Genomic DNA, 51033 nt, shown 5'->3' with positions numbered 1-51033 from the left:
CCGGGCGCCCGGCCCCGCGCGCAGTGGGTCGTGGTAGGGGCTGTTCGACGTGCCGAGCCGACGACGAAGTGCCGAACCAATGTGCGCGGCTCAGCGCCCCGGCCCGGGACGACCGGGGTCAGGGAGACCAGGGTCCTGCGGCCCCGGACCTCGCGTGCCGGGCTCCTGGTAACCCGGGTCGCGGTACTCAGGGTCCCGGTACGCCGGGTCGCGCGGCGCCTCACGCGTGCCGGGCGCCGGCTCGCGGTACTCCGGGTCCCGGCGCGGCGGCGCGTCCCGGTAGTCCGGGTCCCTGCGCGGCGGCGCCTCGCGCGACGCGTCCCGGTAGTCCGGGTCCCGGTAGTCCGGGTCCCGGCGTGACGCGTCCCGGTAGCCGGGGTCGCGCTCCCGGTGGCCCGCGTCGCCGTAGTCGGTCGTCGTCTCGACCTTGTCCTTCGGCCGCGGCAGGATCGCGATCAGCAGACCGACGAGGGCGCTGCCCAGGTGCAGCCACTGGTCGGCCTGGTTCAGGTTCAGGTAGTCGGTGAGCTGGTCGTTCATGACCAGCAGCCCGTACACGAACGCCGCGCCGTAGCCGAGGAGCAGGATCCACCCGAAGGTGCGCGCGCCGCCCGACGACGGCCACAGCATCACCCCCAGGAGGCCGATGACCAGGTGGACGATGTTGTGCAGCGGGTTGATCGAGAACCCGAGCAGGGTCTGGCCCGGGTCGTGCTCGGTGAGATGGCCGGCGTCGGAGAAGTTGAAGCCCGTCACGAAGAAGCCGGCGATCCCGACGGCGAGGTAGACGAGGCCCACGATCAAGGCCAGCCACTGGTGCACCCCGCGCCGACGTCGAACAACTGTTGTCTGCTGGACCATGGTTCCCTCCTCGGAGCCTGACGGTCACGTACCACCACCGTCCCGCCGGTTCCGCGGACTCGCACGTCAGCAGGCGCGCTACCCCACGCGTCCTGTGCGCAGCGCGTGCGCCACGTCCGGCCGCCCGTGGCTCTCGGCACGCCCCGCCGCCCACTCGTGGTCGTACGTGAGGGCGACGAGCTGAGCCGACCACGAGCCGCCGTCGGCCCCGCCGCCGTCCTCGACGATGGCGTACCGCGCGTCCGCCGTGCCCGCCTCGACCCGGTACGGGTAGGGCTCGTCGTCCTCGTACGCGGGCCAGCCCACGCTGCCCGGGTTGACCACGAGCGAGCCGTCGGGCAGGCGCCGGACCCGCTGGAGGTGGGTGTGCCCGCACAGGTACAGCGCATACCGCCCGTACGCGGCGCCCAGCCGCTCGACGATCTCCTCGTCCGTGGCCTCGCGCATCCCCTCGGGCGTGACGGTCTCCGTGAGGTAGCACAGGTCGTCGTCCGGGCTGCCGTGGAACGCCAGCACCCCCGGCACCGGCTCGACCCTGCCCGGTAGACCGGCCAGCCAGGCCCGCCGCGGCTCCGTGAGACCCTCGGCCGCCAGGCGGTCCGACGGCCCCATCGCCTCCGGCGGCAGGGTCAGCACCTGCCGCTCGTGGTTGCCGCTGACGGTACGGATGTCGGAACGCAGGGCGAGCACCTCGAGGGTCCCGCGCGGGTCCACCGCACCGGAGGCGATGTCACCGAGGTTCAGCACCTGGTCGATCTCCTGACCCTCGATCGACGCGAGGACAGCCAGGAGCGCAGCAGTATTGCCGTGGATGTCCGAGAGTACGGCGATTCGAGTCATTCACCCAGGTTAGTCGCGAGCGCGAGCAGCGCCCGGTCCGACCCCGCCGTACCCACCAGGCAGAGACCCGCCGGGAGCCCGGAGGCGGTCGTCACCGGCACCGACACCGCCGGCAGCCCGGCCAGGCCCGCGACGCAGGTGAGGAGCATCGTGGCGTTCCGCACCGCTTCGGCGGCCACCGGGTCACCCGCCGCGGGCGCCACCGACGACGCCGACGGGAGCGCCAGCACCCCGTCACCGAGGCGCTCGCGGATCTCGGCGCGCGCCGCCGCAGCGACGCCCCGCGCGTCGGCCAGCTCGGCAGCGGTGACAGCCCGCGCCCGCTCGAACCTGCCGCGCACCGCGTCACCGAGCACGTCGAGCCGGCCCTCCAGCCACGCCCCGTGCGACGCCCACGCCTCCGCGGCCTGCACCGTCTGGAAGGCGGCGAGCCACCCGGGCTCGGGCGACCACGCGACAGGGCGCGGCCCACGCCCGAGGCGAGCACCGCCGTCGGCCAGCGCCTGCCCGACGGCGGCCCCCACCTCCGGCTCGGCCAGGCCCAGCAGGGCGTCGCTGGTCAGCAGCGGGCCGACGGCGGCCGTGTCGGGCGGGAGCAGCACGTCGCCCACGCGGGCCAGGAGTCCCGCGTCGCGCGTGAGCCACCCGACCGTGTCGAACGTCGGCGCCAGGGGCAGCAGGCCATCGGCCGGGACGGCGCCGTGCGTCGGGCGGACGCCCCAGAGCCCTTGGTAGGCGGCGGGTACCCGGACCGAGCCGCCGGTGTCGGTACCGAGCGCCACGGACGCCTCGCCCGCCGCGACCGCCGTCGCCGGGCCTGACGTGGAGCCTCCGCTGATCCGGCCGGGCGCTCGGGGGTTGGGCGGGGTGCCGTAGTGCGCGTTCGCGCCGGTGAGGCTGTAGGCGAACTCCTCGGTCTGGGCGAGGCCCGCCACCGCGGCCCCGGCGTCGAGGAGCCGGGCCACGGCCCAGGCGTGGGTCGTCTCCACGGGCGCGGCGTCGAGCCAGGCCGGGTTGCCGGCGCCGACCCGCTGCCCGGCCACGGCGAACAGGTCCTTGACGGCGACGGTCTCGCCGTCGAGCGGGCCGTTGCCGGGCTGGGCGACGCCGGCCGGGGCGACGAGCGGGCCGCCGGCCGGGGAGCCGAGGATGCGCCACACGGAGGGATCCATGCGGACAGCCTGCCAGGTATGGCGGACAGCGTGACGCAATACCTCCGTCAAGGCGACAACTGTGTCACTATTACTAGCGACATCTGCGTCTGCATCGCCCTGGTATCGCGACACCCTCCCGAAGGAGCCCACCATGACCAGCGACCGCGTCTTCGGCGCGCCGCCGCTCGACCCGGCCGACCTCGACGTCATCGCCGAGGTGCACGCCATGCGGACGAGCCTCGCCGACGTGCTTCGGGTCCCGCGGCGCTGGACCGGTGGTCTCCGTCGTACCACGCAGGCCCGCGCGATCAAGGGGTCCAACTCGATCGAGGGCTACGTGGTCACCGCGCAGGATGCGGTCGCCGCCGTCGACCAGGAGGCCCCGCTCGACGCCGACCGCCGCACGTGGGCGGAGATCATGGGCTACCGGCGCATGATGACGTACGTCCTGACCGCTGGGGCGCGGTCCGACGGCCGGGTCTCGGCCGAGCTCCTCAGGGTGCTGCACTACATGCTCCTCGAGCACGACCTGGACAAGAGCCCGGGCGGGTTCCGCACCGGGTCCGTCTACATCCGGGAGAGCACCACCGGGAAGATCGTGTACGAGGCTCCCGACGCCGAGCTGGTACCCGGGCTGATCGAGAGCCTCGTCGGGACGATCGAGCACAACCGGGCTCACCGCCGTCCGAAGGCGACAGACCCGATGGTCCGGGCGGCCATGGCCCACCTCAACCTCGTGATGATCCACCCCTACCGGGACGGCAACGGACGCATGTCCCGCGCTCTCCAGACGCTGGTCCTCGCACAGGGAGACGTGCTGGAGCCCACGTTCTGCAGCATCGAGGAGTGGCTGGGCGACAACACCGACGACTACTACCGGGTCCTCGCTGCGACGGGTAACGGCTCGTGGCGCCCGGAGAACGACGCCACGCTGTGGGTGCGGTTCAACCTCCGCGCGCACCACCTCCAGGCGCAGATGATGCAGCGGCGGTTCCGGGAGGCCGACGAGACCTGGGTCCGGCTGGACGACCTCGTCCGGACCAAGGGCCTGCCGGACCGGACGGCCGACGCGCTCTTCGAGGCGACCCTCGGCAACCGCGTCACGAGGCCGGGCTACATGCGGCGGTCCGCCGTCGAGGACCGGACCGCCACCCGTGACCTGGTACGGCTCGCCGAGCTGGGCCTGCTCCGCCCGTTCGGCAAGGCTCGCGGCCGGTACTACGTGGCCGGCACGGGTCTCGACGCGCTCCAGTCGGCGGTGCGGGTGGACCGCCAGCCGCTCGACGACCCCTACCCGTGGCTTCCGGGCGAGCTACGGCGCCTCTCCCCGTAGCGTCGCTACGTGAAGTCCGCCTTGCGGATCCTCGCGTGGACGCCCTTGACCACGTCGACCACCTGGGAGATGTCGAAGTCGGTGGCCGCGCTCAGGTACGCGTAGGCGTTCGCAGGCGCCATCCCGTACCGGGCGCCGAGGAGGGCAATCGCAGCCCGGACGCAGTTCTGGACGGCCACGTCGAGGTCCCGGTCGAGCCCTGTGGGCACCAGGAACTGCGCCGTCTCCCCCAGCGGGCCGGCGAGCTCCCCGAAGGCGGCCACGGCGTCGGCGGCCGGGATCACGTCGAACGCCAGGCGCGCCCGCAGCGACGCCTCGAAGGCGGTGAGGGCCACCTCGCCGTCGCCCTGGGCGAAGTGCGGGTCGCCCACGTAGGCGAGCGCCCCCTCGACCTGGACCGGCAGGTACACGGTGCTGCCCGCGCCCAGCAGGTTGATGTCGAGGTTGCCGCCGAACGCACCCGGCGGCACGGAGTGCGGCCGCTCGTCGCCCGCCGCGGCCACGCCCATGATGCCGAGGAAGGGGTGCAGGTCGAAGCCGACGGTCCCGGCGCCCGGGTCGGACGACAGCGGGAGGCGCCCCCGGCCGTCGTCGTCCACCGTGGCGAACACGCTCACGATGCCGGCGCCGCCCTCCGGGAACTCGCCCGGCAGCGCACCACGCCCGTGGCGGTTCGAGATCACGCCGTACGGGACGCGGGGCGTGGTCTCCAGGACGCGGATGGCGAGGAGGTCGCCGGGACGCGCGCCGCGGACGGCGACCGGGCCGGTGACCACGTGGCCGCCGTGGGCGCCCGGGACGTCGAGCAGCCCGGGCACACGCGGGCCGAGGCGGCTCGAACGGGCCCTCGCGAGCGCGACCGCGTCCTCCAGGACGGCGTCCTGAGGGACGCCCTGCGCGGCGAAGTACGCCAGCGGGTCGCCGCCCTGGTCCTCCAGCAGGCCCTCGTGGGAGAGCGTGTCGACGACCACCTCGTCGCCCGGGTCCACGCTGAGCACCGCGGTGTCGGCCGCGCAGGGCAGGCGGCCCCAGTACGTGGTGTCGACGGTGGTGGGCAGGTACGTGGTGCCGGCCGGGACCGCCGTACCGGGCTGGAGGATCTGCTGCTGGCGCACGGGGTCACCGTACTTGCCCGGGCTACGGGCCGACGACGTCCGCCGTCGCGCCCGCACCTGCCAGAAGGCCCGTGCACCGTCGCGCCTCGGCGAGCGAGACGCCGTCGGCCACCACGACGGGCTTGGACGCCTGGTCCCGGGTGCGCTTCGCCTCGTCGGCCGGGAGCCCGAACGCCCGCAGGGCCGCCAGCACGGCCAGGGGCCGCTCCCCCGTGTGCACGAGCCGGACCACGTACGGGCCCTCCGTGGGGAACTCCGGTCGCCAGGGGTAGTGCCGCGCGAACCGCTGGTCCACCACCACATAGGTCACGAGCACCAGCACCGCCCACGCCGTCACGCCCGCGAGGGAGTCGACCACCGGTGGCCACATGGCCAGGAGGCCCGCCCTGGTCCAGGCCAGCAGGAGGGCGAAGCCCAGCAGCACCGGGACGGCCTTCAGCACGAAGAGGTGCCGGGCACTCACCGGGTCCGGCACCCGCTCGGCCGCGATGCCGTGCTGCCCGAGGAACGCGACCGCCTGGTCGGCGCGCACAGCGCCCAGGCCGCGCACGACCGGCCACGGGGCGCCGGCCGCGCGCGACGGCTCGGTCGCCGGGGCCGATCCGCCCAGCAGGCCGTACACCCGGGCGATGCCGCCGGTGCCCGCGTCCGTGACCTGGACCAGCTTGTCGGGTACCCGTTCCGGCTCCTGCCGCGTCCGGACGTGCGACACGCCACCGATCAGCAGGAGCACGCCGATGGTGTCGGCGATCCCCAGCCACCACGACCCGGAGTCCTCGCCGAACCTCCCCAGATGGAAGAGGAACGCACCGGCGACGACCAGGACGACGCGGAGGGAGAGGCTCACGCCCGCATCCTGCCAGAGACACACGACCCGTCTCACGACCCCGGCCGAGAAGGCAGTTGTGGCCGGTCCCGACGTCGGGACCGGCCACAACGGCCTTCTCGGTGCCTTCTCGGCCGGTCGGCGGTCAGACCGCGGCGCGCTCCGCGCGGTTCACGGCCGACACGATCGCCTTGAGCGACGCCGTCGTGATCGACGGGTCGATGCCCACGCCCCACAGCACGTCGTCGCCCACGGCGCACTCCACGTACGCGGCGGCGGTGGCGTCACCGCCCTCGGACAGCGCGTGCTCGGTGTAGTCGAGGACGCGAACCTGGACGCCGACCTGCGCGATCGCGTCGACGAACGCGTCGACCGGGCCGTTGCCCGTGCCGGTCAGCGTGAGCTCCTGGCCGCGGTCCAGCACGTCGATCTCGAGCGTGGCCGGGCCGCCCTCCGTGGACGACACCCGGGTGCCCCGCAGCCGCAGACGGCCCCACGGCTCCAGCTCGGAGTCGGCAGTGTCCTCCACGGGCAGGTACTCGTCGGTGAAGATGCGCCAGATGTCGGCGCCCGTCACCTCCGTGCCCTCGGTGTCCGTGTGCTCCTGGACCGCGCGCGAGAACTCGATCTGCAGGCGGCGCGGCAGGTCCAGGGCGTGCTCGGCCTTCAGCAGGTACGAGACGCCGCCCTTGCCGGACTGCGAGTTGACGCGGATGACCGCCTCGTACGAGCGCCCCACGTCCTTGGGGTCGATGGGCAGGTACGGCACGCCCCAGTCGAGGTCGTCGATCGTGACCCCGGCGGCCTCCGCGCGGCCCGCCATGTGCTCCAGGCCCTTCTTGATCGCGTCCTGGTGCGACCCGGAGAACGCTGTGAACACCAGGTCTCCCACGTACGGGTGGCGCTCGTGGACGGGCAGCTGGTTGCAGTGCTCGACGGTGCGGCGGATGCCGTCGATGTCGCTGAAGTCGATCTCGGGGTCGATGCCCTGCGAGAACAGGTTCATGCCCAGCGTCACCAGGTCGACGTTGCCGGTGCGCTCGCCGTTGCCGAACAGGCAGCCCTCGATCCGGTCCGCGCCGGCCAGGTAGCCCAGCTCGGCGGCGGCCACGGCGGTACCGCGGTCGTTGTGCGGGTGCAGCGACAGGATGACGTTCTCGCGGTGGTCGAGGTGGCGGCTCATCCACTCGATCGAGTCGGCGTACACGTTGGGCGTGGCCATCTCGACCGTGGCCGGCAGGTTGATGATGACCTTGCGCTCCGGCGTGGGCTCGAACACCTCCAGCACGGCGTTGCAGATCCGGGCCGCGTTCTCCAGCTCCGTGCCCGTGTACGACTCGGGCGAGTACTCGTAGTACACGCGGGTGTCGGGGACCGTCTCCTCGAGCTTGCGGCACAGCCGCGCGCCGTCGAGCGCGATGTCGATGACCCCGTCCATGTCCGTGCGGAACACGACCTCGCGCTGCAGCACCGACGTGGAGTTGTACAGGTGGACGATGGCCTGCTTGGCCCCGCGGATGGACTCGTAGGTGCGCTCGATGAGGTGCGCCCGGGACTGCGTGAGGACCTGGATGACCACATCGTCGGGGATGCGGTTCTCCTCGATGAGCATCCGGACGAAGTCGAAGTCCGTCTGCGACGCGGACGGGAACCCGACCTCGATCTCCTTGTAGCCCATCCGGACCAGCAGTTCGAACATGCGGAGCTTGCGCTCCGGGTTCATGGGCTCGATCAGCGCCTGGTTGCCGTCCCGCAGGTCGACGGCGCACCAGCGGGGCGCCTTCTCGATGCGTCGGGTGGGCCACGTGCGGTCGGGCAGGTCGATGGCGATCTGCTCGTGGAACGGGCGGTACTTGCGGACCGGCATGCCCGACGGGCGCTGCGGGTTGTCCTCGATGATCCCCTGCGCGGTGCCGAAGGCGGGCGCGGGGTCGGCGGGCGTCGCTACGGGTGCTGCGGTGTTCTCCATCGTGCGTCCTTCTCTCGGTGTCCCTGGTCGGCCGGCACGCCAAGTCCACCGCGGCGAGGAACCGGCCTCAGAAGGCCTCGCCGCGGCACGGAAGGAGGAGGCTCGCCGCCAGGTGCACGCAGTCACTGTACCCCCGGGTGACCCTGGTCACGCCACTGTCCACGACCCGGGCACCCGAGCGCCGGGTGCCTGGGCCCGGGTGCCTGGCCGTGTGCGCCCGCTCCAGGCCCCCCCCCCCCGGGGGGGGGGGGGGGGGGGGGGGGGGCCGCGGCCCCCCCCCCCCCCCCCCCCCCCCCCCCCCCCCCCACCCCCCCGGCCGCCGCCGGTGAGGGCGGGCTGGGGCGTGGCGGGCGCGGTGGCGGCTGAGTCAGCGGCGCGTGCGCAGGGCCGCGTCCACCGCCGGGTCGCCCAGGGCGCCCAGCCAGTCGAGGAGGGCCGGGTACGTCGACGGGTTGGCCGCGACCTGCGGCCGCAGGTGCGGAGCCTCCTGCACGATCCGCGCGAGGTCTGCCAGCGGCGTCGACGGGTCCAGCGCGTGCTCGGCGCTCCACCGCGGCGGCACGGCCACCGGCGTCATGACCTGGGTGGAGTCGCCGCGTGCGGCACCGATCACCTCGGTCTGGTCGCCGCCCGACGACGGCCGCGTGGGCCGGAGCGCGGGACGGGACGCCGGGTTGGCAGGCGAGGCGGGGCCGGCGGGCGAGACCGCCGGGGTCGCCGCCGAGACCGCCGGCATCGCCTGCGTGGGCTGGTGGTCGGCACCCGGGCGCGCCGGCTGCTGGGCGGCGGGCCTGCCCACGGGCTGGGCACCCGACACGGGCCTGCCCACCGGCTGGGCCCCCGAGGCCGGCCTGCCCACCGGCTGCGCCCCGGAGGCAGGAGCCGCGTTGCCGATGATCGCGGGGTCGCCGCCGGGGACGCCCCGGCCGGGCGTCACGGGCCGGGTGCTGGAGGTGACACGCCGGGGCTCGGGCGGACGTCGCGTCTCCGTCACCGGGTGCACGGGCGTGGACGGGAGCGAGACCGGCTCGGGCGAGCGGTCGGTCCGGGGACGCCACTCGTACGCCTGCGTGCGGTCCACCCCGGCGTCGCCGCCGATGCCCGCCGTCGAGAAGTGCTCGCGCACGGCCTGGGGCACCATGAGGGCGTAGGCGGCCACCGCGGGCAGGCCGAAGGCGAGCAGCAGGTCGGCCAGGTCCACGGCGTCGCCGGCGCCCGTGGTCGCGATGACGATGACCAGGCCCAGCACGCCGATCACGCAGGCGCCGCCCACCGCGGGCACGTGCCCCGTCGAGGCGTCGCGCGCGAGGGACCGGCGTGCCAGGACGGCGAGGACCGTCATGATCACGCCGAGGACGAGGCGCAGCACCGGCACCACGTCGAAGCCGTCCGCCACGAGCACCACCACCGCGGAGACCACGAGCACCGCGGCGAGCAGGACGATGACGTCGAAGGCCCGCACCGCGGCCCGCACCCACACGTCGGCCGAACGGCCGGTCTCCGGCCGCGCGACGGTCCCGCGGCCCACGACCGGCGAGGACGCGACGGCGGCGATCACCGGGAGCAGCACAAAGCCGAAACGCACCCAGTGGGTGGACTCCATGCCCGGCACGGCGTTCCCCGACGAGAAGACGTACAGCACGGCGAGGACCACACCCACCGCGACGAGCACGAGGCGCGAGGCCTCGTCACCGCGGACGGTCCCCCAGACGAGCAGCCAGCCGAGGCCCAGGACCTGGATCAGGGCCAGCGGCGCGAGCAGGACCGGCGCCCCCGGGACGCCGTCGCCCGCGAAGAAGATCACCAGGGTGACGACCGCGCCGACGACGAGGAGCGCTCCACCTCCGAGGAGCCCGTTGCGCCACCGCCGCGTGACGGCTCCGTCCAGCTCCACCGGCCCGAGCTCGGCCGCCCGGGGCATCGCCGCGAGCGCGGCGCCGGCCAGGGCCAGGCCGAGGCCGGTACCCACGCCTGTGGCGCCCGCGACGTCGCGCACGAGGTGCACGGCGGCGACCGCGGCGAGCGGGACGGCCGCCCACGCACGGGCGCGGCGCGTGGAGTGCACGGTCCAGGTGGCGGGGAGCGCGGCGACCCGTGCCAGGTACGGCAGCGCCAGGGAGAGGAGCGAGACGGCCGTGGCCAGCACGACCTCCACGCGGTCGGCGCCCCGGTCGGCGATCGTCCAGGGCAGCGCGAGCGCCACCAGGAGGGCGACCGTGGCGACGACGTCGCGGACGTAGTCGGCCACGGGCACGTTGGCGAACAGCCCTGCCGGCCCGGCGGCGGGCTCGGCGGCGGTCCGCTCCTGCTGCCTGCCGGCCGGGCGCCCAGCCGGGTCGGCGGCCGGGCGCCCAGCCGGGTCGGCGGGGGGCCGCTGCGCCGGGTCGGCTGTCCCCGCGCCGGCCGGCAGCGGGTCGAGCCGCACCGTCTGGGCCTGCGCGTCGGCGCCCTGGTCGCGCCCGGGGTGTCCCGCGGGCGAGCTGGTGGCGGGCCCCGAACCGGGGGCCGCGTGGTGATCCGTCATCTGTCTCTCCTCGTTGGCACCGCGGTCGTAGACAGGAAGGGCGCGGCACCGCAGGTACGCAGTCGTTTCTACCGGCTTCCTCCCGGTCTGTCAGGCGGAACCGCCAGGAGGAAGGTCACACACACGAAACCTTCAGATACCGAGCTGGTAGACCCCCCAATAGGCGAGGGTGACCAGCAGCGCCACCGAGCCGGCGATGATCACCCAGAAGGCCGCCGAGACGGCCAGCACCCCGGCGCCGCGAGGCCCCGGCGGGAGGTCGGGACCGGGATCGCTGACGGCCGGAGCCACCACGACCACCCGGCCGGCGACGCGCCCGCGCACGTCCTTCACACGATCGAGCAGGACCGCCGCCGCGACCACCGTCACCAGGCCCAGGAGGCGGACGCCGACCCAGCCGCCCTGCACCACGAGGGCGTCCTTCTCGTAGTCCAGCGCGAGCCGGGCGACCGCGGCCAGGTAGAGCACGAGCCCGACGGTGGTGAGCACCGCTCCCGCCGCGAGCGTAGCGGTCGGACCTGCGAGACCAGGGATGAGCCGCGCGCCCGGGGCCGGCCGACGGCGGGCAGCCGTCCACCGGGCGACCGCAGTCCCGGCGAGCACCAGCGCCCCGAGCACGAAGAGCCCTGCAGCCCCGATCACCACCCCCAGCACGATGTCGCCGTTGCCGTACCACTCCGGCTGCGGCACCGGAGCCGCGAGGTAGACCTGGTTGGGCGCCGCCCCGGCGACGCGCGGCTGCGCATGCGCCGTGGCGGGCAGGCCGAAGATCCAGGTGGACACGTCACGCACGAAGTTCTCGTGCAGCCCGCCGTCCACGTGCATCCCGTGGTTGGCCCCCTCGTAGAAGCGCACGGTGACGCCGGGGTCGGGCCCGGTCGCCGTGTCGGCGATGACCTGCCGGGCGCCCTGCTCGAGCGGCATGGACGCGTCGTTCGTCCCGTAGACCACGAGGATCGGGGCCTCCTGGCGCTCGAGCCAGGGCCGCACGTCGAAGTCCGCGTACTCGAAGCCGCCGCCCGGGAGCTTCATGCCCACGGCACGCGGGATGGCCCGGAAGACGCTGTCGGGCACGTCGGTGTTCTGGAGGTAGTTGCCCACGGCGTACGCCGCCTGCTGACGCGGCGGCACCACGGGCGCGGACACCATGACCTGGAACGCGAGCCGGGGGTCGTGCACCGTCATGACAGGCGACACCCAGGTGCCCTCCGACTCGGCGTAGATGCCCACGCGGTCGGGGTCCACCCCGGGCGTGTCGCGCAGCAGGTCCACGGAACGCAGGTAGTCCCCCGCCATCGCGACGTAGTCGCGGTGGCGGGTCGAGTACGTGTCCAGCCGCTTGTCGGGCACCAGGGTGGCGATCCCGGCGCTGGCCAGCGCGGTCGCCGCCTCGGTGAAGGCCTGCGTCGCCTTGCCCGTGCCGGCGCCGTGGACGAACACCAGGCCTGGCACGTCCTCCGGGGCGTCCTCCGGCATCCGGAGCAGCCCGTCCACCTCCGCGCCGTCGAGCTGCACCGTCACCGGCCGCTGCCGCACGTCGTACGTGCCGACGGGTGCCACACCCCCCGGGGCGTCGCCGATCTGCGTGTCCGAGGTGGTCGGGCGCAGGTGCTCACCCACCGGTTCAGGGTCCCACTGGGGCCCCGCGACGGCGCCCACGACCGCGAGGCCGATAGCGATCGCCGCGCTGGTCGCGGCCGTCCGGAAGATCACCTTCGGATGCTACGCCGCGTCACCGACATCCCGGCCCCGGCACGGCCGGGACGCCGGTGACGGGCAGGTCCTAGAACCCCAGGCGCCGCAGCTGCTTGGGGTCACGCTGCCAGTCCTTGGCGACCTTGACGTGCAGGTCCAGGTACACCCGCGCGCCGAGCAGCTTCTCGATGCCGCGCCGGGCCTCGGTGCCCACGGCCCGCAGGCGCGAGCCCCCGCGGCCGATGACGATCGCCTTCTGGCTCTCGCGCTCCACGAACAGGTTGACGCGCACGTCGAGCAGCGGCGGGCGGCCCTTCTCGACGTCTCCGCTGCCCTCCCGCTCGACGATCTCCTCGACCACGACCGCCAGCGAGTGCGGCAGCTCGTCGCGGACGCCCTCGAGCGCCGCCTCGCGGACGAGCTCCGCGACCATGACGGCCTCCGGCTCGTCGGTGAGCTCCCCGCCCGGGTACAGCTCCGGCCCCTCGGGCAGGTGGGAGACCAGCACGGACTCGAGCGCGTCGACCTGGTAGCCGCCCACGGCGGAGACGGGCACGATGTCGGCCCACTCGCGCTCGACGGACTTCGCGAGCTGCTCCACGGAGATGAGGTGCTCGAGGAGCGCCCCGCGGTCCACCAGGTCGGCCTTGGTCACCACGGCGACGACGGGCTTGGCCCGGCGGCCGGTCATCAGGTCGGCCAGCTGGCCCGCGATGAACCGGTCGCCCGGGCCCACCTTCTGGTCGGCGGGCAGGCAGAACGCGATCACGTCCACCTCGGAGAGCGTGTCGCGCACCAGGTCGTTGAGCCGCTCGCCGAGGAGCGTGCGCGGCCGGTGGAGCCCCGGCGTGTCGACGAGTACGAGCTGCGCGTCGGGCCGGTGCACGATGCCGCGGATGGTGTGGCGCGTGGTCTGGGGACGACCGGACGTGATCGCCACCTTCTGCCCCACGAGCGCGTTGGTCAGGGTGGACTTGCCGGCGTTCGGCCTGCCGATCAGGCAGGCGAATCCGGATCTGTGCTTGTCGTCGGTCACGCGTGGGTTTCCTTCTCCGTCGTGGTGCCGGCAGGTCGGCGGTCGGCCGGCTCCGCCTCGAGGTCGTCGTCGGCGTGCACCCTGTGCACCAGGATGGTCGCGACCTGCTTGCGCCGCCCCTCGACGCGGTCAGCCTGCAGGTGGAGCCCGCCCACCTCGGCCTGGGCGCCGAGGAGCGGCACCTTGCCGAGGGCCTTGGCGAGCAGGCCGCCCGCGGTGTCGACGTCGTCGTCGTCCAGCCGCAGGTCGAAAAGGTCGCCCAGCTCGTCCACGGGCAGGCGGGCGGGGACACGGAACATCCCGTCCCCGAGGTCCTCGACCTCGTGGTCGGGGGCGCGGTCGTGCTCGTCGGTGAGCTCGCCCACGAGCTCCTCGAGCACGTCCTCGATGGTGACCAGGCCGGCGATCCCGCCGTACTCGTCCACCACCAGGGCGATGTGCGACGACCCCTCCTGCATCTGCCGCAGGAGGTCGTCGACGGGCTTGGACTCCGGGACGAACACCGCCTGGCGGGCGATGTCCGCGGCGAGCCGCGCGCCGGCGTCGGGCAGGGTCTCGCCCTGGGGTGTGTGCAGCGCGGCGACGACGTCCTTCAGGTAGGCGACCCCGACGACGTCGTCCACCGAGACGCCCACCACCGGGACGCGGGAGAATCCCGACCGGAGGAAGAGGCGCAGCACCTTCCGCAGGGGCGTGCTCGCGGTGACCGTCACCATGTCGGTGCGCGGCACCATCACCTCGCGGGCGATCGTGCCGCCCAGCTCGATGACGGACCGGATGAGCTCGCGGTCCTCCTCCTCGAAGGCCTCGTTCTCGCCGACCCGGTCGGCGATGTCGCGCAGCTCGGCCTCCGTGAGCGGGCCCGCGGGCTCGGCCCGCGGCACCGAGATCCGGGTCAGCCAGGCCACGGCGCGCGACACGCCGGTGAGGGGCGGCGCGAGCGCCAGCAGGACGGCGACAGGCTGCTGGAAGCCGAGGGCGCGGGGCGAGACGCGGACGAAGACCACCCCGATCACGACCCCTGCCACGAGCGCGGCGAGCATCACGGACCAGGCCTGGGTCAGGCTCCGGGCGACGAGCAGCGTCGCGCTCGCGATGCCGACCACCTCCGCCGTGACGCGCACGAGCGCGAAGGAGGCCACGGTCGCCGTCGGCTCCACGACGAGGGCCTGCGCCTGACGCACCCGCGCCACCCGCAGCACGTCCTGCGCCACCTCCGCCTCGGCGAGCGCGTCCGTGAGGGACGCGCGGGTGACGCGCAGCACCGCGGCCTCCCCCGCGGACAGCATCCCGGCCAGGGCCAGGCCGACCACCGCTGTCGCGGCGAGCGCCAGGTCGACGCCGCTCATCGGATGCCGCTCATCGGGTGGCGAGGAAGGTCAGGAGCAGCTTGCGCTGGAGCGCGAACATCTCCTTCTCCTCCTCCGGCTCGGCGTGGTCGTAGCCGAGGAGGTGCAGGATCCCGTGCGTGGTGAGGAGCAGCATCTCCTCGACGGTGGAGTGCCCGGCCACCTTGGCCTGCTCCTCCGCCACCTCCGGGCACAGCACGATGTCACCCAGGGTGCCGGGCGGCGACAGCTCGCCGTCCCGTCCGGGGCGCAGCTCGTCCATGGGGAACGAGAGGACGTCGGTGGGGCCGGGCTCGTCCATCCACTGCACGTGCAGCTCGGACATGACGGTGGTGTCCACGAAGAGGATGGACAGCTCCGACTGCGGGTGCACGCGCATGGCGTCCAGCACGTAGCGGGCGAGCTCCGCGAACTCGGCCTCGTCGACCTCGTACCCGGACTCGTTGTTGACCTCGATGCTCATTCCCTGTTCCTTATCGCCGGCCGCGCTGCGCGCCGCGGCGGTCCTGCGGCTGGCGGCCCGGCCGCTGACCGCCCGCGACGACGTCCCAGCGTGCGTAGGCGTCGATGATGTCGCTGACGAGCCGGTGCCGCACCACGTCCGACGAGCCGAGCCGGCAGAACTCCACGTCGTCGACACCGACGAGGATGTCCTCGACCACCTTGAGGCCCGACGCGACGGCGCCCGGGAGGTCGACCTGCGTGGCGTCGCCGGTGATCACCATCTTGGAGCCGAACCCGAGACGGGTGAGGAACATCTTCATCTGCTCGGAGGAGGTGTTCTGCGCCTCGTCGAGGATGATGAACGCGCTGTTGAGCGTGCGGCCGCGCATGTAGGCCAGGGGCGCCACCTCGATGGTGCCGGCCTCGACGAGCTTGGGCACCTGCTCGGGGTCGATCATGTCGTGCAGCGCGTCGTACAGCGGCCGCAGGTACGGGTCGATCTTCTCGCTCAGCGTGCCGGGCAGGAACCCGAGCTTCTCCCCGGCCTCGACGGCCGGGCGCGTGAGCACGATGCGGTTGACCTGCTTGGCCTGCAGCGCCTGGACGGCCTTGGCCATGGCGAGGTACGTCTTTCCCGTACCGGCGGGGCCGATGCCGAACGTCACGGTGTGCGTGTCGATGGCGTCGACGTAGGCCTTCTGGCCCACGGTCTTGGGCCGGATGGTGCGCCCGCGGCTCGACAGGATGTTGAAGGTCAGCACATCGGCCGGACGCTGGGCCTCGGGCGCGGTGAGCATCGAGATGGACCGTGTCACCACCTCCGGCGTCAGCTGGGTACCGGCCTCGACGACCTGGACCAGCTCGTCGAGCAGCCGCGACACGAGGGCGACGTCGCCCGTGGGGCCCGACACCGCGATCTCGTTTCCGCGCACGTGGACGTCCACCTGGCCGAATCCCTCTTCGATCGCCCGGAGGACTGCGTCCCTGCTCCCGAGGAGCGAGACCATCGGTACGTGCGGCGGGACCACGATCCGGTGCTCGATCGTGCCGCCCGGGCCCGGGCGCTGCGGGGACTGTGTGGTGGGTGTGGTCGTCATGAGCCGGCTCGCGCCGAGGCCCTCCTTCGGAGGCGGGACTGATACCCCCATCCTATCGACGGGGCGGCCCTCCCTCACCAGGATTCGCCGAGGGCTCAGAATCCGCCGAGCTGCGTGCCCGAGAGCACGTGCGCATGCACGTGGAAGACCGTCTGCCCCGCCTTGGGTCCCACGTTGAAGATCATCCGGTACTGGCCGTCCGAGAGGTCGGTGGCCACCTCGTCCGCCATCTCGACCAGATCGGCCAGGATCGCCGGGGACGACGCCGCGAGCGCCGACACGTCCCCGTGGTGCTCGCGGGGCACCACGAGCACATGGACGGGTGCCTTCGGCGCGATGTCGCGAAACGCGATCGCGGACGGGGACTCTCCCACGATCTCGGCCGGGACCTCGCCCGCCACGATCTTGCAGAAGAGACAGTCGCTGCCCTCGGTGCTCGTCATACCCGCAGGCTACCGGCGTGCAACGCGCCTCGCGCAGCGGGTCGGGGGCGTGGTGGCCCGACGCCGGTGGCGCACCCGGGCGGTCCGCGAACCTCTCGTCCCCGGTCACCTCGGGCGTCCGATGTGCCGTGGTTTGGGACATGTGGGATGCTCTGCCGCATTCGACCACGACGGTGCCGTACGACATTCTCTGTGCACGTCACGTCGTCGTGCTCGCCCTCACACCACACCACACCCGCTGGAGGTCCGCGTGGCCTGGTTTATCATCGAATCGCTCGCATTCATCATCGTCGCGTTCCTGCTCGGCCTCCTCGTGGGCTGGCTCATCTGGGGACGGCGCGGCGCGCGGTCCGAGGAGAACGCTTCCGCACGCACGTCGGCCGCTGCCGGCACGCCCGTCGAGCCCGCTCCCGCCGAGGCCTCCGCCGAGAAGGCGTCGGAGGAGGCGCCCGAGAAGGCCGGGGTGGTCGCGGTGGGTACCGCGACGGCCGCCTCGGCGTCGGACGACCTCACCGAGCCCGACGCGAACCGCCTCGTCACCGAGCCGGACGCCGTCGCCGACCGGGATGCCGCCCTGGAGGCGGAGCTCGCCGCCGACGCGATGGTCGCGGAGGCTCAGGTCGTGGCCGCCGTGAGCGAGCCGGAGGTTGTCACGGCCGAGGGCGCGTCGAAGGGCGCGTCGAAGGGCAGCCCCTCGAAGGGCACCGACGACGAGGCCGCCGCCGGCGAGACCGCCCCGGCCGGCGGTGCGGCTGACGAAGCCGCGGACGCCCCCACGGACGGCGCCGCGGAGGTCGCCGCTGAGGTCGCCGCGCTGCCCGCCGTCGAGGCAGCGGTCTCGGAGGCCCAGCCGGGCACGCCGGACGACCCGGAGCTCGATGAGGCGGCCGCCGCCGAGGTGGTCGCCGAGGCCGAGGCTGTGGCCCGCCAGGCCGCCGAGGCTGCCGCAGCGGAGGAGACGGCCGGCGAGGGCTCCTCCGAGGCGGCTGAGGCCCCTGCGGAGGCCGGGGAGGAGTCCGCCGAGGGCGCCGCTCCCGCCGTCGTACCGGTCGTCGTGCCCGCCGCGGAGACCGCGCCCGCCGCCGAGCCCGCAGCCGCCGCCGAGCCCGCAGCCGCCGCCGAGCCCCAGGACCTCCGCCGCATCGAGGGCATCGGCCCCAAGATCGAGGCCGCGCTCAAGGCCGCCGGCTACACCACGTACGCCAAGGTCGCCGTCGCCACGGAGACCGAGCTGCGCGCCGCCATCAAGGCGTCGGGGATCAAGTTCGCGCCCGCGGCCAGCACCTGGGCCGCTCAGGCCGAATACCTCGCAGCGGGCGACGAGGACGGGCTCAAGGAGTACCAGGACTACCTCGTGGCGGGCCAGGAGCGCACCGGGAAGTTCAACGACAAGGTGGACTACGCGGACGTCGACCAGATCGACGACGAGGCTGCCAAGGCCGCCGCCATCGCCGCGGACGAGGCGGAGGCCGCGGCGCTCGCCGCTGCGGAGCCCGAGCCGCAGGACCTGCAGCGCATCGAGGGCATCGGGCCCAAGATCGAGTCGGCCCTGAAGGCCGCCGGGTACACCACGTACGCCAAGGTCGCCGCAGCCTCGGAGACGGAGCTGCGCGAAGCGATCCTCACCGCGGGCATCAAGTTCGCCCCCGCCGCGAGCTCCTGGTCCGACCAGGCGCAGTACCTCGTGGACGACGACGAGGCCGGTCTCAAGGAGTACCAGGAGTACCTCGTGGCGGGCCAGGACCGCGCCGGGAAGTTCAACGAGAAGGTGGACTACACCGACGTCGACCAGATCGAGGACGAGGCCGCCAAGGCTGCCGCGATCGCCGAGGACGAGGCGGAGGCCGCCGCTGCCGAGGCGACGACCCCGGCCCGGACGGAGCCGGAGACCGAGGTGAAGGCATGAGCCGACGGCGCCGCGTGGTCGCGCCGATCGTGGTCACGGCCGTCGGGTTCGGGCTGCTCACGGGGGCACAGGACACGTTCTTCCGGGAGGGCGTGATCGAGGAGAAGCTCACGGCCGCGTCCGAGGCCGCCCTCGCCGAGGCCGGGCTCACCGACGTCGAGGTGTCGTTCGTCGGCCGGGACGGGACGCTGATCGCCCAGAACGAGGCAGACGGCCTGGATGCGACCGACGTGGTCGAGGGCGTCGACGGCGTGCGCGTGGTGCGCGCGCTGATGCCGGCCGACGCCGTGCGGGCCGAGGACGACGGCCGGGACGAGGAGTCCTCGGCGTCGCCGAGCGCCTCCACGAGCGCGTCACCGAGCACCTCCCCCAGCGCGTCGCCCAGCCCGTCCCCGAGCGTGACGCCGTCCCCGACTCCGACCGCCGCCCCCCAGGTGGTGCAGGAGCAGCTGATCGCGATCCCGCCGATCACGTTCGTCACCGACAGCACCGACCTGACGCCGGAGGGGAGGGCGACGGTCGAGCAGGCCGCCGCGGTGCTTCTCGCCAACCCCGGCGTCACGGTGCGGATCGAGGGGCACACGGACTCCGTGGGCACGGCGGAGCACAACCTGGCGCTCAGCCAGGGCCGCGCGCAGACCGTGCTCAGCACGCTCGTGGGCCTCGGCGTGGCGCAGGAGCGGATGTCCGCGCAGGGCTTCGGCGAGTCGGTGCCCAAGGTCGTCGAGAGCACCCCGCAGGACCAGGCGGTCAACCGCCGGGTCGACTTCGTGGTGCAGCAGGCAGGCTAGCCCTCCCTGCCCGCGTGATCGGCAGTTCGGTGGGGGGGGGGGGGGGGGGCCGGCCCCGCCCCCCCCCCCCCGGCCCGGACCGCACGCGGGCGGCCCCGCCGGGCCGGGTTGATCGGCCTTGGGGGGGGTGAGGGGCTTTTCTACCGCCCCACCCCCCACCGAACTGCCGATCACGTCACGAGGGCGACCGCAATCTGCCGATCACGTCACGCGGGCGACCGCAGCGACCGCCCCGTTCACACCGCCCAGCGGCCCAGGCGCTCGCTCAGCAGCGCCACGGCGATCGGCCCGGCCGTGGACGTGCGCAGGACGTGCGGACCGAGGCGGGCCGCGACCGCCCCGGCGCTGGTCAGAGCCGCCAGCTCCGCCTCCGAGATACCGCCCTCGGGACCCACGACGACGAGCAGCTCGCGCGCGGCCCCCGGGTCGGCCACCGGCAGCGGCACCCCCGCCAGCGGCGTGGTCGCCTCCTCGTGCAGCACCACCACGGCGCCGCCCGCGCCCACCACCTCGGCCGTGCGCACGGCGAGCTGCTTGGTGGTGACGGCGTCCCCGACGGTCGGCAGGCAGGCCCGTCGGGCCTGCTTGGTGGCCGCGCGCACGGTGCTCACCCAGCGCGCCCGCGACTTGGCGGCCCGGTCTCCCCGCCACACCACGACGGAGCGTTCGGCCTGCCAGGGCAGGATCGCGTCGGCACCGAGCTCGGTCGCCGCCTCGATCGCCAGCTCGTCCCGGTCGCCCTTCGCGAGGGCCTGCACGAGCGTGACGACGACCGACGGCGCCGGCTCGACGACGACGCGGCCCACCCGCAGGTGCACCGACCCGCCCTCGACCGACTCGACGACCGTCTCGAGCCGCACGCCCGCGCCGTCGACCACGTCGATGCGCTCACCGGGGCCGCGCCGCTGGACCACTCCCGCGTGCCGGCCCTCGGCCCCGTCGAGCACGTAGACCGACCCCTCGGTGACGGCCGCGAGCGGAGCCGCCGACGACGTCTCCGCGAGGAACACCGGCGCGCTCATCGGTCAGCGTCCGGAGAGCTTGTCACGCAGCCGCGAGAAGACACCCGGGTGCGCGGCGGACAGCCGCGGGTCGGGCCGCTCCTCCCCGCGCAGCCGCGCGAGGGTCTGCAGCAGCTCCTCCTGCTCGGCGTCCAGCGCGGTGGGCACCAGAACCTCGATGTGGACGTTGAGGTCGCCGCGGCCGTTCGCGTGGAGGTGGCCCACGCCGAGCCCCTTGAGCGTGACGACCTGCCCCGGCTGGGTGCCCGGGCGGAGGTCGATCTCCTGCGGCCCGTCCAGCGTGTCGAGCTCCAGCACGGTCCCGAGGGCCGCGGCCGTCATGGGCACCTGGAGGGTGCAGTGCAGGTCGTCCCCGCGGCGCACGAACGTGTCGTGGGCCCGCTCGCGGATCTCCACGTAGAGGTCGCCGGCGGGACCACCGCCGGGACCGACCTCGCCCTGAGCGGTCAGCTTGATGCGGGTACCCGTGTCGACACCGGCCGGCACGTTCACGGTCACGGTGCGGCGCGAGCGCACGCGACCCTCGCCGGCGCAGTCGGAGCACGGCTCCGGGATGACGGTGCCGAAGCCGCCGCACGCGGCGCAGGGCGCGGTAGTCATGACCTGGCCGAGGAACGACCGGGCCACGCGCTGGACGGAACCGCGTCCGTGGCAGACGTCGCAGGTGCGCGCCGACGTGCCCGGACGGGCGCCGTCACCCCCGCACGTGGAGCACGCTACGGCGGTGTCGACCTGCAGCTCGCGCTTGGTCCCGAAGGTGGCCTCGGCCAGGTCGAGGTCGAGCCGCACGAGCGCGTCGTTGCCCCGCCGGGCACGCGGCACCGGTCCGGACGGCTGCCCGCCGCCGAAAAACGTCTCGAAGATGTCCTGGAAGCCGAAGCCGTTGCCGAAGCCGCCCCCGGCGCCGCCGCCCGGGGCGGTCGGGTCCACGCCCATGTCGTACTGCTGGCGCTTGTCCGCGTTGGACAGCACCTCGTACGCGCGCGCGACGTCCTTGAACCGTTCTTCGCCTGCTTCGCCCGCGACGTCCGGGTGGAGCTCACGCGCGAGCTTGCGGTACGCCTTCTTGATCTGCTCGGGCGTGGCGTCACGCTGGACGCCGAGGATCTCGTAGTAGTCGGTCACAGGTCTCTCTTCGCAGACGGTTCGGTCGGCTGGTCAGGTAACGGTGCTCAGGTGCCCGTCGCCGGGCGCGACCCGGTGCATCGGTCGCGCGCCCGGGGCGGGCGGGGGTCAGGTGGACGTCACGTGGGCAGGACCCGGGAGAGGTAGCGGGCGACGGCGCGCACCGCCGCGATGGTGCCGGGGTAGTCCATCCGGGTGGGGCCGATCGAGCCGAGGATGGCGAGCGTGTCGCCGTCCGTACCGTAGCCCGAGGAGACCACCGACGCCTCGGTCAGGCCCTCGAGCCGGTTCTCGTGGCCGATCCGGACGGCGACGCTCTGGTCGGCGACCATCTCGGTGAGCAGGCCGAGCAGGACGACCTGCTCCTCGAGCGCCTCGAGCACCGGGCTGAGACCCTGCTCGAAGCGCATTCCCGCCCGGGCGAGGTTGGCCTGCCCGGCCAGCACGATGCGCTCCTCGCTCTCCTCGCCGAGGGTCTCGGTGACGAGGTCGGCGACGGCGGAGGCCACGGGCCGCACGTCCGGTGGCAGCGCGGCCATGACGCGGTCGAACGCCGCCCCGACGTCGGCCAGCCGCTTGCCGGCCGCCGCGGCGTTCAGGCGCGCCCGGAGCTCGCCCAGGGTGCCCTCGTCCAGCCCGGGCGTCACGTCGAGGAAGCGCTGCTCCACCCGGCCCGTGTCGGTGATGACGACGACGAGCAGCCTGGACTCGCCGGTCGGTACCAGCTCCAGGTGCCGCAGGCCCGACCGCCGGAGCGACGGGTACTGCACCACGGCGACCTGGCCGGTGAGCTGGGCGATGAGGCGTCCGGCGCGAGTCATCACGTCGTCCAGGTCCACCGCCTCGGAGAGGAAGGTCTCGATGGCGCGCTTCTGCGGCTGCGAGAGCGGCTTCACCTCGGCGAGCCGGTCCACGAACAGGCGGTAGCCCTTGTCGGTCGGGATGCGCCCGGCGGAGGTGTGCGGCTGCGCGATGTACCCGGCCTCCTCGAGGGCGGCCATGTCGTTGCGCACCGTCGCGGGCGAGACGCCCAGCTGGTGCCGCTCCGTGAGCACGCGCGAGCCCACGGGCTCTCTCGTGCGGACGTAGTCCTCCACGATGGCCCGCAGCACGTCCAGCCTGCGATCCTCACTCATCGCGCGCACCTCCGTCCGGCACTCTCGGTTCCTGAGTGCTAATTCTACGCGGGGCGACCGACACTACCGGTGCGCAGCGCCGTGGCAAGAGGCTGGACCGCCTCGGCGAGCGCCTCGGCCGCGTGCCGGCTCATCCCCACGGCGTTCGCGAAGCCGTGGACGTGGCCGGTCACGACCTGGACGGTGGTGGGGACCCCAGCGTCGCGGAGGCGGGCGGCGTAAGCAAGACCCTCGTCCCGCAGCACGTCGAAGCCCGCGACGACCACGTGGGCCGGAGCCACGCCGGAGAGGTCCCGGGCGCGGATCGGTGAGACGCGCGGGTCGGACGCGGGGACGCCGTCGGGCAGGTACTTGCCGTGGTACCAGGACAGCCGGTCGGCCGCCAGGGCGTACCCGTCGAAGAGGGCCTCCGACGGGTACCTGCGGGTCATGTCCGTGCCCGGGTAGAGCAGGAGCTGGAAGGCCGGCCCGCCATCGGCGTCGTCGCGGGTGAGGTTCGCCACGACGGCGGCGAGGTTGCCGCCCGCGCTGTCGCCCGCGACGGCCACCGGGAGCCGCGCGTCCGACCACGGGCCGGGCTGGTCACGCACGTGACGGAACACGTCCAGGGCGTCGGTCAGGGCGGCCGGGAAGGGGTGCTCCGGAGCCAGGGCGTAGTCGACGGAGATCACGACGGCGTCCACCGCCAGCGCGAGGAAACGGCAGACGGGGTCGGCCGTGTCGAGGTCGCCGAGGACGAAGCCCCCACCGTGGAGGTACACCACGATCCCGTCGGGCGGGCGGGCCGGGTCCGCCTGGTAGAGCCGGACGGGGACCGGCCCGCCGGAGCCCTGGACCGCGGTGTCCTCGACACGCGCCACGGGCACCGGGTCGTGCAGGAGCCTTGCCTCGAACGCGACCCGGGCGCGCGCCCGCTCCACGGTCTCGCCCGGCCGGGGCCGGACGAGCGGGGCCAGCCGCAGCGCGGCCTGGACCTCGGGGTACAGGCGCTGCCCGTCCACGACGTGCGGGGGCCCGGCCAGGACTCGCACCACCGGGGCGGGGAGCCGCCCCACGGCGCGCACGGCGGCCCGGATCGCGCGTTCCGCTCGCTCGCGCACCTCCGCACCTCCTCCGCGACCGCTCAGGGGCCGGACCGGCCCTACCGCTGTCTGCCCAGCCTGGCCCGGACCGCCGATGCAAGCACGCGGGCCCGGCCCGACACGGCGGTCGCCGCGTGCCTCGCGGCGTCGGCCGGGCGGCCGTTCATCGCCGCGATGAGCGCGTCGAGCGTGGGCAGGTCGATCGCTCCACGCGAGAAGATGGCGACCGCGCGCAGCGGCAGCTCGCGCGAGGACCGTTCGAGCATCTGCCGGGACGCCTCGTCACCGGCCTCGTCGACCGGGGTACGGCGGCTCACCGCCTGCTGGAGCAGGGCGCCGAGACGCGAGCTCTCCCCCACCTCGCCCAGCAGCGAGTCGCGCGTGTACGGGCGCACCGGGCGCGGCCTGGGCACCGGGCGTCCCAGCCGCCGGGCGAACTCGTCGTCCGTGCGCGCCACCGGCTCGGCGTCGGCGGGCTGGGGCGCGGCCGTGACCCCGCCCTCCACCTCGACCGGGAGCGTGGCCACCACGTCCACGGAGCTGCGGGCCACCTCGACCTCGAAGCGGCCCACCGGTGTACGCCAGCCCGGCGCTCCCGCGTCGTAGAAGGCGAACGCCCTGGCGGGCACCCGCACCCGCACCTCGCGGCTCTCGCCGGGCGCCAGGTGCACCTTCGCGAACCCGCCGAGCTCGCGCCGGGGGCGGAGCACCACGCCCGTGGCGTCGTGGACGTACACCTGGACGACGTCGGACCCCGCGCGGCCGCCGGTGTTCGTGACGGTCACCGTGACCGTGACGTCGTCGCCCGGCGTGATGGTCTGCCGGTCGAGCGCCGCGCCGTTCCACGCGAAGGTGGTGTAGCCGAGCCCGTGCCCGAATGCGTAGGCCGGCTCGATGCCGGACGTGACGTGGTGCCGGTAGCCCACCATGAGGCCCTCGCGGTGCTCCACCTGGTGGGGGTGCCCCGGGAACCACGGGTCGGACGCGACGTCCTCCTGCCGGGCCGGGAAGGTCTCCGCCAGACGCCCGCCCGGCTCCGCGTCGCCGAACAGCACGTCGACGAGCGCGGCTCCGCCGGCCTGCCCGCCCAGATACGACTCGACGATCGCCGCGACGCGGTCGCGCCACGGCAGCAGCACCGGGCCACCGTTCGACAGCGCCACGACGGTGCGCGGGTTCACCGCGGCCACGGCCGTCACCAGGGCGTCGTGCTGGGCGGGGAGGGTCAGGTCGTCCCGGTCGAAGCCCTCGCTCTCGCGGACGGCGGGCAGCCCCACGAGCACGACGACGACGTCGGCGCCGCTCGCCACGTCGATCGCCTCCGCGAGGAGCGCCGCGTCGTCGGCCGACCGCGTCGGCTCGTAGCCACGCGCAAAGGTGACCTCCACCCCGCGGCGGCGCAGCTCGTCGAGCACCGACGTGACGCGGGTGGGGTTCACCTGCGACGACCCGGCGCCCTGGAATCGCGGCTCCTCCGCGAACGCACCCACGACCGCCAGCCGCACGCCCGGCGTGAGGGGGAGCAGCCCGTCGTTCCGCAGCAGGACGGTGCCCGCCGCCGCGACCCGGCGCGCCAGGGCGTCGTCGGCCGCGCGCAGGTCGTCGGGGACCACGCCGGGCGCGTCCCCGGGCTTCGGCGCACGGGCCACGAGGTCGAGCACCCGCTGGGCCGACGTCGTCACGGCCTCCTCCGCGAGCGCGCCGGTGCGGACCGCCTCGTGCACCTCCGCGTCGAAGAGCCCGCGGCTGCCCGGCATCTCGAGGTCGAGCCCCGCGGCGACCCCCGCTGCCCGGTCGTGCACGGCGGCCCAGTCGCTCATGACCAGCCCGTCGAAGCCCCACTCCTCCCGGAGGATGCGGGTGAGCAGCCCGTGGTGCTCCGTGGTGTGGAGCCCGTCGAGCAGGTTGTACGACGCCATCACCGTCCACGGCCGGGCGCTCCGCACCGCGTGCTCGAAGCCCGCCAGGTAGATCTCCCGCAGGGTGCGCTCGTCGACGACAGCGTCCACGACGAACCGGTGCGACTCCTGGTTGTTCACCGCGAAGTGCTTGAGGCACGCGCCCACGCCCTGCGACTGGATGCCCTCGACCAGGGCTGCCGCCATGCGGCCGCTCACGACGGGGTCCTCGGAGAGGTACTCGAAGTTTCGCCCGCACAGCGGGTGGCGCTTGATGTTGAGCCCTGGGCCCAGGACGACGCCCACCCCGAGCGCCCGCGCCTCTGCCCCGACGGCGCGACCCACCTCGGCGGCGAGGTCCTCGTCCCAGGTGCTGGCCAGGGTCACGGCGGGCGGGAAGCAGGTGGCCGGCTCGCTGTGCCCGAGACCCAGGTGGTCGCCGACGCCGGGCTGGTACCGCAGGCCCTGCGGGCCGTCGCTCAGCACCACGGCGGGGACGCCCCGGCCCGGCAGCGGCTGGGTCAGCCACGACCCGCTGCCCGAGAGCAGGGTGACGCGCTCGTCGAGGTTCAGGTCGCTCGCAGGCGGCGTCGTCGTCATGCCGTCATCCAACCAGGGGCGGGGAGCGTGGGCGCGCCCACGCGCCGCCCTTTCGCCAACCCTGCGCCGAGACAGTGCCGCCGTCGGACGAACGCACTGTCTCGGCGAGAGGGCGGGACACGCGGCGTCCGGCTCCGTCGGGGCGACGCTCCGCGCGCCTAGGCTCGCGACCGTGCGAGACGACCGCTACGGCTCCGACGTCCTGTCCCCGTCCTTCCCGGGCGCGGCCCGAGGGCGGCGCCCGGCATCCACGCCGGTGCCCGCCGAGCCGGGACTGGTGGTGGAGGACGTCGACACCGGCTGGGTGGGCGCGGTGGTCCGGGTGGAGAAGTCGGGCGGGATGCACGTGGTGGTCCTGGAGGACCGTCGTGGGCGCACCCGCACATTCCCCCTGGGCCCGGGGTTCTGGGTGGACGGCAAGCCGGTGGAGCTGACCGCCCCCGTGGTGACCCGGGCGCCCGCAGCCCCCGCCCGCACCGCCTCCGGCTCCGTCGCGGTGCACGGGGCCCGTGCCCGGGTGGCGCGAGGCAGCCGCATCTGGGTGGAGGGCAAGCACGACGCGGAGCTCGTCGAGAAGGTCTGGGGCGACGACCTCCGGATCGAGGGCGTGGTGGTGGAGATGCTCGACGGCGTGGACCACCTCGCCGAACGTTTGGCCGCCTTCGACCCCGATCCGGAGCGCCGGGTCGGGGTGCTCGTCGACCACCTGGTGCCCGGCTCCAAGGAGCAGCGGCTGGCTGACGAGGCCCTGCGCGGCGTCGCACCCGGGACGGTGCTGGTGCTGGGCCACCCCTACGTCGACGTGTGGCAGGCGGTGCGCGCCGAGCGCCTGGGGCTTGCCCGCTGGCCCGTGATCGATCGGGGCACCGAGTGGAAGCGCGGGATCCTCCGCGAGCTGGGCTGGCCCGCCGACACCCAGGAGGACGTGGCCCGCGCCTGGAAGAGGATCCTGGGTACCGTCCGCGACTTCCGCGACCTCGACCCGGCCCTGCTGGGCCGGGTCGAGGAGCTGATCGACTTCGTGACCGTCTGAGACGGGCGCGGTCCCGCCCGCGCCGCGGCGGGCTCAGCCCACCTCAGACCGCGGCGACCGGCCCGCCGGTCAGGCGCCGGTACGCGTACGCGATCGCGATCGTGACGACCGGGACCACCACGAGGAGGCCGAGGCCGCACGGGATCGAGCCGAGGATCATCAGGCCGAGGCCGGCGAGCAGCAGCAGGAAGACGGACCCGAAGTTCTGCGCCACCAGCCGGAAGCTCGTGGTGAACGCGTCCCAGGCGCCGAGGCCCTTGTCGTGCACGTTGTGGTAGGTGAACGTGGCGAAGATGATGATCGCCAGGCCGGGCAGCACGCACGCGAACAGGCCCAGGGTGGTCAGGACCGCCACGATCACGGCGGCAAGGATGACCGCGCCCATCCGGTCCGCGGAGAAGAACGAGGCGAGGGTGGGCCGCTCGCCCGAGACCTCCTTGAGCGCCGCTCGGACGGCGAGCGCCTGCAGCACCGCCGAGATGATGGCTCCCAGGATCGACAGCGCGGTCGCCCCGAAGGTGACGCCGGTCTGCGCCAGGGTGCGCCCCTCGAGCGCGGCGTTCATCTGCTCCTGGTAGTCGCTGATCTGGCCGCTGTTGAACGCGCCGTTGACCACGGCGAGGATCACGACGTACAGGATCCACGCGAGGGCGTTGCCCTTGAACGTGTTCCACCCGAAGGACAGGGCCTCACCGACGGAGAAGCCGCCCGAGGTGGTCCCGTACCCCGACGTCCCCGAGGAGCCGCCCGACCCGCTGTACGAGGGCATCGCCCCGTAGTTGCCGGGCGGGGTGGGGCCGGGCTGGACCGGGTCGCCGGGTCCGTACGGGCCGCCCGACGACGGACCCGTGCCGGACGACGAGCTGCCGTAGGCGGGACCGCCCGACGCGGGACCGCCCGACGACGAGCTGCCGTAAGCCGGGCTGCCCGAGGCGGGCCCCGCCCCGTAGGCCGGCGGCTCGGCCGCCGCGGAGTACGGCGAGGGCTCGGCCGGCGGGTTGAAGGGCTCGGGCTCGATCGGACCCGGCGTCGGCTCGGTGGGACGAGGCTCCGTGGGCTCGGGCCGCACCGGGCCGGGGTCGTAGGGCTCGGGCCGGACAGGGTCGGGCAGCACAGGCTCCGGGTCGGACGGGCGGGGTACCTCCGGGTCGGGCTCGGAGGGGCGCGGGGCGTACGGGTCCGTCGGCGTGCTCTCGCCGTACCGGTCAGGCTCGTTCGGGTCGCGCGGCACGCCGGGCGTGTTCTCGCTCATGTGTTCCCTCTCCTCGGGTCCTCCTGAGGATCAACTCTGAACCGAGGGTCGAGGGAGCGCGACCCGAACGAGCCGTGCCGTCAGGAGACGACGACCGGCTGGCCCTCGAGACGGCGGTACAGGTAGGCGCCCATGAGCACGAGCACCGGCACCACCACGAGGAGGCCGATGCCGCACACGAGGAAGCCGGCGATGCTGAGCCCGACCGCCACGAGGAAGGCCAGGATCGCGACCCCGAAGTTCGACGAGACGAGGCGCACGCTCGACCGCATGGCGGTCAGCCCGTCCTGCCCCTGGTCGAGCACGTAGTACGGCGCCGCCAGGAGGAAGAAGCCCACCACGATCTGCAGCAGCAGGCCGACGCCCGGCACGAGGGCCACGAGGCTCAGGAGCGCCTGGAGCACGGCGAGCGTCGCCACGCCGCCCCAGTTGCTGATGGAGAAGAACGCGCCGAACGAGGCCGACCCGTCCCGCGTCTGCACCAGCGCCCCCTGGTACAGGAAGAAGCCGAGGATCGACGCGACGACCGATCCCACCATGGACAGGAGCTGGCCGGTGAGCGTCACCTCCTCCGCAGCGGCGGTCGCCGCCTCCATGGCGGCGGGGTCCGCGAGGAGCTCCGGGTCGGAGAAGAGGCGGAACGTGTCGGTCAGCGCCGGTGTGGTGACCAGCGTGACGATGAACGCCGCCACCGCGATCACGAACGCGACGGCGAGCCAGATGCCCGCGTTCCGGCCGAAGGCCGAGAACCCGTAGCCCACGGCGTCACCGATCCGCACCGGGCCGGTGTGCTGGTGGGCGGAGCGGTTCCAGTCCGGCGCCTGAGGGGCCGACGGCGGGCCGTACGGACCTGACGCCCCGTACGGTCCGGGCGCCCCGTAGGCGGGCATCCCCTGACCGGGCTCGGCCGGCGGGGGCGCGTACGCGCCGTACGCCGGCTGCGGCCGGGCCGGCGGCTCCGGCTGGGGCTGCTCAGGCTGCTGGGCCGCGGGCTCGGGCGCGCCCGGCTCGGGCGTCGGAGGGGTCGACGGCTGCTGCGGCTCGGGCGTCGGACCGGTCGCGCTGGTGTCACTCATAGGGGCACCCTTCCAGGAGATGTGTCGGCGAGATAACGCACAGATCGGGCAAAGAGTTTCGGTCAGGCCGGCTGTCCACCGGTGAGCCGGACGTAGGCGTAGGCGTTCATCAGGAGGGACAGCGGCATCGCGACCACGAGCCCGATCACCGGCACCACGCCCGCCGCCGCGGAGACGGCGAGCACGCCGAGATACACCATCACGACGGCACCGAGGTTGCTGGTGACGAGGCGGTAGCTGGACCGGACGGAGTCGACCAGGCCCAGCCCGCGGTCGAGGGCGAAGAAGAGGGTGAACTGCAGGAGGAAGGCGATCACGACGCCCGGCAGGTAGAACAGGAGCGCACCGCAGAGGGCCAAGGTCCCGACCGCGACACTGTCGAGGAGGGCGCGACCGTAGCCCGGCACCTGGAGCAGGGCCGCGCGCGTGATCGGCACACCGCGGGCGACACGCAGGGCGAGCGACAGCAGCACGGGCGCGACGAGCCACAGCAGGACCATCCCGACGGCGAGCCACGCGGCGAACGCACCGTGCGGCACGTCCACCGGGAAATCGTCCCCCTCGCTCCTTGCCACGAACGCGCCGAACCCGAGGACGTACCACACCACCGCCACCACGCTGACGCACAGGACGAGGATCGTGTACACCGCCGACACGGCCGTCAAGGGCAGCCAGCTGCGCGAGAACCGGCTCCACGCCCAGGAGAACGCATCGCTCAGGATCGAGCTGGACGGCGGAGGCGCATACCCGGGCGGGGCGACGTACCCAGGCGGCGGGCCGTACCCCGCCGGGGGCGGCGGCGGGCCGTACCCCGGGCCCGCAGGGGCGGCGGGTGCTGCTGGTCGGCCGGGCCCGGGCGACGCGTAGGGGTCGTTCGGTACGGCGTCGCTCATGAGGCCTCTTCCCGGGGCACGTCGTCGCAGGTCGGGCACAGAGTAGCGTCCGCCTCCGACACGCCCCTGCCTCGGCCCCGGCGTTGGCCCCGGCGGGCCCGCTCAGTCGGTCAGCTCACGCACCACCGTGTCGGCGAGCAGCCGGCCCCGCAGGGTCAGGACGCCGCGCCCGCGCACGGCGGCCCGGCCGTCGAGCAGCCCGCGGGCCACGAGGCCCGCCACCGCGGTGTGCGCCGACGGCGACAGCACGCCCAGGTCGAGCCCTTCCCGGAGCCGCACGCCCAGCATCACGCGCTCCAGGTGGTGCTCAGCGAAGGTGAGCAGCTCGCGGCCCGCGCCAGGGCTCGTCCCGGCCTCGAGGAGCGCGGCATACCGCCGCGGGTGCTTCACGTTCCACCAGCGCACACCGGCGGCCGGTTCACCGCTCGCCCCGTCCGGGTCGCCGCCCCCGCCTGGCGCACCCGACGAGACGTACGAGTGGGCACCCGGTCCCACGCCCCACCAGTCGTCCCCGCGCCAGTAGGCCAGGTTGTGCCGGCAGGCGTGCTCCTCGCCGCGCGCCCAGTTGCTCACCTCGTACCAGGTGAGGCCGGCCTCCGTGAGCAGCGCGTCCGCAAGCTCGTACTTGGCCGCCTGGTCGTCCTCGTCGGGCAGCGTGACCTCGCCACGACGCACCTGGGCCGCCATCTTGGTGCCCTGCTCCACCACGAGCGCGTAGGCGGACACGTGGTCGACGCCGGTCGCCAGCGCGGTCTCCACCGACGTGCGCCAGTCGTCGAGCGACTCCCCCGGCGTCCCGTAGATGAGGTCGAGGGAGACGTCGAGGCCCGCGTCGCGCGCCCAGCGCACCACGTCCGGGATGCGCAGCGGGTCGTGGGTGCGCTCCAGCGTGGCCAGCACGTGCGGGACGGCGGACTGCATGCCGAAGGACACGCGCGTGAACCCCGCCTCGGCCAGGACCTGCAGGTACTCCGGGGTCACCGAGTCGGGGTTGGCCTCCGTGGTGACCTCCGCGCCGTGCTCCAGGCCCCACGCGGCACGGACCCCCGCAAGGATGCGCGCGAGGTCGGCGGCCGGCAGCATCGTGGGCGTGCCGCCGCCGAAGAACACGGTCGACACGGGACGCTGCGGCAGCCCGACGTCGGCCAGCACCGTGCGCGCCAGGTCCACCTCACGCAGGGCGGTCGTCGCATAGGCGACCTGCGACGCCCCGCCGCCCAGCTCGGACGCGGTGTACGTGTTGAAGTCGCAGTAGCCGCAGCGCACCGTGCAGAACGGCACGTGGACGTAGACGCCGAACCGGCGGCCGTCGCCGCCCGGCCCGGCCACAGCAGGAGGCGACGCGACCCAGGGAGGCAACCGGCCGTCGTCGGGCACCGGGACGCCCTCGGGAAGGGACGGCACGCTACTTCCGCTTGTCCTTCGCGTCCTTGACGGCGGCCGAGTCGGAGGAGAGGGCGGCGATGAAGGCGTCCTTCGGGACCTCGACGGACCCGATGGTCTTCATGCGCTTCTTGCCCTCCTTCTGCTTCTCGAGCAGCTTGCGCTTCCGAGAGATGTCGCCGCCGTAGCACTTCGCGAGGACGTCCTTGCGCATCGCGCGGATGGTCTCGCGGGCGATGACGCGTGCGCCGATCGCCGCCTGGATCGGCACCTCGAACTGCTGGCGCGGGATCAGGTCCTTGAGCTTGCCGGTCATCATCACGCCGTACGCGTACGCCTTGTCGCGGTGCACGATCGCGCTGAAGGCGTCCACGTGGTCACCCTGGAGGAGGATGTCGACCTTCACCAGGTCGGCAGCCTGCTCGCCCGACGTCTCGTAGTCGAGGGACGCGTAGCCGCGGGTGCGCGACTTGAGCTGGTCGAAGAAGTCGAACACGATCTCGGCGAGCGGCAGCGTGTAACGCATCTCCACGCGGTCCTGCGAGATGTGGTCCATGCCGCCGAGGACGCCACGCTTGCCCTGGCAGAGCTCCATGACCGCGCCGATGAACTCGGTGGGGCACAGGATGGTCGCCTTGACGATGGGCTCCCGGATCTCCTTGATCTTGCCGCCGGGGAACTCGCTCGGGTTCGTCACGGTGATCACCGTGTTGTCCTCGAGCGTGACGTCGTAGATCACGTTCGGGGCGGTCGAGATCAGGTCGAGGTCGAACTCGCGCTCCAGCCGCTCGCGCACGATCTCGAGGTGCAGCAGACCCAGGAAGCCCACGCGGAAGCCGAAGCCGAGCGCCACGGACGTCTCGGGCTCGTAGTTGAGCGCGGCGTCGTTGAGCTTGAGCTTGTCGAGGGCGTCGCGCAGGTCCGGGTAGTCGGAGCCGTCCACCGGGTACAGGCCCGAGAAGACCATCGGCTTGGGGTCGGAGTAACCGCCGAGCGCGTCCGTGGCGGGCTTGCCCGCGTTGGTGACCGTGTCGCCCACCTTGGACTGGCGCACGTCCTTCACGCCCGTGATCAGGTAGCCCACCTCGCCCACGCCGAGGCCCTTGGTGGGCTGCGGCTCGGGTGAGCTCACGCCGATCTCCAGGAGCTCGTGCGTGGCCCGCGTCGACATCATGACGATCTTCTCGCGCGGGTTGAGGCTGCCGTCGACCACGCGGACGTAGGTGACGACGCCGCGGTACGTGTCGTACACGGAGTCGAAGATCATGGCCCGCGCCGGGGCGTTCGCGTCGCCCTGCGGGGCGGGGACCTCCTCGACGATGCGGTCGAGCAGCGCCTCGACGCCCACGCCCGTCTTGCCCGACACCTTGAGGACCGTCTCCGGGTCCACGCCGACCAGGCCCGCGATCTCCTCGGCGTACCGCTCCGGCTGCGCGGCCGGGAGGTCGATCTTGTTGAGCACGGGGATGATCGCGAGGTCGTTCTCCATCGCGAGGTACAGGTTCGCCAGCGTCTGGGCCTCGATGCCCTGCGCGGCGTCCACGAGCAGCACCGCGCCCTCGCACGCCGCCAGGCTGCGCGAGACCTCGTACGTGAAGTCGACGTGGCCCGGCGTGTCGATCATGTTGAGTGCGTGCGGCGTGCCGTCGACCTCCCAGGGCATGCGCACAGCCTGCGACTTGATGGTGATGCCGCGCTCGCGCTCGATGTCCATGCGGTCGAGGTACTGCGCGCGCATGGCGCGCGCCTCGACCACGCCGGTCAGCTGCAGCATGCGGTCGGCCAGCGTGGACTTGCCGTGGTCGATGTGCGCGATGATGCAGAAGTTGCGGATCAGCTCCGCCGGCGTGGCGTTGGGCTGGATGCGCGCGGCGTTCTGCGGAGAGGGAATCGGGGGCACCCGCCTATTCTCCCACGCGAGCGGGGAGGGCCGCGCGCACGGCGCCGGGGCGCCAGGAGCCCCTGCCGTGCGCTCGTTCCCCGCTTCGTCCGGAGCGTCGTCCGGGGCTTCACCCCCCGCTTCACCCGCCCGCGCCGGGCAGCGTCGCGCCGATGTCGGAGGCGCGCGATACCGTGCGCGCATGACGGTCGAGACCCCGGCCGGGCGCGGCGCAGGCAGCCCGGGCAGCATCGAGTACCTGTCGCTCCTCACGGACCTGCAGGAGCAGTTCCGCGAGGGCGTCCTGACGGCCGACCCCGAGGCCCGCGTTCCCGCGTGCGGTGACTGGACGGTCCGCGAGCTCGTGGAGCACCTCGCCGAGATCCACCACTGGGCTGCTGCGCGCGCCCGTGGCGAGGAGGACCCGGAGCCTCCGGCCCTGGCGCGTGACCTCGACGCGGCCGGGCTCGCGAGCCACTACGGGACGCACGCCGCGGGCGTGCGCGAGACGCTCGGCACCCTCGGGCCGGACGCCGTCGGGCGGGTCCTCGAAGGCATCACGCCCGACGGCACGGGACCGGTCGCCTTCTGGCACCGCCGGCAGACCCACGAGACGCTGGTCCACCTCCACGACCTGCGGGCCGCCGCCGCGGGTGCGTCGGCGCTGGGCCTGGCGCCGGCCACGCCCGAGGTCTGGAGCGACGCCGTCGACGAGGTGGTCAGCATGTTCCAGCCGCGCCAGGTCGCCCTCGGCCGTATGGCACCGCTGCGGCACCCGGTCGCGCTGGCCGCCACGGACGGGCCGGGGGCGCCGGTCTGGGTGCTGGGCGCCTCCGGCGACCGGGCGGAGGAGGTCGCGCCCGACGTGCTCGTGACCGGCAGCGCCGAAGGGCTCGCCCTCATGCTGTGGCGTCGGCTCACGCCCGAGCAGGCAGGCCTCACGGTCGAGGGCGACCACCGCGACCTCGCGTTCGCCCTCGCGGAGCGCATCGTCCCCTGAGCGGTGCGGCTGACGGCCGGGGCGCCCGGGGCGGTCAGTCGTCGGCGAGGACCTCCTCGACCCGCGCCAGGCCCGCCCGCGCGAACTCCGGCCAGCGGTCCCAGTAGTACGGGAGGCCGATCACCCCTTGCACCAGCACCCAGCCGCGAGCGCGCTCCCAGGCGTCGTCGGGCTCGGACAGCCCTGTAGCCGCCGCCTCGCGGAACGCCTCGCGCGCCTCGCCGCGGAACAGGGTCCAGGCCGGGATGAGGTCGGCGGCCGGGTCGCCCACCCCCACTCCGCCCCAGTCGATCGCGCCGCTCAGGCGCCCTTCGTGGACGAGCAGGTTGCCGGGCAGCAGGTCGCCGTGGATCCACCTCCCGGCCGACGACGGTCGCGCGTCCCGGGCGCGGTCCCACGCCCGGGTGACCGCCGGGACGTCGATGCGGGAGCCGCACGCGGCGATCGCGGCGCGCACGGCAGGGTCGAGCCGGCCGAGCGAGACGCCCCTGCTCGTCCCCTCCTTGAGCGGCCCGTCAGCGGGGTCGACGCCGCGTAGCGCCACGACCAGCGCGGCCGTCTGGCGCGCCAGAGGCACGGCGTCGAACGTGCCGGGCAGCGCCGGCGCGCCCGGGAGCCATCGCGTCACGGACCAGCGGTACGGGTAACCCTCCCCCGGCTCACCGAGAGCGAGGGGGATCGGCACGTCGACCGGCAGGTGCGTCGCCAGCAGGGGCAGCCAGCGGGCATCCGCCTCCGCCTGGCCGGCCGCCCACCCGATCTTGGGCAGGCGCACCAGGAGGTCGTCCCCCAGGCGGTAGAGGACGTGGTCGGTACCGCCGGGCGGGCCCGGCCGCAGCGGCAGGTGCGCCCACTGTGGCAGCTGGTCGTCGACCAGCCGGCGGACGGTGTCAGGGTGGACGGCTACCTCGTCGTCGTGGAGCGGCACGCGGTCAGGCTAGGAGGGGCGCGGCGGGGTCGGCCAGGAGTTTTGTCGAGCGGCACGTACATCTAGAGGTTCCGGTGGGTTGGTCTGGTTCCCTTGACCAGACCAGGGTTTGTCCTTACCGTCGAGAGGTGACCACGGTGAACGTGCAACAGGCGAAGACCAACCTTTCCAGCCTCCTGGCTCGCGCCGAGCGGGGCGAAGAGGTCGTGATCGCCCGCGCGGGGCGTCCCGTCGTCCGGCTGGCGCCGGTGGACGCGGTACCGCCGCGCCAGTTCGGCACCGTGCCGATCGACCTGCCGGACGAGTTCTTCTTCGCACCGCTGCCGGAGTCGGAGCTCCGCGCGTGGGAGTGACCTACCTGCTCGACACCCACGCGCTGATCTGGCTCCTCGGCGCCCCGCACCGCCTTCCCGCAGACCTCCGCGAGGAGCTCGCACGCGGCGAGAACCGCCTTCTCGTCTCCGCCGTGTCGGCCATGGAGGTCGCGACCAAGGTGCGCCTCGGCAAGCTCGACGAGGCACGGTTCCTGGTGAGCACCTGGGAGCAGCGCCTCGCCGACCTTCGCGCCGAGGACCTGGCCATCAGCGCGCCCCACGCGCTTCTCGCGGGTTCGATGGGCTGGGAGCACCGCGACCCGTTCGACCGGATGCTCGCCGCGCAGGCGCTCGTCGAGAACGTCGCTCTCGTCACGGCGGACAGCGCGTTCACTGGCCTGCCTGGCCTTCGTACCCGCTGGTAGCCCGCACCACGAACCGGCCGGACCGTTCGAGTGGCCCTTCCGGACCAGGCCGCTACAGTTCCCGCGTGACTCGGAACCCCTGGATCAGCCTGCTCGAGGACGTCGTCGACGCCGTGGCGTCGCACCTGTCGGAGCGTCCGGCGCCCGACCGGCCGGCCGACGACCGTCGTGAACCTGCGCGGGCCGCCGCCGCGCCCAGCCCGGCCGACGTGTCGGCACGGCGCGAGCCGACGGCGCGCGGGACGTCGTCGGGCACCCGGGCGCCGCGCACCGCCGGGTATCCCGGCGACTACGAGGGCACGGTCAGCCCCAGCTACGCACCCGACCTGGACGGCGAGCCCGACCCCGGTGAGGTGGTGTGGACCTGGGTGCCGTACGAGGAGGACCACTCGCAGGGCAAGGACCGCCCGGTGCTGCTCGTGGGGCACGACGGTCCGTGGCTCCTCGCCCTCCAGCTCACCAGCCAGGACCACGACCGCGACGCCGAGCAGGAAGCACGGGCGGGCCGGATCTGGTTCGACGTGGGCGTGGGCCCGTGGGACCGCGAGGGACGTCCGTCGGAGGTGCGGATCAACCGCGTCGTCCGCGTGCACCCCGACGCCGTACGGCGCGAGGGCGCGGTCATGCCGCGTGACACGTTCGACGACGTCGTGAAGTACATGGCGCGGGCGCTCGACCTCACCTGAGGCCTGTGCGGCCCGACGGCGGCACGTCAGCCGTCGAGCCGCACGAGCCGCGCCGGCGGGAGAGGTTCGTAGCCGAGCCGCCGGTTGACCGCACGCATCGCGGCGTTGGCGGCGTCGTTGCCGGTGCCGCACCGGGTGACGCCGGCGGCGGCCAGCGCGCGGAGCGAGGCCGTCTTCACGGCGGTCGCGAGGCCGAGGCCGCGGTGCTCGGGGTGCGTGCCGGTGTAGCTGTTCCACGCGCGATCGTCGGCGACGTCGACCAGGGCCGTCGCCGCCACCTCGCCGTCCGCGGTGACGACGGCCCGGCCCAGGTCGGGGCGGTGGACAGGGACGTCCCACGTGCCGCTGAGGAAGTCCTCGAAGGAGTCGGCGCCGGAAAGGCCGGACGGGTCGTCCGCCGCAGACCCGGAGTAGCAGGCCCAGACGGCCGCCGCGCCGACGTCCTCGACCGGGACGAGCCGGTGCCCGTCCGCCAGGACGGGCACCTCCCCGACCGTCCGCGGGTCGACGAGCGCCATCGACAGCTCCCTCGTGGTCCGCGCGCCCCACGCGTCGACGGCCGGGAACCCTCCCGCCTCCGCGATACCCACGAACGGGCCGTCGGCGACGCCACGCGCCCACGCGAGCAGCGCCGAGCCGATCCCGCGCCGCCTCGCGGCCGGCGCCACGACGAGCGTGAGGAACGAGTCGCCGTCCGGTCCCGGAGGCGACACCCGGCTGATCCCGACGACGTCGCCCTCGTCGTCCAGGGCCACGGCAGCGTCGAGCCGCCGGTCGGAGGTGAGGATCTGGCGCGACGACTCCTCCGACGTGACGACGTACGGGACGGCGTCACGGCGCACCCGCGTCCAGGCGGCGGCGTCGTCGAGGGTGGCCCTTCGGATCTCCATGGGTGGAGGCTATCGAGCCGTGACCAGCAGTTCCGGGCCCGGCAGCGGTCGAGGAGCGCCGGCCGCGCCCAGGTGAGGCCCGGTTCACAGGCCGCACCCTCCGCACACCGTTCGGATTCTGCTAATCTTGGTGGTTGCGTGTCCGCCCAGGTCGGCGGGCACAGTCTCAGTTCCTCTCCACGGGTTCCCCACCCCAGTCCCGGAGCTGCGACCGCCCTCTACGACCTATCCGCTCGCCGCCAGGCGAACACACCAGGAAGTCCACACGTGGCAAACATCAAGTCCCAGCTCAAGCGCATCAAGACGAACGAGAAGGCCCGTCTGCGCAACAAGGCTGTCAAGTCCGAGCTCAAGACGTACGTGCGCAAGGTCCGCGAGGCCGTTGTCGCCGGCGACAAGGACGCGGCGACGACCGCGCTCACGGCCGCCACGCGCAAGCTCGACAAGGCTGTCTCGAAGGGCGTCATCCACACGAACCAGGCTGCGAACCGCAAGTCGGCTCTCGCCAAGCAGGTCGCGTCGCTCTGAGCGTGATGCCCGGGCTCTGCTGAGCCCGGCGCTCGAACTTCGTCAGGCGCCGCTCCCCGTCCTTTCGCCAGGGCATCGGGAGCGGCGCCTTTCGTGCGCCCCGAGGCCCGGCCCGTTGCGGTGACGGGCGCGCCGTCGCGCGCGCCGCGCACCCTGGAGGGACGCGCTCGCCGAGCGGCTGGCGAGCCGCCTCGTGGGCCCGGCATAGGGGCCGGTCAGCCGCGGCGTGCCTGCGCGATCGCCATCACGGCACGCTCGACCGCGAACACCGGGTCGCGCCCCTCGCCCTTGACCTCGGCGTCAGCCTGGGCCACGGCACTGATCGCGGTGGCGAGGCCTTCGGGCGTCCAGCGACGCAGGTCCTTCTGGGCACGGTCCACCTGCCAGGGTGCGATGCCGAGCTCGCGCGCGGTGATGCCACCTCCTCGCATCGCCGCGACCTTGGCGAGGACCCGCAGCCGGATGGCGAGCGCGGCCACCATCGGCACGGGATCGACGCCGGTGTCGAGGGCGTGCCGCAGCAGAGCGACCGCCCGGCCGGTGTCGCCGTCGACCGCAGCGTCCGCGACCTTGAAGCCCGTCGCCTCGACCCTGCCGCCGTAGTAGCGGTCCACGACCCCTTCGTTGATGGTCCCCGTGGTGTCCGCGACCAGCTGCGCGCACGCCGCCGACAGCTCGCGCAGGTCGCTGCCCAGCGCCTCGACGAGCGCACGCACTGCCGACGCGTCGGCCCGACGGCCCGCCGCCCGGAACTCGTTGGTCACGAACTGCGCCTTCTCGGCGTCCTTGGTGATGGGGTCGCACGTCATGACGGGAGCGCCCGACGCCGTCACCGTGTCGAGCATCTTCTTGCCGCGCTGGCCGCCACCATGCACCACGATCACCGTGGTCTCGGGATCGGGCCGGCCGGCGTACGCGATGATGTCGGCCATGAGGTCCTCGGTGCCCGCGTCGGCCCCGAGGATCACCACCACCTTGGCCTCCCCGAACAGCGACGGGCTCGCCGCGACGGTGAGCTGCCCCGCTCCGTACGTGGCGCCCTCGAGCTCCACCTTCTCGAGCTCCGGGTCACGCTCTCGCGCGAGCCGCACCACGCCGTCGACCGCGCGCTCGGTCAGCAGCGGCTCCGCTCCACGCACGAGCACGACGGGCGCGAGCGTGGGCTCGTCCCAGCTGCGGGCGGGGGCGCTGGACCGGCGGGCTCGGGTGGCTGGGGGCACGAGCAAAGCCTGCCACGTCCGACGCCCGCCACCTGGTCCGCACCGCCGGTGACGCTCAGCACCCCGCGAGCGACACGGCCCCGCCCCGCACCACCAGGGCGAACGTGCCGCACTCGTCGGTGCGCACCACCGCGGCGCCTACACCCTCGTAGAGGTCCAGCGCGGCGTCCGTGGGGTGGCCGTACGTGTTCCCCTCGCCCGACGACACGATCGCCACAGCCGGGTCGAGCCGCTCCGCCAGGCCCGCGGACTGCACGCGCGACCCGTGGTGCGCCACCTTCACCACGTCGACGGCCCCCGTCCCACGGCGTCGCAGCTCGCCGAGCAGCGCAGCCTGCCCCGCGTCCTCGAGGTCGCCCAGGAGCACCACGTCCAGGTCCTCGGTGCGTACGGCGAGCGCCACGCTGGCGTCGTTGGCACCGTCACCGCCCTCGCCGCCCGACGCCCATCCCTCGCCCCGCGCGCTCGGGTCGCCGGCGCTCCCCGCACCGGGAAGGCCGGCCAGCAGGACCTCCCACGTGACGGACCCCGCATTCCCCCGCTCGCCGGGGCTCGCCGCCCGCACGGGTACCCCGGCGTCCTCGAGCGTCCCGAGCGCCCACGCGGCGTTCGCCGCCGGGGCGTCGAGCGGCGACACGAGGGCCGCCGTGACGTGACGCCCGGCGAGCACGGCGGGCAGCCCGCCCACGTGGTCGGCATGGAAGTGGCTGAGGACGAGCAGGTCGATCCGGGTGACCCCGAGGGCGTCGAGGCAGCGCCCGGCGGCGTCACCGTCGGGGCCGACGTCGACCACCACCGCTGACCCGGGGCCGCTGCGCAGCACCAGCCCGTCGCCCTGCCCCACGTCACAGGCCACCACCTGCCAGTCGGCGGGGATCTCCGGCGCCGGGCGGAGCACGCGGGGGATCGCGACCGCGACGACCAGGGTGACGACGGCGACGACCGCGACGACGGCCGGCACTGCCGCGAGCCGCCGGCCCGCCGACGCCCGGCGCCCCGAGGTGACGGCCCGGCGCACACCGGACCGGGCCGCGTACTGCCAGGTCTCCGGCCACCCTCGGCTCGGCCCGCGCCGGAGGACGGCCCACAGGACCACGAGGGTGAGCCCTGCCAGGAGGAGGGCACCCGCGAGGCCTTCCGGCCAGGGCAGCCTGGCGCCGGGGACGGCCGCGCTCCGGAGGGCAACTTCCGCGATCCACCCGGTCGCGATGCCCGCCACCCACGCGACAGCATGAGCGGCCACGGGCAGCCACGGCGCGAGAAGGGTCGCGGCCAGCCCCAGGAGCGTCGCCGGGACCAGCGCGGGCGCAGCGAGCAGGTTGGCGAGGACCGAGACGGACGAGACGGAGGGGTCCAGCAGCACGAGCACGGGGCCGCACGCCAGCTGGGCGGCCAGCGGGACCGCGAGCGCGAACGCGACCGGCCCACCGGTCCAGGGCGCCAGGCGGGTGGCGAGCGGCGCGGTGAGGAGCACGAGGCCCGCCGTCGCCGCCGCCGAGAGCGCGAACCCGAAGGACCGCGACAGCCACGGGTCCACCACGAGGAGGAGCAGGACCGTGCTCGCGAGCGCCGGCACCGCCTGCGACGGTCGGCCGATGGTCGTCCCGGTCAGCGCGAGGGCGGTCATCGCCGCAGCCCGGAGCACGCTCGGCTCCGGGCGGACGAGCGCGACGAAGGCACCTGCCACGGCTGCGACGAGGAGCACCCGGCCGGGGCGCGGTAGCCGTGCCGTCGCGGCGAGGGCGGTGAGCACCGTGACGACGATGGCGAAGTGGCTCCCCGAGACTGCTGTGACGTGCGTGAGCCCGGAGACGACCATGGCGTCGTCGATCTCCGGCGGCACTCGCGAGGTGTCACCGATGGCCGCGCCCGGGACCAGCCCGCGAGCCTGCGGCGAGAGGTCGTCCGTGACCGCGAGAATTGCCGACCGGAAGCCGGCGGTGAGGTGGTGGAGACCTGCCGGCGGCTCGGCCGTGGCGGCGGTCGCCTGGAGGCGGGCGGCCTCGGTGTCGCCGGGCTCGGCGGGTCTCAGCCGTCCCGTCACGCGCACCTCGGCGCCGTACGTGACACGCCCGGCGGCCGGCGCCGTTACCTCCACGTGCGCGCGGGCCGAGGTGGCGACGCCACGTGCCGTGACCGTACGGACCGCGAGGGTCCAGCGCTGGTCGGTGGCGCCCACGACGGCTCCGAGCGAACCCGCCGCGGCCTGGCCTGCCGGTGCGGGACCGTAGCTCACCGCCGACGGCTCGGACACGACGGTGCCGGTCAGGGTCGCCGACGCGCCCGAGGTGGCCAGCGTCGCCAGGGGTGCCCGGCCGGCGAGGTGGACGTGCCCGCTGACCAGGACGGCCAGGAGTCCCGCAGCCACCAAGGCCGTGTGGGCGAGGGCCGCGTGGGTGAGGGTCGTGTGGGCGCGGGTCCCGGCGGCGCGCCCGGCGAGGACGGCGACCACCAGGAGGGCGACGAGGAGCGCGAGCGGCCCGACGACGTGCTCCGGCGCGCCTACCCCCGGACCGGTCACCCACCACGACGCTGCCCACACGGCGATCGCCGCGGGCGCGAGCCGGAGATCCGTCATCCGTCAGACCCGGACCTGGTCACGAAGCTTCTCCAGCAGCGCGGGGCCGATCCCGTCCACGTCGCCGAGCTCGTCCACGCTGGCGAACCGCCCGTTGGCGTCGCGGAAGGCGACGATGCGCTCGGCGAGCACCGGGCCGATCCCGGGGAGAGCGTCGAGGGCTGCGGCATCCGCGGTGTTGAGGTCGACGACGCCGCCTGCCGACGTGGTCACGCCCCCACCCCCGGGCGCGGGCGCAGGCGCGGCCACGGCCTCTCCCGGCGCAGGGACGCGCAGCTGCTCGCCGTCGACGACCGGCCGCGCGAGGTTCAGCGCCGACAGGTCGGCCTCCCCGGTCGCCCCGCCGGCGGCCTGCAGGGCATCGGCCACGCGGGCGCCGTCGGGCAAGGTGACGAGACCCGGGCCGTGCACCTGGCCGACCACGTGCACCACGACCTGGCCGACACCCGGGGCTGCACCCGCAGCCGGGCCACCCGCGCCGCCCGCCGCACCTGTGCCGCCCGCCGACGTGTCATGGTCGGCAGCACCGGCGGCCCCGGCGCCGGGCTCGCCGTGCGCGCCCTCCGCACCTTCCGCGGGACCCGACCGGTGGTCGGACGTCGCCGCCACCGGTGCGAGCACCTCGACGTCGCCGTCGCGCCACGGCGCGAACGCCACGAGGGCTACGACCGCCGCCAGGACGAGGAGCGAGACCGCTGCGACGAGCGCAGTCCGGCCTGCGAGCGCCCATCGGCGCGCGCCCTCAACGGGTGGCTCCCCGAGGTGGCCGTGGGCCGCCGCGTAGGCGGCGGCGACCCCGGCAGCCGAACGCCGCGACCGCAGCCGCGCGACCAGCTCCGCCGCGTCCGTCCCGCCGGCCCCGGCCGCCCCACCTACCCCAGGCGCCCAGGCGGTCCCGGCCGCCCCGGGAGCAGAGGCGCCCGAGGCACCGTCACCCGAGGCACCAGCAGCCGGGGAAGGGTCGGCGCCGGAGGAGGGGTCGACGGCCACACCCTCGCGGGGATGGGCCGCGAGACCACCGCCGAGACGGGTGGGGGCCGCCTGCGCGCGGTCTGAGAGGTGCTCCATGCGCCCGACCGTAGGCAACGGCCCGCCCCGCGCGGGCGCCTCGACGGGTCACCTGTGCACGACCCGGTCGATCCGGGACCTGTGGTCGGGCTCCCGCCCGCCCAGCCCTGTGCGAGGGGTCAGTGCGTGTGGTCGCCGAGGTCGGAGACCACCACGGCCATGGTCCCGGGGCCTACGTGCACGCCGAGCACGGCGCTGAGCGGGCGCACCTCCACCTCGGCACGCGTCCGGGTGTGCAGGCGGCCGGCCAGGATCCCGGCGCGCTCGGGCGCACCGAAGTGGTGCACGGCGACGACAGGTCGGGTAGCGGCGGCGACGTCGGTGGCGCCCTGCTCGAGCAGCCGCTCCATCCCGGCCGCGCGCGTGCGCACCCGGTGGAGCAGCTCGATCCGGCCGTCGCGGAGGCCGAGGACCGGCCGGACCCCGAGCACCGTCCCGATCGCGGCGGCGGCCCCGGAGAGCCGCCCGCCCCGGCGGAGGTGCTCCAGCGAGTCGACGACGAACTGGGCGCTCGTGCTCCGGGCCACCTCTTGCGCGCGGTCCGCCACGTGGTTGGCGTCGCAGCCGGCGGCTGCGCACTCGGCGGCCGCGCGTGCGGCGAACCCGAGCCCCATGGCAGCGGTGCGGGAGTCGACGACACGCACGGCGAGGGGCGACCGGGCGGCGGCCGCCCGCGCCGACTGCACGGTGCCCGACAGCTCACCTGAGAGGTGCAGCGAGACGATGCTCCGCGCACCCTCCGCCGCAAGGTCGCGGTAGACCGCCGTGAATGCCTCGGGCGGGGGTTGCGACGTCGTGACCCGTTCGCCGTCACCCACCAGCTCGGCGACCCGGTCGGGCGTGATGTCGACGCCCTCCTGGTACGCACGGTCACCGGCGAGGACGCGCAGCGGCACCACGGTGGGACCGACGGCGCCCCGGTGTGCGGGGGCGGCGGCGGGCAGGCAGGACGTGGAGTCGGTGACGACCCGGACCTCTGGTCTCACCTGGGCGTGGGCTCGTCGGATGGCGCGCATGTGCCGGACACTCTACCGACGCTCCGCACCCCGCCGAAGCCGCCGGTCGGCGCACTGTCCACAGGCGTGCGCCGTACGCCGCGCGGAGCACCGCGTACCGCCCTAGCATCCGAACCATGCCGGACGCACAGACACCCGATCTCGCCGCGCTGCGCGCGGCCGCCGAGGCGGCGAGGAAGGCGCTCGAGGCCGCCGAGCGCGCGGCGGCGGAACAGGCCGCGCCCGCGCCCCCTCCTGCTCCCACCCCGGCTACGGCCCCACCGGTCCCGGCCGCTGCACCAGCAGCCCAAGAACCGGCACCGGCCGGCTCCGGGCAGCTCGAGGGCTACGCCGCCGAGGTGGCCGCCGGGTACGCGGCGGAGGGCGGGACGCTCGCGCTCGGCGCCCTCCTGGAGGGCGAGGTGGGCGGCGATCCCACGCCCAACCCTGCCGTCCAGGTGGGGTTCGCCCTCTCGATGCTGAACCGCCACGGCCTCGTGGCGGGCGCGACCGGGACCGGCAAGACCAAGACGCTGCAGGGCATGGCCGAGGGCCTGTCCCTCGCGGGGGTCCCGGTGTTCGTGTCCGACGTGAAGGGCGACCTGTCGGGCATCGCGGTACCCGGCGCCGACAACGAGAAGATCCGGTCCCGGGCCCGCAGCATCGGGCAGGACTGGCAGCCCACCCAGTTCCCCGTCGAGTTCTACAGCCTGGGCGGCATGGGCAAGGGGGTGCCGATCCGCACCACGGTGACCGACTTCGGGCCGCTGCTCCTGAGCAAGGTGCTGGGCCTCAACGAGACCCAGGAGTCGAGCCTGAGCCTGATCTTCCACTGGGCCGACAAGCAGGGCCTCGCGCTGCTCGACCTGAAGGACCTGCAGTCCACGATCGCCTACCTCACCAGCGACGAGGGCAAGGACGAGCTCAAGGGCATCGGCGGCATCTCCGCGGCGACGGCGGGCGTGATCCTCCGCGAGATCGTCGCGCTCCAGGGCCAGGGCGCGGACGTGTTCTTCGGTGAGCCCGCCTTCTCCAGCGGTGACCTGCTCCGGGTGGCCGACGGCAAGGGCGTGGTCTCGTGCCTCGAGCTGCCCGCCGTGCAGGACAAGCCGGCGCTGTTCTCGACGTTCCTCATGTGGCTGCTCGCGGACCTGTTCCAGGAGCTTCCCGAGGTGGGCGACGCCGACAAGCCCAAGCTCGTGTTCTTCTTCGACGAGGCGCACCTGCTGTTCACGGGCGCGTCGAAGGACTTCCTGGAGCAGGTGGTGCAGACCGTCCGCCTCATCCGGTCCAAGGGCGTGGGCGTCTTCTTCGTGACGCAGAACCCCAAGGACGTGCCGGGCGACGTCCTGGCCCAGCTGGGCAACCGGGTACAGCACGCGCTGCGCGCCTTCACCCCCGACGACGCGGCGGCCATGCGCTCGGCGGCCCGCACCTTCCCCCACTCGCCGTACGACATCGAGCGGCTGCTGCAGTCGCTGGGCACGGGCGAGGCCGTGGTGACGGTGCTGACGGAGAAGGGAGCACCATCCCCCGTCGCCTGGACGCGGGTCCGGGCGCCGCAGGCGTCCATGGATCCCGCGCCGGAGGCCACCATCGACCAGGTCGTCGCAGCGTCACCGGGCCAGGCGAAGTACGGCACGCCCGTGGACCCGGAGTCGGCGTTCGAGCTGCTCCAGGTCCGGGCGCAGCAGGACGTCGTGGCGCGGGAGGCCGCGGAAGCGGAGCAGGAGGCGGCGGAGGAGCGAGCGGCGGCCGCCAAGAAGGAGCAGGCCGAGCTGGAGAAGATGCGCGCCAGGCTCGAGAAGGAGGCGGCCCAGAAGGCCGCGGCCGACGAGCGGGCAGAGCAGCGCCGTCGGGAGGCCGCCGCACGCGACCGCTCCCGCGTGGTCACGTCGGTCGTCCGCACGGCCGGGACCACGATCGTCCGCGAGCTCACCCGCTCGATCTTCGGGACCCGCCGGCGGTAGCGCCCGCCTGGGCGCAGCCCGCAGGTCGCAGCCCGGCAGGTCGCGGCGGAGCAGGGTCGCGGGCCCAGCAGGTCGCGACGGAGAAGCACAGGTGCCCGACGCCGCCTCCGGCGTCGGGCACCGTGAGGGACGGGTCACCGCGTCTCGCGGAACTCCACGTGCTGCTTGACCAGCGGGTCGTACTTGCGGACCACCAGGCGGTCGGGGGTGTTGCGGCGGTTCTTGCGCGTCACGTAGGTGAAGCCCGTCCCCGCGGTGGAGCGGAGCGTGACGACCGGGCGGAGGTCGGTCTTCGAGGCCATCAGCCGTTGTCCTTCCCTGTGCTGCCGGCGCCGTAGCGGCGGCGGAACTTCTCGATGCGGCCGGCGGTGTCGACCACGCGGGCCGCGCCGGTCCAGAACGGGTGGCTGGAGCTCGAGATCTCGACGTCGACCACCGGATAGGTGTTCCCGTCCTCCCACTCCAGCGTCGCGGTGGGGCGCCCAGGCCCGGCGGGCGTGCTACCGGCGAGCGTCGACCGGGTCAGGAAAGCGAAGCCCGTGCTCGTGTCGCGGAACACGACCGGCCCGTACTCGGGGTGGATGGTCTTCTTCATGGCGTCCTCCTGGTGATCGTCTCGCCCTGCCCAACACATCGAGAACCATTCTCATTCCACGGTCGTGGTGAGCCGTCCGCACGGTGACGTGCCATCATCAGGGCCATGATGAGAACGACTCTCGTTACCGGCGGGTGACGACATGGCTACCGTGATGATGATCGAGAGCTGGCTCCAGTCGACGGGCCTCATGCTCCCCCCGCTCCTCCGCGACGCAGGGCACGACTACGTCCTCGTGACCCGGGACCCGGGCCTGTACCGGCTGCCCGACGGCAGCCCCCACCCGGTGCTCACCCTCGCCGACGACGTGGTCGTGGCCGAGACCAACGACGACACCGCGACGGCCCGGGCGGCGCAGGAGGTGGCACGGCGGCGCCAGGTCGACGGCGTCCTGTCCACCTGCGACTACTACCTGCCCGCCGTCGCCGTGGCCGCAGCCGCGCTCGGCCTCCCGGGCTCCGGCCCGGACGTGCTGCGCACCGCGACCCGCAAGCACCTCGTCCGGCGCGCGCTCGCCGAGGCGAGGCTGCCCGACGTCCCGCACGCCGTCGTCCGCACGTGGCCCGACGCCCGCAAGGCCGCCGCCGCCCTGGGATACCCGCTGGTGGTCAAGCCGGTCGACCTGAACTCCGGGACCGGGGTGCGGCGCGTCGCCGACGAGACCGCGCTGGCGAGCGCGTTCGCAGCGGTCACCGGACCCGAGCGGAACACGCGCGACCAGCCGCTCGAGCGGCTCGCCCTCCTCGAGCAGATCCTCGACGGGCCCGAGGTGAGCGTCGAGGCGGTCACCCTGGGCGGCCGCACGCGGATCCTCGGCATCACGGCGAAGACCGTGGAGGAGGTGGCGCTCCCCGGCGGGCACAGGTCCTACATCGAGACGGGCCACCTGTTCCCCGCGCCCCTCCCCGCCGCGACCCGCACCACGGTCGAGGAGCACGTCGTGGCCGCGCTCGACGCCCTCGGGTACACGCACGGGCTGAGCCACACGGAGGTGCGGCTCACCTCCGCCGGGCCGCGCGTGGTCGAGCTCAACCCGCGCCAGGGCGGCGGCTTCGTCTTCGACCTGGTGCGGCTCGTGACCGGTGAGAGCCCTCTGGGCCTCCTGGTCGACCTGGCGCTCGGACGCGACGTGACCACGCGGCCGACAGCCACGGGTCACGCCGCGAGCGCCGCCGTCTCGTTCCTCACGGCACCGGCCGACGGCGTCCTGCGCGCCGTCCGCGGGGCGGGTCGCCTGGCCGACGACGACCGCGTGGTCGCCTGGGAGCTGCCCCCAGCGGGCCGCGTCGTGCGGCCGGCCGACAACAACGACCGGCTGGGCCACGTCCTGGTGGCCGACCGCACAGGGGGCCGCGCGAAGGACTGGGCGGACGAGCTCGTCGCCGGCCTGGTGCTGGACGTCGACCCGGCCTGACGGGGGACGCCACCGCCCCCCACCGCGAGACGGGCGCACAGCCCGCGAGGGCCTGTGACGGACTCAGTCCTCGTGGTCCTCGTGGGCGTGCGCCGCCTCGTCGCCGGACACGCCTGCGATCTCGTTCGGCACCACGTCGAGCTCGGCGGAGAGCCAGACCTCACCGGTCTCGAGGTCCACGGCGTGGATGGCCTTGCCCGCCGGGTCGGTGACGTAGACGGACCCGTCGAGGGTCAGGACGGCCGGCCGAGGCTCCTGCCACTCGAGGGGCTCCTCCCACGCGTCCACGACAGGGATGGACGTGACGATCGCGCCGGCCTCCGGGTCGATGACGTGGAGCGCGCCGTCGGTCCCGAGGACGAGGGCCTCGCCGGCGTCGCCGCGGGCCAGCGAGCGGAAGGTGTAGCTCGCCGGCAGGTCGACCAGCCGGTGGGTGGCGGTGCGGGTGTCGATGAGCGACACGCGCGTGGGCCGCTCGAGCTCGGCGTCCTTGTCTGACTTGTAGTCGCCGAGCACGATCGGGGACTCCTCGGAGCCTGCCTGGTTGCCGATGCGGCCGTAGGCGTCCGGCGACCGCACCTTGGAGATCACGCCGTCCACGACCACGAGCGCGCCGTCCTCGCACCCGATCACCACGGCCTCGTCCGCCGCGACGGCCTCGCCGTGCACGCCCGGGCACTCGGCGCTCGTGGCGACCTCGTCCCCGTCGGCGTCGAGCACGCGGATCCCGGTGCGCTCGTCCTCGGTGCCCTCGGAGACCACGAGGGTGCCGTCCGGCAGCTCGACGGCGACACCGTGGTGGGCCGACGGCGTGGTCAGCTCGCGCAGGTCGCCGCCGTCGTGCGCCACCTCGGCGGCGTCGAGGACGGTCACCTTGCCGGTGCCGTCGTCGAACAGCGCCGTGCGGCCGTCGTGCGCCACGGCGTGGCCGGGCTCGTCGGCTTCGTAGACCACGTCGGTCAGAACGGGCTCGGCGGTCCAGTAGTGGGAGTGCTCGCCGTGCGCCTCGGCCCAGGTCCCCAGGTCGAGCACCCGGAAGCCGCCGGTGGTCGACACGAGCAGGTGCCTGCCGTCACCGGCCGGGTTGAGCCGGTTGAAGCCGTCGAGCTCGACGTCCGCGACCTCCTCGAGCGTGAGGGCGTCCAGCACCTTGATACCGCCGTCGTAGGTGACGGCGATGCGCGGGGTGGTGGTCTGCGCCTCGGTGGCGGGCGGCGCGGACGCGCCTGCGGAGGCGGACGCGGAGGCGTCCGACCCCGCGGGCTGCCCGGAGCCGCACGCCGCGAGGGCGAGCGGCAGGGCCAGGACGAGGGCGAGGGCCGCGGAGCGGCGGGGCACGGAGCGATGCATGTGTGGTCCTTCGTGGGGCAGACAGTGGCACATGCCTATGATGGGAATCATTCTCACAGGCGAGCCACAGTGAACCACACACTGAGAACGATTATCAACTAGCGCCGGCGGCCGCGACCTCCGGCACCCCCTCCCCCGCATACGCCCCCGCGACCGGGCCGGGCACCGCGAGCGCCGCGATGGCGGTGGTGATCGGGATGGCGAGCACGAGCCCGATCGACCCCACGAGCGTGCGGACCACCTCCTCGGCGATCTCGCCCGACGAGAGGGCGGCCACGGGCGACTGATCGATCAGCCAGACCATCATGATCAACGGCAGCGCCGCGCCGACGTAGGCGAACGCGATCGTGTAGACGGTGGAGGCGATGTGGTCGCGCCCGATGCGCATGGCCCGGGCGAACAGCTCTCCCCGCGTGGCGCCGGGGGCCACCGCACGCAACTCCCACACGGCGGACGCCTGGGTGATCGTCACGTCGTTCAGCACGCCCATGCCGGCGAGCACGAGCCCGCACAGGGCGATGCCGCGCAGGTCGGCCCCGGGCGCGGCTGACGGGAGGTACTGGGCGGACTCGGACGTGGCACCGGTCAGCTGCGCCGCGCCGGCCGCCCAGCCGCCGAGCACGGCCGTCAGTGCCAGGCCGAGCAGCGTCCCGAGCAGCGCGGCCGACGTCCGGGCGCTGAGCCCGTGCGCGAGGTACAGCGTGGCGAACATGACGAGGGAGGCCGTCACGAGGGCCACGCCCATCGCCGTCTCGCCGGCGAGCAGGGCGGGCATGGTGAAACCGAGGAGCACCGCGAACGCGACGCCCAGCCCCACCAGCGCCGCGAGGCCCCGCCAGCGGGCCACCAGCAGCACGACCAGCCCGTACGCGGCGGCGAGCCAGCCGAGCGGCACCTCCCGCTGGAAGTCCATGAAGACGAGCGGGTCGACGGCCTGCGCGATCTCCTCGATGCTGAGCGCGACGATCCGGTCGCCGGGCTCGAGCGGGATCGTCGGGCCGGGCGACTGCATCGAGGACAGCTCGCCCGACGGCAGCCGCACGGGGATGCTGCCCGTTTCGGGGTCGGCGGGGCCCTCGATCGTCACGTCGACGAACTTGCTGCCCTCCGCGACGACCGGCACCCGGTCCGGCACCTCGTCGGCACTGGGCCAGAGCGCCCAGAGGCCGATCAGGGTCGCGAGGAGCGCCGGCACCAGGGTGGCCGCGAGCACCAGCCGCGTCCTCGGGGGAGAGGCGGGCACCGGCCCGTGGGAGTGAGCGTGGGCTGCCATGGCGGCATCCTCACACAGCGAGGGTGCCTGACGTCGG

44 protein-coding genes are annotated in these 51033 nt (G+C 74.1%); 11 read left to right on the top strand and 33 right to left on the bottom strand.

The annotated features are described in order from the left end of the window. Positions 1-90: 90 nt before the first annotated feature. The 3 genes from AC060K_RS19250 to AC060K_RS19240 form a co-directional block, all read right to left on the bottom strand. Entirely contained in the window at positions 91-861 is a 771-nt protein-coding gene (locus AC060K_RS19250; RefSeq protein WP_483766965.1) for a DUF4383 domain-containing protein, read from the bottom strand. A gap of 78 nt (positions 862-939) precedes the next feature. Further along, positions 940-1701: a metallophosphoesterase family protein gene (locus tag AC060K_RS19245; RefSeq protein ID WP_483766964.1), complete on the bottom strand. Its 762-nt coding sequence runs from the start codon at positions 1699-1701 to the stop codon at positions 940-942. Next, on the bottom strand, positions 1698-2873 hold the full coding sequence (locus tag AC060K_RS19240; protein ID WP_483766963.1) for an amidase: 1176 nt from the start codon (positions 2871-2873) through the stop codon (positions 1698-1700). Before AC060K_RS19240 ends, AC060K_RS19245 begins: the two co-directional genes overlap by 4 nt. A gap of 133 nt (positions 2874-3006) precedes the next feature. Between AC060K_RS19240 and AC060K_RS19235 the strand changes: the two genes are divergently transcribed. After that, positions 3007-4188 (top strand): Fic family protein, encoded by a 1182-nt coding sequence (locus AC060K_RS19235; RefSeq protein WP_483766962.1) that lies wholly within the window; start codon positions 3007-3009, stop codon positions 4186-4188. Positions 4189-4193: 5 nt separating this feature from the next. Here AC060K_RS19235 and AC060K_RS19230 read toward each other — a convergent pair whose 3' ends face one another. From AC060K_RS19230 to AC060K_RS19185, 10 genes are all read right to left on the bottom strand, one after another. Next, positions 4194-5303, bottom strand: a complete 1110-nt coding sequence (locus tag AC060K_RS19230) for an acetamidase/formamidase family protein (protein ID WP_483766961.1) — start codon at positions 5301-5303, stop codon at positions 4194-4196. 22 nt (positions 5304-5325) lie between these two features. Next, positions 5326-6150, bottom strand: coding sequence for a hypothetical protein (locus AC060K_RS19225; protein WP_483766960.1), 825 nt, complete (start codon positions 6148-6150; stop codon positions 5326-5328). Between the two features lie 124 nt (positions 6151-6274). After that, complete coding sequence (gene leuA, locus AC060K_RS19220) at positions 6275-8098, bottom strand: 2-isopropylmalate synthase (RefSeq protein WP_483766959.1); 1824 nt, start codon at positions 8096-8098, stop codon at positions 6275-6277. Positions 8099-8465: 367 nt separating this feature from the next. Continuing rightward, on the bottom strand, positions 8466-10622 hold the full coding sequence (locus AC060K_RS19215) for a DUF7937 domain-containing protein (protein WP_483766958.1): 2157 nt from the start codon (positions 10620-10622) through the stop codon (positions 8466-8468). Between the two features lie 132 nt (positions 10623-10754). Beyond that, on the bottom strand, positions 10755-12335 hold the full coding sequence (locus AC060K_RS19210; protein WP_483766957.1) for an alpha/beta hydrolase family protein: 1581 nt from the start codon (positions 12333-12335) through the stop codon (positions 10755-10757). A gap of 70 nt (positions 12336-12405) precedes the next feature. Then, complete coding sequence (gene era, locus AC060K_RS19205) at positions 12406-13353, bottom strand: GTPase Era (protein ID WP_483766956.1); 948 nt, start codon at positions 13351-13353, stop codon at positions 12406-12408. Beyond that, positions 13350-14702, bottom strand: coding sequence for a hemolysin family protein (locus AC060K_RS19200; protein WP_483766955.1), 1353 nt, complete (start codon positions 14700-14702; stop codon positions 13350-13352). Before AC060K_RS19200 ends, era begins: the two co-directional genes overlap by 4 nt. Before the next feature lie 10 nt (positions 14703-14712). Continuing rightward, on the bottom strand, positions 14713-15165 hold the full coding sequence (gene ybeY, locus AC060K_RS19195; protein ID WP_483766954.1) for an rRNA maturation RNase YbeY: 453 nt from the start codon (positions 15163-15165) through the stop codon (positions 14713-14715). Between the two features lie 10 nt (positions 15166-15175). Further along, the gene (locus tag AC060K_RS19190) at positions 15176-16243 is read right to left on the bottom strand and encodes a PhoH family protein (RefSeq protein ID WP_483766953.1); all 1068 of its coding nucleotides are present in this window, start codon (positions 16241-16243) and stop codon (positions 15176-15178) included. A 95-nt stretch (positions 16244-16338) separates the two neighbouring features. After that, positions 16339-16686, bottom strand: a complete 348-nt coding sequence (locus AC060K_RS19185; RefSeq protein WP_483766952.1) for a histidine triad nucleotide-binding protein — start codon at positions 16684-16686, stop codon at positions 16339-16341. Positions 16687-16936: 250 nt separating this feature from the next. Here AC060K_RS19185 and AC060K_RS19180 point away from each other — a divergent pair, with 250 nt between their 5' ends. Both AC060K_RS19180 and AC060K_RS19175 read left to right on the top strand, forming a co-directional pair. Then, positions 16937-18592, top strand: a complete 1656-nt coding sequence (locus AC060K_RS19180) for a helix-hairpin-helix domain-containing protein (protein ID WP_483766951.1) — start codon at positions 16937-16939, stop codon at positions 18590-18592. Further along, the gene (locus AC060K_RS19175; protein WP_483766950.1) at positions 18589-19383 is read left to right on the top strand and encodes an OmpA family protein; all 795 of its coding nucleotides are present in this window, start codon (positions 18589-18591) and stop codon (positions 19381-19383) included. The genes AC060K_RS19180 and AC060K_RS19175 overlap by 4 nt, the downstream gene beginning before the upstream one ends. 236 nt (positions 19384-19619) lie before the next feature. Here the strand turns inward: AC060K_RS19175 and AC060K_RS19170 are convergent, their stop codons facing one another. The 5 genes from AC060K_RS19170 to AC060K_RS19150 form a co-directional block, all read right to left on the bottom strand. After that, entirely contained in the window at positions 19620-20405 is a 786-nt protein-coding gene (locus tag AC060K_RS19170; protein ID WP_483766949.1) for a 16S rRNA (uracil(1498)-N(3))-methyltransferase, read from the bottom strand. A 3-nt stretch (positions 20406-20408) separates the two neighbouring features. Continuing rightward, entirely contained in the window at positions 20409-21530 is a 1122-nt protein-coding gene (gene dnaJ, locus AC060K_RS19165; RefSeq protein ID WP_483766948.1) for a molecular chaperone DnaJ, read from the bottom strand. 119 nt (positions 21531-21649) lie between these two features. Next, complete coding sequence (hrcA, locus tag AC060K_RS19160) at positions 21650-22666, bottom strand: heat-inducible transcriptional repressor HrcA (protein ID WP_483766947.1); 1017 nt, start codon at positions 22664-22666, stop codon at positions 21650-21652. 44 nt (positions 22667-22710) lie between these two features. Then, on the bottom strand, positions 22711-23766 hold the full coding sequence (locus AC060K_RS19155; protein WP_483766946.1) for an alpha/beta hydrolase: 1056 nt from the start codon (positions 23764-23766) through the stop codon (positions 22711-22713). Positions 23767-23807: 41 nt separating this feature from the next. Continuing rightward, on the bottom strand, positions 23808-26246 hold the full coding sequence (locus AC060K_RS19150; protein ID WP_483766945.1) for a glycoside hydrolase family 3 C-terminal domain-containing protein: 2439 nt from the start codon (positions 26244-26246) through the stop codon (positions 23808-23810). Positions 26247-26418: 172 nt separating this feature from the next. Here AC060K_RS19150 and AC060K_RS19145 point away from each other — a divergent pair, with 172 nt between their 5' ends. Further along, a complete protein-coding gene (locus AC060K_RS19145; RefSeq protein WP_483766944.1) occupies positions 26419-27279 on the top strand; it encodes a DUF3097 domain-containing protein in 861 nt (286 codons plus the stop codon). Positions 27280-27322: 43 nt separating this feature from the next. On the opposite strand, the gene AC060K_RS19140 is transcribed toward AC060K_RS19145, so the two are convergent. The 5 genes from AC060K_RS19140 to lepA form a co-directional block, all read right to left on the bottom strand. Beyond that, positions 27323-28531 carry a hypothetical protein gene (locus tag AC060K_RS19140; RefSeq protein WP_483766943.1) on the bottom strand — a complete coding sequence of 403 codons (1209 nt, stop codon included), beginning with the start codon at positions 28529-28531 and terminating at the stop codon, positions 27323-27325. Positions 28532-28611: 80 nt separating this feature from the next. Further along, positions 28612-29607, bottom strand: a complete 996-nt coding sequence (locus tag AC060K_RS19135) for a hypothetical protein (protein WP_483766942.1) — start codon at positions 29605-29607, stop codon at positions 28612-28614. A 62-nt stretch (positions 29608-29669) separates the two neighbouring features. Beyond that, on the bottom strand, positions 29670-30500 hold the full coding sequence (locus AC060K_RS19130) for a hypothetical protein (protein WP_483766941.1): 831 nt from the start codon (positions 30498-30500) through the stop codon (positions 29670-29672). A 102-nt stretch (positions 30501-30602) separates the two neighbouring features. Beyond that, positions 30603-31904, bottom strand: coding sequence for a radical SAM family heme chaperone HemW (hemW, locus tag AC060K_RS19125; protein WP_483766940.1), 1302 nt, complete (start codon positions 31902-31904; stop codon positions 30603-30605). 1 nt (position 31905) lies between these two features. Further along, positions 31906-33783, bottom strand: a complete 1878-nt coding sequence (gene lepA, locus AC060K_RS19120) for a translation elongation factor 4 (protein ID WP_483766939.1) — start codon at positions 33781-33783, stop codon at positions 31906-31908. A 181-nt stretch (positions 33784-33964) separates the two neighbouring features. On the opposite strand from lepA, the gene AC060K_RS19115 reads away from it, so the two are divergent. Beyond that, the gene (locus tag AC060K_RS19115; RefSeq protein ID WP_483766938.1) at positions 33965-34762 is read left to right on the top strand and encodes a maleylpyruvate isomerase N-terminal domain-containing protein; all 798 of its coding nucleotides are present in this window, start codon (positions 33965-33967) and stop codon (positions 34760-34762) included. Positions 34763-34796: 34 nt separating this feature from the next. Here the strand turns inward: AC060K_RS19115 and AC060K_RS19110 are convergent, their stop codons facing one another. Continuing rightward, positions 34797-35690, bottom strand: coding sequence for an aminoglycoside phosphotransferase family protein (locus AC060K_RS19110; protein WP_483766937.1), 894 nt, complete (start codon positions 35688-35690; stop codon positions 34797-34799). Between the two features lie 128 nt (positions 35691-35818). Between AC060K_RS19110 and AC060K_RS19105 the strand changes: the two genes are divergently transcribed. The 3 genes from AC060K_RS19105 to AC060K_RS19095 all read left to right on the top strand — a co-directional run bounded on the left by AC060K_RS19105 (position 35819) and on the right by AC060K_RS19095 (position 37115). Next, a complete protein-coding gene (locus tag AC060K_RS19105) occupies positions 35819-36043 on the top strand; it encodes a type II toxin-antitoxin system Phd/YefM family antitoxin (RefSeq protein ID WP_483766936.1) in 225 nt (74 codons plus the stop codon). Further along, positions 36034-36429 carry a type II toxin-antitoxin system VapC family toxin gene (locus AC060K_RS19100; RefSeq protein WP_483766935.1) on the top strand — a complete coding sequence of 132 codons (396 nt, stop codon included), beginning with the start codon at positions 36034-36036 and terminating at the stop codon, positions 36427-36429. The genes AC060K_RS19105 and AC060K_RS19100 overlap by 10 nt, the downstream gene beginning before the upstream one ends. A gap of 65 nt (positions 36430-36494) precedes the next feature. After that, positions 36495-37115: a type II toxin-antitoxin system PemK/MazF family toxin gene (locus AC060K_RS19095; protein WP_483766934.1), complete on the top strand. Its 621-nt coding sequence runs from the start codon at positions 36495-36497 to the stop codon at positions 37113-37115. Between the two features lie 26 nt (positions 37116-37141). Here AC060K_RS19095 and AC060K_RS19090 read toward each other — a convergent pair whose 3' ends face one another. Beyond that, complete coding sequence (locus AC060K_RS19090) at positions 37142-38005, bottom strand: GNAT family N-acetyltransferase (RefSeq protein ID WP_483766933.1); 864 nt, start codon at positions 38003-38005, stop codon at positions 37142-37144. A gap of 267 nt (positions 38006-38272) precedes the next feature. On the opposite strand from AC060K_RS19090, the gene rpsT reads away from it, so the two are divergent. Further along, positions 38273-38533, top strand: coding sequence for a 30S ribosomal protein S20 (gene rpsT / locus AC060K_RS19085; protein ID WP_483766932.1), 261 nt, complete (start codon positions 38273-38275; stop codon positions 38531-38533). 215 nt (positions 38534-38748) lie between these two features. Here the strand turns inward: rpsT and holA are convergent, their stop codons facing one another. From holA to AC060K_RS19065, 4 genes are all read right to left on the bottom strand, one after another. After that, positions 38749-39753 carry a DNA polymerase III subunit delta gene (gene holA, locus AC060K_RS19080; RefSeq protein WP_483766931.1) on the bottom strand — a complete coding sequence of 335 codons (1005 nt, stop codon included), beginning with the start codon at positions 39751-39753 and terminating at the stop codon, positions 38749-38751. Positions 39754-39808: 55 nt separating this feature from the next. Next, positions 39809-42331 (bottom strand): ComEC/Rec2 family competence protein, encoded by a 2523-nt coding sequence (locus AC060K_RS19075; protein ID WP_483766930.1) that lies wholly within the window; start codon positions 42329-42331, stop codon positions 39809-39811. Positions 42332-42334: 3 nt separating this feature from the next. Then, a complete protein-coding gene (locus tag AC060K_RS19070) occupies positions 42335-43399 on the bottom strand; it encodes a helix-hairpin-helix domain-containing protein (protein WP_483766929.1) in 1065 nt (354 codons plus the stop codon). A gap of 119 nt (positions 43400-43518) precedes the next feature. Further along, positions 43519-44415, bottom strand: a complete 897-nt coding sequence (locus AC060K_RS19065; protein WP_483766928.1) for a DegV family protein — start codon at positions 44413-44415, stop codon at positions 43519-43521. A gap of 116 nt (positions 44416-44531) precedes the next feature. Here AC060K_RS19065 and AC060K_RS19060 point away from each other — a divergent pair, with 116 nt between their 5' ends. Next, a complete protein-coding gene (locus tag AC060K_RS19060; RefSeq protein WP_483766927.1) occupies positions 44532-46364 on the top strand; it encodes a helicase HerA-like domain-containing protein in 1833 nt (610 codons plus the stop codon). A 134-nt stretch (positions 46365-46498) separates the two neighbouring features. Here AC060K_RS19060 and rpmG read toward each other — a convergent pair whose 3' ends face one another. Together rpmG and AC060K_RS19050 are read right to left on the bottom strand one after the other, a co-directional pair. Further along, positions 46499-46666: a 50S ribosomal protein L33 gene (gene rpmG / locus AC060K_RS19055; protein ID WP_483766926.1), complete on the bottom strand. Its 168-nt coding sequence runs from the start codon at positions 46664-46666 to the stop codon at positions 46499-46501. After that, complete coding sequence (locus tag AC060K_RS19050; RefSeq protein WP_483766925.1) at positions 46666-46959, bottom strand: type B 50S ribosomal protein L31; 294 nt, start codon at positions 46957-46959, stop codon at positions 46666-46668. The genes rpmG and AC060K_RS19050 overlap by 1 nt, the downstream gene beginning before the upstream one ends. A gap of 142 nt (positions 46960-47101) precedes the next feature. Here AC060K_RS19050 and AC060K_RS19045 point away from each other — a divergent pair, with 142 nt between their 5' ends. Continuing rightward, the gene (locus tag AC060K_RS19045; RefSeq protein ID WP_483766924.1) at positions 47102-48373 is read left to right on the top strand and encodes an ATP-grasp domain-containing protein; all 1272 of its coding nucleotides are present in this window, start codon (positions 47102-47104) and stop codon (positions 48371-48373) included. A 63-nt stretch (positions 48374-48436) separates the two neighbouring features. Here the strand turns inward: AC060K_RS19045 and aztD are convergent, their stop codons facing one another. Together aztD and AC060K_RS19035 are read right to left on the bottom strand one after the other, a co-directional pair. Next, positions 48437-49723, bottom strand: a complete 1287-nt coding sequence (aztD, locus tag AC060K_RS19040; RefSeq protein WP_483766923.1) for a zinc metallochaperone AztD — start codon at positions 49721-49723, stop codon at positions 48437-48439. 94 nt (positions 49724-49817) lie between these two features. Continuing rightward, a complete protein-coding gene (locus tag AC060K_RS19035) occupies positions 49818-50996 on the bottom strand; it encodes a YibE/F family protein (protein ID WP_483766922.1) in 1179 nt (392 codons plus the stop codon). Positions 50997-51033 lie beyond the last annotated feature (37 nt).

The organism is Antribacter sp. NEAU-D49 (assembly GCF_057158775.1).
This window is presented reverse-complemented; position numbering and strand designations above follow the sequence as displayed.

What these genes read in the sequence shown, in the direction of transcription:
- AC060K_RS19250 (WP_483766965.1), bottom strand. Translation starts at nt 861, where the DNA reads ATGGTCCAGCAGACAACAGTTGTTCGACGTCGGCGCGGGGTGCACCAG.
- AC060K_RS19245 (WP_483766964.1), bottom strand. Translation starts at nt 1,701, where the DNA reads ATGACTCGAATCGCCGTACTCTCGGACATCCACGGCAATACTGCTGCG.
- AC060K_RS19240 (WP_483766963.1), bottom strand. Translation starts at nt 2,873, where the DNA reads ATGGATCCCTCCGTGTGGCGCATCCTCGGCTCCCCGGCCGGCGGCCCG.
- AC060K_RS19235 (WP_483766962.1), top strand. Translation starts at nt 3,007, where the DNA reads ATGACCAGCGACCGCGTCTTCGGCGCGCCGCCGCTCGACCCGGCCGAC.
- leuA (WP_483766959.1), bottom strand. Translation starts at nt 8,098, where the DNA reads ATGGAGAACACCGCAGCACCCGTAGCGACGCCCGCCGACCCCGCGCCC.
- AC060K_RS19215 (WP_483766958.1), bottom strand. Translation starts at nt 10,622, where the DNA reads ATGACGGATCACCACGCGGCCCCCGGTTCGGGGCCCGCCACCAGCTCG.
- AC060K_RS19200 (WP_483766955.1), bottom strand. Translation starts at nt 14,702, where the DNA reads ATGAGCGGCGTCGACCTGGCGCTCGCCGCGACAGCGGTGGTCGGCCTG.
- ybeY (WP_483766954.1), bottom strand. Translation starts at nt 15,165, where the DNA reads ATGAGCATCGAGGTCAACAACGAGTCCGGGTACGAGGTCGACGAGGCC.
- AC060K_RS19190 (WP_483766953.1), bottom strand. Translation starts at nt 16,243, where the DNA reads ATGACGACCACACCCACCACACAGTCCCCGCAGCGCCCGGGCCCGGGC.
- AC060K_RS19185 (WP_483766952.1), bottom strand. Translation starts at nt 16,686, where the DNA reads ATGACGAGCACCGAGGGCAGCGACTGTCTCTTCTGCAAGATCGTGGCG.
- AC060K_RS19175 (WP_483766950.1), top strand. Translation starts at nt 18,589, where the DNA reads ATGAGCCGACGGCGCCGCGTGGTCGCGCCGATCGTGGTCACGGCCGTC.
- AC060K_RS19170 (WP_483766949.1), bottom strand. Translation starts at nt 20,405, where the DNA reads ATGAGCGCGCCGGTGTTCCTCGCGGAGACGTCGTCGGCGGCTCCGCTC.
- hrcA (WP_483766947.1), bottom strand. Translation starts at nt 22,666, where the DNA reads ATGAGTGAGGATCGCAGGCTGGACGTGCTGCGGGCCATCGTGGAGGAC.
- AC060K_RS19150 (WP_483766945.1), bottom strand. Translation starts at nt 26,246, where the DNA reads ATGACGACGACGCCGCCTGCGAGCGACCTGAACCTCGACGAGCGCGTC.
- AC060K_RS19140 (WP_483766943.1), bottom strand. Translation starts at nt 28,531, where the DNA reads ATGAGCGAGAACACGCCCGGCGTGCCGCGCGACCCGAACGAGCCTGAC.
- AC060K_RS19135 (WP_483766942.1), bottom strand. Translation starts at nt 29,607, where the DNA reads ATGAGTGACACCAGCGCGACCGGTCCGACGCCCGAGCCGCAGCAGCCG.
- AC060K_RS19130 (WP_483766941.1), bottom strand. Translation starts at nt 30,500, where the DNA reads ATGAGCGACGCCGTACCGAACGACCCCTACGCGTCGCCCGGGCCCGGC.
- AC060K_RS19115 (WP_483766938.1), top strand. Translation starts at nt 33,965, where the DNA reads ATGACGGTCGAGACCCCGGCCGGGCGCGGCGCAGGCAGCCCGGGCAGC.
- AC060K_RS19090 (WP_483766933.1), bottom strand. Translation starts at nt 38,005, where the DNA reads ATGGAGATCCGAAGGGCCACCCTCGACGACGCCGCCGCCTGGACGCGG.
- AC060K_RS19075 (WP_483766930.1), bottom strand. Translation starts at nt 42,331, where the DNA reads ATGACGGATCTCCGGCTCGCGCCCGCGGCGATCGCCGTGTGGGCAGCG.
- AC060K_RS19070 (WP_483766929.1), bottom strand. Translation starts at nt 43,399, where the DNA reads ATGGAGCACCTCTCAGACCGCGCGCAGGCGGCCCCCACCCGTCTCGGC.
- AC060K_RS19065 (WP_483766928.1), bottom strand. Translation starts at nt 44,415, where the DNA reads ATGCGCGCCATCCGACGAGCCCACGCCCAGGTGAGACCAGAGGTCCGG.
- AC060K_RS19060 (WP_483766927.1), top strand. Translation starts at nt 44,532, where the DNA reads ATGCCGGACGCACAGACACCCGATCTCGCCGCGCTGCGCGCGGCCGCC.
- rpmG (WP_483766926.1), bottom strand. Translation starts at nt 46,666, where the DNA reads ATGGCCTCGAAGACCGACCTCCGCCCGGTCGTCACGCTCCGCTCCACC.
- AC060K_RS19050 (WP_483766925.1), bottom strand. Translation starts at nt 46,959, where the DNA reads ATGAAGAAGACCATCCACCCCGAGTACGGGCCGGTCGTGTTCCGCGAC.
- AC060K_RS19045 (WP_483766924.1), top strand. Translation starts at nt 47,102, where the DNA reads ATGGCTACCGTGATGATGATCGAGAGCTGGCTCCAGTCGACGGGCCTC.
- aztD (WP_483766923.1), bottom strand. Translation starts at nt 49,723, where the DNA reads ATGCATCGCTCCGTGCCCCGCCGCTCCGCGGCCCTCGCCCTCGTCCTG.
- AC060K_RS19035 (WP_483766922.1), bottom strand. Translation starts at nt 50,996, where the DNA reads ATGGCAGCCCACGCTCACTCCCACGGGCCGGTGCCCGCCTCTCCCCCG.